We start from the raw sequence: 57,671 nt of genomic DNA on the forward strand, positions 1-57,671 counted from the left end.
ATCGGTGCGCCGTCCTCGGTGGCCAGGTCGTAGACGTCCAGCGCCTTGCCGCTGTGCCGGTTGACCAGCACATACCAGGCGCCGGTGTCGATGGTTGCGGCCCTGGCCGGCGGCGCGGGCAGGGCGACGAGCAGCACCGCGGCGAGGACGGCGGCCAGCAGCGCGGCCAGCGGCCCCCGCGCGGTGCGGAGTACAGGCGGATACATGGTGGCTCCCGTTCCGGACGGGCGTCGTCCACGCCCGCCCCTTCGACGAGTCCTTCGTTTTCCGGAGACGAGGTCCGGAGGAAAGAACCATGAGAGGCGTCAAACCGGTGCGAATGGTAATTGTTAGCGCTCTCATTTCTTGCGGGGAACGTACCGCCTGGACATGTACCGGTCAAGACACCCTGCACATCCGGAAGACCGGAGGAAAAGTTCACCGCCGCGGCAACCTTCCGGCGCTCCGCGGCAACTGACGGAGTGAGACGGGAGCCCTCCATCGTCGCCCCCCTGAGGGAGGGCTCCCGTTCAACCGCCCTCCCCGCTCATGCCGCGGGAGCGCGGCAGGGCAAGCGGCGGCGTCAGCCGGGCCGCCGCTACCGCCCCCCGGGCTTCACGCAACAGCCGCCGCATCTGCCACCGGCCCGCATCAAACCCTCATCGGCCCCACAGATCCGCTGGCTAATCTCACCTCGGGTCACTCGGAGTGATGAAAGATCACCGTGAGGGTCGAACTTGGGAGGATGTCGTGGCGGGACGCGGATCCTGGTCCGCCCGGCCGCGGACGGCACCGCCGGCCGTGGCGCTGTCGGCGGCACTGATATTCACCGTACTCACCGCGCTCACCGGCTGCGGGTCCGGGGATTCCGGCGGGCCGGCGGACGACACCGCCGGCGGCTCCCCGGCCGCCGCCGCGGAGAGCCCCGGGGAGTCCGCCGGCCAGGACGGGCAGGACGGGCAGGAGCAGCCGGCCGGGGAGGACACGGACGAGTTCCAGCCGCCGGACCTGGCGCACAAACAGTTCGAGGGCCGGGAGCCCGCCCTGGAGAACCTCGGCGAGGGCGACTGGGGAGGCCCCTTCCCGCACGCCGGCGCCGAGTTCTGGGCCCTGGTGCACCACACCTACACCGGATCGCCCGAGGACCTCACCGCGGAAGGCTTCGGCGAGGCGTTCGCCGGACTGCGGCCGGTGCACCTCTTCATGTCGTTCGTGCATGTCGGCGGCGAGGAGCTGACCGGCGTCGACCTGCTCAAGCAGACCGGCTCCGCGGTATGGAGCGCGGACGGCGAGCAGGCGATGGGCGCCGACCTCGGCGACGAGGGCGCCGCACTGCCCGGCGGCTGCCCGCCCGGCGGCGCGGAACGCGACTACGCCCTCGGCGTGGAAGAGGTCATCTGCATGACCTACTTCCTGCCCGCGGACGCCGAACCGGCCGAGGTCAGCCTGTTCACCGGACAGGAGAACGAACTGCGCTGGCGGCTCGGCTGACCCGGACCGGGCCGCGGCATGCCGTCAGCCGACGCCGTGGCGCAGTTCGCCGGGACGGTAGCCCACCCGGTCCAGCGCCTTGTGGACCCGGAGCAGAACGGCCTCGGGCTCGTCCTCCGGCGGTGCGCCGAACACCGGCAGGCCCTCGACACCGTACGCCAGATAGGCCGTGCCGTCCGGCCGGCTGCCGATGGTCACCGAGTAGAGCCGGCCGCCGGGCTGCTGAAAGGCGTGCAGCGCGCCCCGGCCGCTCTGCTGCCCGCCGACATGGCGGAAGCCCTCCTCGGCCATGGCTCCGCGCAGCGCCCTGGCCAGGCCGTTGCGCAGATCGCGGGCGAGCAGCAGCTCGTCCAGCCGGGCCTCGGTGCGCGGCAGAAGCTGCTCCAGCTCCGCCACCGCCGCCAGCGCCTCCTCCGTGCGCCGGGCGTCCAGCGCGTCGTCCGCCCGCCGCAGGACCAGCCGCAGCTCGTCGGCCAGCGCCTCGGCCTGGAACTCGGCGGCCGTCTTGAGCGCGTCCCGGACATGGCGCTGCACGGCGCCGAGCCGGTCGGCGGCCTCGCGCAGCGTTTCGTGGCGGCGGCGTTCCTGCTCGGCGGCGGCCCGCTCGTCCTGCGCCCGGCGGCGGGCGGCCTCCTGCTCCCGGGCATGCTCGGCCTCGAAGACGATGCCGGTCAGATGGGTGAGGCGCTGGGTCACCGCGCCGAGCAGGGCCTGGGTGCGGGCCGGCCGGCCCTCCTGGAGGGCGGTGCGCAACTGGTCGAGCAGTCCGGCACAGGAACGGTGGCCGTCGGGGGCGAACTCCGCGGCACGGACCTCCAGATCGGCGAGCCGCTGCTCGGCGTCGGCCAGCGCCAGCAGTACGGCGGCGGCCCGGTCGGCGGGCGGCTCGCCGTGCTCGGGGCGGCGGGCGTGCCGGCCGGCGGGCCGGGACTGCTCGGTGCCGGGGCCGAGGTCGCGCTCGGCCGCCTCGGCCAACTGCCGTGCCCGGGCCTCGACCCGCTCCAGATCGCCGCTCATCCGGGCGCCCGCCTCGGCGCGCCGCAGCCGCTTGCGCAGCAGGGAAAGATCCTGGTCGAGCCCGGCCAGGCAGTCGGGTCCGAACCGGGCGCGCAGCGGACGCAGCAGCGCCTCGGCCTCCCCCATCCGCCGTTCGGCGGCCCGCACCTCGTCGGCGGAGGAACGGCCGCCCGCTTCGGCGTCGTCGTGCCCGCGGCGGCCGGCGGCCCGCTCGTCGGTGCGGCGCACCCGGTCGGACTTGCGGACCGAGTCGCGGCGCTTGCGCTCCGCGGAACGCTCGGCCATCAGGCGGCGGCGCTCGATCTCCAGCAGGGTCCGGCGCTCGGCCTGCTGCCGCAGGACGTCCTCGCCCGGCGTCACGGTGGTGTACATCAGTGATCCGCTCATCGCCCCTCCGGGATCTGCCCGCCTCCCGCCTCCCGCACCCGAGACCGCCGTTGGCCCCACCCGACGCACCGTCACGGCGCCCGCTCCGGGGACGAGTGGGCACGCGCGGGGCGGAGCCCGCGCAGCGGAGGACAGAGTATGCCACGCCCCCGTTACGCCTCACCCCTCCCCGGAACCCGGAGGGCCCCAGTCGGTGACGGTGAGACCGACGGCGCGGATGAGCGCGTCGTCAATGGCCAGCCTCCGCACGGGGGAACAGCCATGACGGCGCAGCCAGCGGCTCCGGCGGGCTCGTTCCCGGGCGCCGAGCAGCCTCCAGTCGTCAGGGACGATGCTCCCCTCGCCCTGGCGGACGCCGGCTTCACGTAACACCTGACACAAAAGGGGAACCTCCTGCGGGCACGAGTGCAGGGTGATCAGCGCCCATGCCGTCGGATAGGAGAGCGCCGGGCCGTGCCGTGCCATGAGCCGGCGGGTGCGCCATTGCCGCACGGGAGCCAGCAGCCAACGCCAGGTGTCCTGTGTCATCCGGTGTCGCTCCCGGCGGTCGGCGCCGTCCGAGCGTGCGGTCCCGCGCGGGCGGACAGTCGTGCCGACCGGTCGGCCAGTTCTTCGGCCCCTACTGCTGTCAGCGCTCGGACCAAGGCGTGCAGCAGCACTTCCCGCTGCGGCGGCGTGCGGAAATCGTCGAGGATTCGGTCCAGCAGCCGCACAGCTTCCTCGCGGGCCGGGTCCGCTGGGCGGCCTGCCCGCGGCGGCCGGATGCCCTCCAGCAGCGGCAGAAGGACGGAGAGCTTGTCGAGCCGGTCCGGATGCCGGTCGATGAGATACGGCAGGCGTCCGTCCGGGTCGGCCAGCAGCTCCTGCACCATCGCGTGGTGCCGCCCGGTCTCCTGCCGCTCCAGGTGGCCGGCCTGTTCCCGCAGCAGCAGGCGGCGGGCGCGGGCGCGCACGGGGCGGGTTACCGCGAGACGTGCCCGGCCGTGGTACTCCACTCCCCCCGCAGGGCCCTGCCATGACATCAGTACGGCGTTGACCGCGTCCTGCGCCGCGGCGGGTTCGAGGACGCAGCAGCCGGCGAGAATCCGGCGCACCTGTTCCCGGAGGTGGTGGCGGGCCACGGTCGCCGGGTCGCCGTCCGGCCCGGACCCTCCGCCGGACGGGCGCCACGCTCCGCGGACACGCACGGTGAAGGGGAGCCCGGGGACCCGGCTGGGCAGTTGCTCCCGGGCGAGCGTCAGCGCACGGGCGGCGGGCCCGCGCCCGCCGCCCACCGGGTCCGCCCGGTTCCCCCGGGGGGACCGGGCCGGCTGCCACGGGACCGGCGTCATGCGGCGGCCGGGAGCGGGGCCGTGATCAGCCGGTCGAGGAGTTCCCGGCGGCGGGCGCGTCCCGTCTCGGTGTCACCTCCCAGGACCAGTTCGGCCAGCCGGGCCTGGTGGAGCCGGCCCCGCAGGACCGCCTCGGGAATCACGAGCGCCTGTTCGTCGGTGAGGTCGGGGGTGTCCAGCCAGGCCGCCAGGGCGCGCCGGGCCGGGTCCGCCGTCGGCTCCTGGCCGAAGGCGGCGCGCCACCCGCGGACCAGCAGGCCCCGCTCGGGCGGTTCCCGGCCGTCTGCGGCCGGGACGGCCAGGTCGGCGAGGAGCGACCGGGCCACCGCGTGGCGGTCGTTCCCGGCGGAGTCGTCGGCCGGAGCCCCGGCATCTCCGCCGGGCAGCTCCACCAGGGCGAGGAAGACCCGCGCCCCGGACAGGCGCACCGCCGGGTCCTCGTCCTCGGCCCACCGCACGGCCACTTCCAGCATGCCCTCCCGCCGGGCCGGGCTGCTGCCGGCCAGCGCGCGGACGGCGTCGGCGACGGCTCCGGCCGCCCTGCCGTCCGGGCGGCCGGCCAGCAGACGCAGCCTGGTGAGGGCCACCTGCGGGTAGGTCCTGCCCAGCTCTCCGGCGCACACCTCGGCGACGGCACGGCACAGTTCTTCCGGGGTGCCCTTGTTCCGCGCCCAGTCGTAGAGGCGCCTGCGGACTTCGGCGCCGGTGCGGGGGTGGGTCGCGAGCCTGCCGAGGACTCCGGCCGCCAGCCGTCGGTGCTGTTCGCCGCCCTTGCCGATCCAGGTGAGGGCGAGGTCGAGGACCGTCTCGCCGGCCAGGCCGGCGGCCAGGTGGGTCAGCCGGTCGGCGATGAGGTCCAGGTGACGCACGGCGATGCCGCCGGATTCGCTGATCTTCGCCATCCAGTCCAGCAGCAGCTCCCGGACCTCGGGGAGTTCCCGCCATACATGGTCGAGCACGCCCAGCGCAATGCCGGGACGGGCCTTGCCGAGCAGAATCCGGTCCCCGTCCCGCTGTGCCTCGATGACGTCCAAGCGGGTCTGGAGGTCCTGCCCGGCCAGCAGGGCGCCGGGCGGTGCCTGGGCGTCCATGCGGTACAGGCTCTCGGCCGCGGCCAGCACCACCGGGGCGGGTGCTCCGTCGAGGAGGGCGGCGGCGACCATCAGGGCCCGGTACCGCAGCCCTGCCTGCCCTGCGTTGTCCCGGAACCATGTGGTGACGGTGGAGCGCCAGTTGCGGTACTGCTCGGCCGCGCGGCCGGGGTCGTCACCGGGGCAGCCGGCGATGATACGGGCGAGCCGGGCGGCGTCCCGCGGTGCGGTGTTCTCGTCGAGGAGCCCGGCGAGTTTCTCGTGCTCCAGCCATTCCCGGCGCTCCTCGGAGAGCAGCCGCAGGTGCGCCCGGGCGACCTCCGGCGCCGGCGGGCGGGCCGGCTCGATCCGGGGGACGGCGGGTGCCTCCGCCGGGTTCCAGGTACCGTGCGTGACCAGGATGACCAGCAGGGTGCGGGCTTCTTCCGGCTCCGGTCCGGGTTCCTCCCGGACGGCCGCCGGGCCCCGGACCACCGACCGGAGGGTACCCGTCCGGTACTCGGCCAGTCCTCGGTAGAAGTCCTTCGGCAGGCTGCTGTAGTCGGAGAGGTCGAGCACGTATCCGTCGCCGGGGCCGTGGGGGATCTGGGCCGCCCGGGGCGTGTCCCAGTCCGGCAGCAGGTCGCAGATCCGCTTCCCCGGCACTCCTGCCTTCCGCAGGACCCGCAGCGCGGTGGTGCGCCGCCCCGTACCCGGGTCGCCGGCCAGCACCACGATCCCGTTGCCGTCCGGGGAGCCGGTGAGCGCGCGGACGGCCCGGGCGACGGGCTCGTCCTCCGGCAGGACCGCCGCCGGCGCCGGCACGTAGGCGTGGTCCGCGATCCGGAGCTCGTCGTCGGCCACCGGGACCGGCGTCAGCCGGCCCGGGCCCAGGTACTGCGTGACGTGGTATTCGGTGTTGTTTCCGGCGACCTGCTTGACCAGCCCGTTGCCGGAGGCGGTCGCCTGCTGGCTGAGGACGGTCACCGGCCGCGCCCCGTTCCGTCGCCGTACTGGTCACCGCCGATCTGCACCACGCTGGCACGGCCACGGGCCTCGGCCCGCTGCTGCACCATGCGTGGCGCCGCGTCACCGGCGGGGCGGTGCCGGGACATCCAGGCCTGCGCGAAATGCAGCATTTCCCTGGCCGCCTCCGCGTCGAGATCGGCGATGTCCTGGAGCCGCACGCCCCATGCCGTTTCCAGTTTCCCCGCCTGCCTCTCGCGTTGCGCGGCGGACCGCTCCAGCAGCTTTTCCCGGTCGTCGTCGATGCGCTGGAGCAGATGGCTTTCCGATTCCGGCCGGTTCCTGCGCAGCCACTGGCGAAGCCAGGTGCGGAAGCTTCCCCACCCGTCGGCCGCCATGGCGGTGACCAGTGCCGAAGCACACGTCGCCCCGGCGGTTGCCAACTCACCGGACATGTCTCGTCCGTCCCTCCCGTTGCGTTTTCACCGTGCGAGGACGCCGCATCACTGTGCCCGGCGCTCTCCGCACTTTCATCGCGCACACCGTAAGGGGATTTCTCCGAGCCTCCGCATCGAGGGACAGAAAACCGGCCTGCCACATTTATTCGAAATCATATTCTGCGATCGAAGATGCCATCATATTCCGCGGTGTGGGTGAGGCTCCCGAAGGAGTATGAGCAGCACGATGTTCCGGGCGCGGCCCGTCCGGCCGCCCGGCGGCTTCCGCCCGAGCTCCCACCGGCCCGGACACGGCGGTCACCGATCGACTACCGTGGCCGGGCGTGCACGGTCCGCGGGGGAGCACGTTCACGCCTTCGACGGCACTGACGGGGAGGACTCAGGTGCGTATCGCTCCGCTCAGTCCCGGAGATCCGGAGCGGCTCGGGGACTTCGAACTGCTGGGCCGGATCGGACACGGCGGCATGGGCCAGGTGTATCTGGGAGAGTCGCCCGGTGGTGAACCGGCCGCCGTCAAGGTGATCCGGCCGGCGGTGGCGGATGCGGAGAGCCGGGAGCGGTTCGCCCAGGAGATCGAGATACTCAAAACGGTCTGGGGTGCCCGTATCGCCGCCCTCCTCGACGCCGACCCGGAGGCCGACCGCCCGTGGCTGGCCACCGAGTACGTGCCCGGTCCCGACCTGCGCCGCCACGTCGAGCGGCACGGGCCGCTCCCGGCGGTACTCGCCGCGGCGCTGGGCGCCACCCTCGCCGAGGCCCTGGCAACCGTGCACAAGCAGAAGCTGCTGCACCGGGATCTCAAGCCCGCCAATATCCTGCTCGGACCCAACGGCCCCAAGATCATCGACTTCGGGCTGGCGGCCTTCACCGAATCGACCGTCTCGCTCACCGCCCCGCACACCGTGGTGGGAACCCCGGTGTGCATGGCACCGGAACAGGCGAACGGCGAGCGCCCGCTCGGAGCGGCCGTGGATGTCTACGCCCTGGGCGCCGTCCTGCTCTTCGCCGCCGCCGGTCACTTCCCCTACCAGGCCGAGCAGGCACACATCGTGTTCGGCATGATCACCGACCCGGATCTGCCGCCGGACCTGTCCGGAGCACCGGAGGAACTGCTGCCGCTGCTGACCGAGATGCTGGCGTTCCGGGCGGCGGACCGGCCTTCGCTGCCCACGGTCGTCCGGCGCTGCCGCGCCCTTATCGAGGCGCAGGGCCTGACCGTGGCCGAGGCCCGCCGCCGCCTCACCGCGTTCACCGCCGCACCCGGTACGGCCGGCCAGGCCGTACCGGCGCCTGCCGTGCCCGGAGCCGGGGAATCCGGTCCCGGGACGCCTGTTCCCCCCTCGTCCTCGTCCTTCCCCTCCTCCCCCGCGCTGCCGGCGCCGCCGCTACCGCAACAGGGCGACCCGACCGGCACGGCCGTACCCCCGGCCCCGGCCCCGCCCCCGGCTTCCGCACAGGTGCCGCTCCCGCCGGGCAACCCCGGTCACCCGCCGGGCGGCCGGCCCTCGTCCGCCCGGCACGGCCGCCCCGGAACATCGGACCTGCGACACTCCCGCGAGGCCCGGCGGGCCGCCCGGGAACTGCGCGAGGCGTACGCCGCCGGTGCCGCCTTCTGACCACGCCGCGGTACCCCCGCACGCACCCGCACACCGGCTTGACCGGCATGTCCGTCCCCGGCAAGGGTGTCCTGGCACCCCGCCGCACGCAGACGCCGGCAGACACCAGCAGACAGGAGACCACGGGTGACCGCCCAGCAGACCGCCACCGCCGTCCCGGCCGGTACCCACGGGCCCGAGGAGGCCCAGTACCCGCCGGGCGCGCAGATCCTCGTGCGCGACGAGGAGTGGCTGGTGCGCAATGTCCGGCGTACCCCGCACGACGGCGACCGCATCGAGGCCGTCGGCGTCAGTGAGTTCGTCCGCGACCAGGAAGCCGTCTTTCTCACCGGGCTGGAGCCGGTCGAGCTGCTGGACCCGGCCAGGACCGAGCTGATTCCCGACGACTCCCCCCACTTCCGCCGCTCCCGCCTCTTCCTGGAGGCGGTGCTGCGCAAGACCCCGCTGCCGCAGTCCGAGCGGGGCCTGGCCCTGGCCGATTCCTTCCTGCTCGACCCCCTCCCCTACCAGCGCCGCCCCGCGCAACTCGCGCTGTCCGGCCGCAACCTGCGCCCCCGGCTGCTCATCGCCGACGTGGTGGGCCTGGGCAAGACGCTGGAGATCGGGCTGATCCTGGCCGAACTGATCCGGCGCGGGCGCGGCGACCGCATCCTTGTCGTCACCCCGCAGCATGTGCTGGAGCAGTTCCAGCACGAGCTGTGGACCCGCTTCGCCATCCCGCTGATCCGGCTCGACTCGGTGGGCATCGAGCGCATCCAGCGGGAGATCCCGGCCGGCCGCAACCCGTTCGCCACCTTCAAGCGGGTCATCGTCTCGATCGACACCCTGAAGAACGCCGACCAGTACCGGCACCATCTGGACCGCATCCGCTGGGACGCCGTGGTCTTCGACGAGTCCCACAACCTGATCAACCGTGGCTCGCTGCGCAACCAGCTCGCCCAGCTCCTCGCCCCGCGCACCGACGCACTGATCCTGGCCTCCGCCACCCCGCACAACGGCGACGCCCGCTCCTTCGCCGAGCTGATCTCCCTCCTCGACCCGGCGGCCATCCGCGACCCCGAGCACTACCGGGCCAAGGACATCGAGCACCTCTTCATCCGGCGCACCAAGATCAGCCCCGAGGTGCGTGAGCAGATGAAGGGCCAGTGGGCCGACCGCGGCCCGAGCCGTTCCGTGCACTGCCCGGCCACCCCGGCCGAGGAACGCGTCTTCGAGGAGCTGACGGGACACTGGCTGCCGCCGGACGAACCCGACACCGCCCCGGGCGCGGCCCCGGGGCCGCCCGGCGGTCGCCGGACCTCGGTGAGCGGGAGCCGTCTGTTCCCCTACACCCTTCTCAAGTCCTTCCTCTCCTCCCACGTCGCCCTGGCGGCGACCGTCGCCACCCGCATCCGCACGCTGCGCGCCCAGCAGCGCGGCACCGGCCCGGAGGGCGAGGGCCCCCCGGCCGTCGCCGCCGAACTGGCCGCGCTGGAACGGCTGCGCGAGCTGGCCGGGGACATGACCGAGGCCGACTCCGCCAAGTTCCGGCTGCTGGTGGAGCAGCTCAGGGAGATCGGCGTCGGCCCCGGCAGCGACACCCGGGCCGTGGTCTTCTCCGAACGGGTGCAGACCCTGGAATGGCTGCGCCGCACCGTCCCCGCCGCGCTCGGCTTCCGGGGCCGGGCGGCCGAGAGGGCGGCCCGCGTCATGCACGGCGGCCTGTCCGACGAGCAGCAGATGCAGTGCGTGGAGGACTTCGGTCTGGCCGACAACCCGGTCCGCATCCTGTTCACCGGTGATGTCGCCTCCGAGGGCGTCAACCTGCACCGCCAGTGCCACCAGCTCATCCACTACGACGTGCCCTGGTCACTGATCCGCATCGAGCAGCGCAACGGCCGTATCGACCGCTACGGCCAGGACCGTCCGCCGCAGTTCCGCGCCCTGATCCTGACCAGCGAGGTGCCCGGGGCGAAGGACGACCGGACGGTCGCCGAGCGGCTGCTGGAGCGGGAGGACGAGGCCCACCGCTCGCTGGGCACGGCGGAGGCCGTGTCCGGCCTGTACCGGGCGGAGGCCGAGGAGAAGTCCCTGATCCAGGACCTGCTGCGCGGCCGGACGGTTGACGAGTCCCTCGCCGCCCGGACCCCGGGCACCTCCGGCGGGGGTGCGGACGCGACGGACGCCGCCGACGACTTCCTCGCCGAGTTCTTCGGCTCGGTCGGCGACACCGATCCCGCGCCCGGCCCGGAGGGCGGCGCCGCCCACGCCGCGTCGCCCCCGCCCGCCCCGGCGCACGCCGACGTTCCCCGGCTCTTCGCCGACACCCGCGAGTTCCTCGACGAGGCACTGCGCGAGATCTACCCCGACGCCGCCGACCGGCTGGACTTCTCCCGCGATCCCGACTCCGGCCTGCTCTCCTTCCGTCCGCCCACCGATTTGCTGCACCGGATGAAGGCCCTGCCGCCGGACTACCGGCGCGAACAGCGCCTGCACGAGCGCCTGCTGGTCACCTTCAACCGCCGCCTCGCCGAGCAGGCCCTGCTCCGCGCCCGTCAGTCCTCCGATTCGAGCTGGCCGGACATCTCCCTGCTGACCGACCTCCACCCGGTGGTGGAGTGGCTGACCGACAAGGTGCTGGTCCGCCTCGGCCGGCAGCAGGCCCCGGTCGTCACCGCCGACGTGCCCTCCCCCGCCTACCTGGTCCAGGGCGTCTACGCCAACGCCTTCGGCCGCCCGACCGTGGTGAAGTGGATGGCCGTCACCGGCATTGCCGGCTCGCCGGGCGGCGTCGCCTCCGTCCCCGAGGTCACCGACGACATGGTCGGCCTGCTGCGCAGGGCCGGGATCGGCCCCGGCATGGCAAACCCGCAGCACCGCCACGATCTGGACCGGCTGGGCCGGGCCGTCCCGGCGGCGCTCACCGCCGCCGAAAGCTTCCTGGACCGGCACCGGGACCAGTGGGACGAGGCCCTGCGCGGACCGATCGAGCAGTACAAGCAGCGCCTGGGCGCATGGGAGCAGCCCACCCTGGCGGGCGGCCAGACCAAGAAGAACCTCGCGGGCCTGGCCGACTCGCTGCTGACCACCGGCCGCCCGATGCTCCGCCTCCTCGCCGTCCTGGCCCCGCCGCCCGACTCCGACACCACCGCCGATGCCGTCGCCGACGCCCGCCGCCTGCCGGAGGACCCCGCACGATGACCTACGACTCCCTGGTGAACCGCGGCGACTACTTCTCCGCCCACTACCTCGCCGAGATCCTGCCCAAGGACCTCAAGTCCGGTCTGCTGGCCGCCTGGAAGGAGCGCGAGGAGACCGCCGCCGCGGCTGCCGCCCGCGCAGGCGAAGCGGCCAAGGTGCAGGCGGAGGCCGGGCCGGAAGCGGAGCAGGCGGCGGAGGCGGAGGCCGAGGGCCTGCCGGTCACTCCCCGCGCCGGGCTGCGCGAACTGCGCCGCGCGTACTTCCGCTCCCGCGCGTTCTTCGCCCAGCCGGCGGCGGACGCCGAGGCCGCCGGTGACGACAGCACCGCCACCGCCTCGGCCTCCCGCACCGCCGCCCTCGCCGCCGACGACGCCGCCACCTACGACAATCCGCGCTGGCGCGAACGCGTCACCGCCCTCAACTCCTCGGTGCTGCGCGCCCTGGGCTACGACGCCAAGCCGCAGACCCTCACCGTGCGCCGGGCCGACCAGGAGCACGAGGTACGGGTGGCGCACGCCGAACCGGGCCTGGTCGCCCTGGACTGCGGCTGGGCCGCCGAGCCGGACGACGCCCTGGACCCGCAGGGACCCGGCCGTCTCCTCCACCCGCTCGTCCTGGACGCCCAGACCACCCTGGCCACCGGCTCCAAACTGGCCTCGCACCTTTTCGCCTCCGAGGACCCGCCCCGCTACGTCCTGCTGCTCACCGGCGGCGTCCTGGTGCTGGCCGACCGCGCGGTATGGGGCGAGGGCCGCTATCTGGCCGTCTCCCTGGACACCGCGCTGGAGCGCAACGACACCAAGGCGGGCGGCGAACTCGACACCATCGCGGCCCTGTTCGGCGCCGACTCGCTCCGGACCCCGGAGGAGGGCGGCGAGAACCCGCTCGCCACCCTCGTCGACAAATCGGCCAAGCACGCGGTCGGCGTCTCCGGCGAGCTGCGCGACGGACTGCGCCTGTCCGTCGAACTGATCGCCAACGAGGTACTGGACCGCATCCGCGAAGCCGGCGTCCAGCCCGGACAGGTCAAGGAACTCCCCGAGCTGGGCCGCCAGCTCACCCGCGATTCACTGCGCTACCTCTACCGCATCCTCTTCCTGCTCTACGCCGAGGCCCGCCCCGAGCTGGGCATCCTGCCCTCGGACTACCCCGAGTACCAGCAGGGATACGGCATGGCCCGGCTCGGCGAACTCGTCGCCGAACACCCGGTTCTCGTCGGCGACAAGACCCGGCGCGGCTTCCACCTGTACGACTCCCTGGACCTGCTCTTCACCAAGGTCCAGCAGGGCCACCGCCCGCGCCGCACCCACGGCGAGGCCGCCGAGGCCGTCACCGGCTCCGAAGACCTGGGCCTGCGCTTCGAGCCCCTGCACTCCACCCTCTTCGACGCGTCCTCCATCCAGCTCATCGGCCGCGCCTCGGTCCCCGACCCGCGCGTGGACGAGGACGAGAACGGCGAGCCCCGCCATCTCGACACCCGGCTGCGGAACGAAACCCTCCACCGGGTGCTCCGGCACCTGATGATCGCCAAGGGGAGGAAGGGCGAACGCGGCGGCTTCATCTCCTACGCCCAGCTCGGCATCAACCAGCTCGGCGCGGTGTACGAGGGCCTGATGTCCTACACGGGCTTCATCGCGGACGAGGAACTCTACGAGGTCGCCAAGAACGGCGACCCCAAGGACGGCTCCTGGCTCGTCCCGGCCTCCAAGGCCGACGAGTACCCCGACTCGGTGCGCGTGATGCGCCGCGACGAGGACACGGGGGCTGAGGTATGGGTGCGGTACGCCCCGGGCTCGTTCGTCTACCGGCTCTCCGGCCGCGACCGCCAGACCTCCGCCTCCTACTACACCCCGGAGTCCCTGACCCGGGTCACAGTCCAGCTCGCCCTGCAACACCGCCTGGACCAGGACGGCGAAACCACCCCGGCCCGGGAACTCCTCGACTGGAAGATCTGCGAGCCCGCTCTGGGCTCGGGCGCGTTCCTCAACGAGGCCATCAACCAGGTGGCCGCCGAGTACCTGCGCCGCCGCCAGACCGAGCTGGGCACCACGATCGACACCGAGCGGTACGCGGTGGAACTCCAGAAGGTCAAGGCGTACATCGCGCTGCACAACTGCTACGGCGTGGACCTCAACGACACGGCCGTCGAGCTCGCCGAGGTCTCCCTCTGGCTCAACACGATGCACCCGGGCATGGAGGCCCCCTGGTACGGGCTCCACCTGCGACGCGGCAACTCCCTCATCGGCGGCCGGCGCGAGGTCTACCCGCCGGAGAAGCTCAGGAAGGCCGCCTGGCTCGGCACCACCCCGGAGCGCTTCCCACTTTCCGAGGCGGCGGGCGGCCTCCCCACCACCACGACCGAGTCCAAGACCCGCAGCGGCACCTTCCGCACGGTGACGGAGAACGCCGTCCACCACTTCCTCCTCCCCGCGAAGGAGTGGGGCGCCGTCGCGGCCGAGAAGGAAGCCAAGGCCCTCGCCCCCGAGGACGCCAAGAAGCTGGCCGCCTGGCGCAAGGCCATCACCCGCACCCCGACCGCGAAGCAGTCCGAACGCCTCCAGGGCCTCGCCCGCCGCGTCGAGTACCTGTGGAAGCTCGTCGTCCGCCGCCTGGAGATCTCCGAACGGGACATCTCCCGCCGCATCGACGTGTGGGGGGCCGAGGACGACTGGCTCCGCAGCCCCAAGGTGGCCGTCCAGCGCGACGAAGTCCGCGCCGAGCTGGAAGCACCGGACACCCCCTACTGGCGGCTCAAGACCCTGATGGACGCCTGGTGCGCCCTGTGGTTCTGGCCCGTCCAGGACGCCGCCCTCCTCGACGGCTCCGCCGAGGTCTACAAGCGCGCCACGCCCCTCCCCCTCACCCCTCAGCTCGCCGACCCAGCCCCCGAGACGGAGCCGGCCGACGCCCTCCCCCTCACCTGGGAATCCGAAGCCCTCCCCGGCCTCGCCCCCGACAACGAACAGCTCACCCTCACCCCACCCACCCCCCGCAAACGCCCCTCAACCCGCCGCAACCTCAACCCCCGCGACCGCAAGGCCACCCCCCTGGCCACCCTCGACGACTGGCTCACCTTCGCCGAAGCCCTCGTCGGAACCCACGACGTCCCGCGCGATTCCCTGGTCTCCCACTTCGAGAACCTGACGGAACTGTCCACCTACGAGGACGACCTCCCTGCCCTCATGGGCATGGAAGCCGCCCACCACCTCGAAGGACACTTCCCCTGGACCTCAACAGCCAAGGACATCACCGACCGCCAAGGCTTCTTCCATTGGGAACTAGAGTTTGCTTACATCTTTGCCAACTATGGCGGCTATGATCTCCAAGTCGGCAACCCTCCATGGGTTCGCCCTCGCTGGCAAGAGGACGTAGTTCTGGCAGAGGCCGAGCCATGGTTTTCCCTCACCGAAAAGTCCACTATTGCAGAGTGGAGACTACGCAAGACGGAGACGCTGCACCGTAATAATGGTGCAGCACTTGCCTACTTCACCCAGGAACTGACCACGAATTCTGGCATGACGGCATACCTGGGAAATGGCACAACCTACCCCCTCCTGGTCGGCACACACCCAGACCTGTATAGGGCGTTTATGTGCAAGACTTGGTCCAACTGCAACTTCCAGGGAATCACCGGACTAATTCATTCCGATACACACTTCGGAGGCATCAAGGAAGGCCCTCTCCGTGAAGCGACTTACAAACGCCTCCGTTTTCACGCTCATTACTGGAACCAGAGGCACATCTTTAGCGAGAACAAGGAAACCCTGCAGTTCTCAATGAACATCTATGGGCGTAAACAGCGTCCACATTTCCCTCACGCAAGTTTGCTGTTTGCCCCTGAAACACTGACTGCTTCCCTAGATCATTCGGGCTCGGGAGACCTGCCAGGAATCAAACACAAAGGATCTTGGGACGTTCGACCACACCGCGCCCGTCTGGTGACAGTCAATCTCAATCGCTTGAAGGAATGGAATAGACTCACGACGGGAGGAGTCTCACCTGACAGGGAGGCACCGCTTCTCTATCCCGTGACAGCAGAGGAGGAAGGGGCGATCTCTTCACTGTCACAAGCGACGGAGCGCGTGGGATCACACCAACCCCATATCAGCCCTGGGTATCATGAAGCCACTGGAAAACAGGAAGGATATATCCGTTGGGAATCGAGTACACCGCAACGCCTCGAAGAAGTGATTCTCCAAGGGCCCCACTTCGGGATCGCAACGCCTTTTGAGAAGCAACCAAACTCACCACTCCGAAACCGGAACGACTATACCGACTGGGACCTTACATCTCTACCAAGAAACGCCATTCCGCGAACCAATTACCTACGTGCCTGTGAACTGAATCGCTTCCTTGGTGCACAGGTCCGTTGGAATGGTCAGCCATACACAAATTTCTTTCGCCTGGCATGGCGCGTGATGATCCCGATGGACACAGAGAGAAGCCTTTCTGCCGCTTTGCTCCCACCTGGCCCTGCTCACGTACACACCGTTCATTCAATGGCGCTGCCCACAAATCACCTCACTGCACTCTGTGCTGGTTTTTGGGCTGCTCTTCCCTTGGACTACTTGCTGCGCATCACCCGACGGAGGCACCTCCAAGTCAGTGAAGCTCGCATGATGCCCATGCCCTTGCCTGACCACCCCTTGGAGAGCGCACTCCTTCTACGAATCCTACGACTGAACTGCCTTACTGAAGCTTATTCCCCACTATGGAGTGAGCTCTACCGACAGGACTGGCGAACCGATGAGCAGTGGGCCTATCACTGGCCCACGATCAGTCCTCTATCAGACGGTCTCGGACCCGTATGGGAGTACGACACACCCCTTAGGACTGAATTCGAGCGCCGGGCGGCACTGATTGAGATTGACTCCCTTGTTGCAGTATGGCTCGGCATCACATCGGAGCAATTGATCACCATCTATAAAACCCACTACTACATCCTTGCCCAAAGAGATGAGGAAATCTACTTTGACGCACAAGGGCGAAGGATTGCCGGAAACCATCACTCTTATGGGCACGGACAGAGGAAGGAAACCTATTCGGAGCTCCTAGCCCATCTGGCCGATCCGAGTAATATTCCGCCACCGTCCGGCTACATGGCCCCTTTTTACAAAGCTGACCGAGAGGCTGAGATGCGTGCTACACACGCCCACTTTCAGGGCCTGATGGACAGCAGAGAGGCGACTAATTGCTGATCGGCAGCAGTTTGCCTCCCAAGAACTGAAACGATCAGGACCGCTCCCGGCAGCTCCAACTAATTCACTCACCCCCTCCGGTACTAACTAACTGACGCCCAGCGCAGTGCATTCGCGGGCAGGAGTAGTGTCAGCGGACGAGGTTGACGAACGCCTGCCATGCGGCGTTCGGGATTATGAGATCAGCACCCTCCGGATCCTTGCTATCGCGGACGGGCACAGATTCCATGACATCGTCCCGGACTTCAAGGCAGCCGTTTTCAACGCCGCTATACGACGACTTGCGCCAGGTGCCGCTATTCTGCTGCATTCTTGTACTCCTTCGCATACTGACGAACCAGGTCGAGGGATTCGTCCTCGGGCAAGGATTTCGAGCACGCCACATCGAAGAGCTGAACAAACTCGGCCACTTTTTCGGGCGATTCCATAGGTTCCCCCGTACGGAAGCTCTCAACGACAGCCGCCGTCTTCCCTTCCCTATTCGTGTGCAAGAGCAGGGTACCACCCATCATCGGATGCACTCCGCTGGAGAAAGGAAGAACTTGCAGGGTGAGGCGCGGCTTTCGGGCCACCGTATCGATAACGTAGGACAACTGACGTACCATCTCTTCTGCCGTTCCCACGGGGCGGCGCAGCGCCGCTTCATCCATAATCGCCCAGTAGCGCGGTGGATCATCCTGTTCCAAGGCCACTTTTCGCTGCATTCTCATATCGACCAGATCCTCAATCTCCTCCGGAGAAAGATCTGGGAGGGTGCATCGCAGGACCTCCCGTGCATATTTCTCCATCTGGAGGATTCCTGGAATCATGCCGCTCGTGAATACCTGCACGCGGAGCGCTTTGGGTTCCTGTTCCAGGAAGTCCAAGGTGAAGGCTTTCATAAGCCCTGAACGGTGCATGCGCTGTAGATCCCTGAACAGCTTGCCCGTGCCGAAGAACTCGTCCAGCTTCGCAGCCAGCGCATCGGACGGGTTCTGCTTTCCCGCCTCCACGCGCTGGATATAGGACTGCGGGTAGCCGATGGCCTTGGCCAGGGCCTCCTGACTCAGGCCGCGGGCTTCCCGCAAGCAGCGGAGAGTAGTCCGCAGGGTCTCCTTGGGCGTGGGAAGGCGGGTCCCGTTCGTGTTGACTTCCATCGAACAGCCTTTCAAATAACGCCCAAACCAACGCGTTTGGTGTGGTTCCCGGGGGTGTCCTGACCTCTGATGCAGCCGATGGTGAAGACGTACCCACTCACAGCTACCGGCCAACGGAGGTACCGCACCACATGACAGAGCACATCGGCAACCGGCCCGAACACCTCCCGCCCCCGGACGTGGTGGCGCTGGCTGAGCGACTTGGCGCGCAGCTCCGGGAGTTGGGCGCCTCCGACTGGCCGGTGACGGTCGGCAGGGGGACCAAGGGCCAGCCGCTCGTCGGGCTGCCGCTGCTGACCGTGGAGGGTGCGCGGCTGCTGTCCGGCGCGCTGGCCCTCGCCGCGGTGCGGCTGCGGGACGGCCGGCGCCTCATGGCCGCGCTCCAGGCCCCGGACGGCACTGACCGCAGCGCCGCCACCGGCCGGGAGGACGGGGAAGCACCGTGCGATGCCCGCACACCGGCGAACTGACCACCGATCCCGCCACCGGAGACCGGCTCTGCCACGGCTGCGGCGCGCTGATCTACCAGGCGCACGCCGTGCGAAACCTCACCGGCCGGCGGCAGACCGGCAGCGAAAAACCCCACCAGGAAACCGGCCACACAGCGCAAGACCCCGGCAACCGACGCGACCGGTCCCGGGGCATGGCCGATCAGTAAGGAGCCGACCGACAATGCCCGACTCTATCGCGCACGCCCTGAGCGGAGCGCTTGCCGTCGCGAGCCTGCTCGTGCTCACGACGGCTTCCGGCCTTCTCTCCGGCCTGCTCGACACCCTGTTGCCCGCCCAGGGCAGGCGGCGGCAGGGCCGCCCCGCCCGGCCCTCCGCCGTGGCCGCGCCAGACGCGGGCCGGCCCAGGAACGGCAGCGGACAGACCCTGGACCGTCCCGGCCCGCCCGGGTACCGTGCCCCCTCCCGCCGGCAGCCGCAGCATCAGCCCGGCTGTCCCGCGAGGCCGCACGATCACCCGGCGGTCGAGCGGGGCACGGCGATTCTCGACGATCCGCTGCTGGTCCGCCCCTACGCCCCGGCCGCCTACTGGCTCGGCGGCCCCCTGGCCCACACACCCGCCGCCCGCCCGCGCCGCCTGCTGCTCATGCCCACCGGTCTCGGCCCCGCAGTGCGCTCCGGGAGTGCCCGGTGATCCTGCGCGACCTGACCGCCGTCATCCTGCTGACCGGCGACCCGGACCTGGTCAAGGACGCCTGGCCACGGTTCACCGCCGCGCTCGGCACCCGGCTCGACGTCAGCATGACCACCTACGACCACAGCGCCCGGGTCCTGGCGGACGGCGGATGCCGCGTGCTCCGCGTAGAAATGGAGAGGACCCGCTGCCGGGTGCGGTTCAGCGAGGCCGCCCCCGGCGGCGGATGGGCCGACAGCACCGGACGGACATGCCCGGCGGCCGACGCGGTGACCACCGCCCTGCACCTCATCGACGGCCCGTAGCGAGCCGATGAGAAGCAGACGGCCCGGCAGCGACGCTGACCGTGTCGGCGTCTCACCGGTGTTCTCGACCCCGGCCACGCCGCTGCGGCAGCGATCCAAGGCCGCGTGCTCGGAACCCGGCAGACGTCCGGGCGGTCTGCCGCCCCGCGCATCCCCGTTCGCCGACCCCTGCGGAGAGGCAGGCGGAGGACATGTCACCCAGTGTGCCGCGCGGGTATCGTTGGAGTGAAGCCAGCCCTACGTCGAGATCGCAAGGACGACATCTCGCTAGGCTGTTTCCCCTGTACAGCAGCGGGGATGACCCAGGCCGAGGAGACGAGAAAGAGGGGAGGGAAGCCGGAGATGGTCACTGCCACGAGCGACATCCGTTTTGATGTTCCCCTGTACACCCAGACCCATGCCGCACATTACCTTGACATGCCACCATCGACATTCCGCTCGTGGGCGCAGGGGTATCACAATCGGTTCCGTAACCGCCCTCCCGTCCACGGTGCACCGCTGATCACTTACCTTGGGGAACCGCATTCGCCGCAGCCCTCCATCCCTTTCATCGGGCTCGCCGAGGGAATGTTCCTCTCTGCTCTCCGGCGGGCCGATGTTCCGATGCAGCAGATTCGGCCGGCTCTGGAATTGGTGCGGGAACGGCTTGGCGTACAGTACGCCCTTGCCTCAAAGAGGTTGTATGCCGTAGGGGCGCAGCTTCTTTTCGAAGTGAGCGAGGGCCAGGATCTGGACAGGACCGAAAGGCGCGAAGCCCGGAAACTGATCGTTCTCAAGAACGGTCAGTACGTCTTCCGCGAAGTCGTCGAGAAGTATATGCGGAACATCCACTACGACGACGGGGACGGGTATGCCGCTCGGCTGCATCTCCCCGGTTACGAGGTCGCCGAGGTCATGGCAGAGCCGCAGGTGAACTTCGGGCAGCCGTACTTCACCGCGACCGGGACGCCCCTTTACGCCGTGGCAGGCCGGCTGCGTGCGGGCGATACCGTCGAAGAAACAGCCGAAGATTTCGATCTTCCGGTCGACCAGGTCGCCGAGCTCTCCGAACGGGTTGAACGCGGAGTCGCATGAGCAGCGCGCAAGACCTCAGGCTCTTCCTTGACCGCAGCAGCAATTCGAAGAGGCTGGCCCAGGCATTACGCGACATGGGCACGGACGTGGTGACCATCGGCGAGCGTTACGGAGTCAAACCCGCCGAGACGGTCAAGGACGTGCGCTGGCTCTCCGAAGCAAGCTCTGAGGGACGCATCTGCGTCGGCGCAGACAGCTCAATCCTCAAGAATGAACTTGAAATCGCCGCAGTCCTGGAATCCTCCGCCCGGTACCTCCTCTACCCCAACAACAACCTCAGCGCACGCCAGCAAATCGAGCGGTTCCAAGGATTGCTGCCGGAGATGCTGCCGCTTATTGACCGGCCCGGGCCGTGGGCGTACAAGATGACCCCCGATGGCCTGCTGGAGGTACCGGAGGCAGTGCTGCGCAAACGTCTTGAGGACCGCAAGCGCCGCAGGGAATAGCTCCCGCTCGGGCACCGCACACCGGAAGTCTCGCGAGCCGATCTTCGGCGGATGCGCCGGTGCGGTCAGCGAGACCGCCCCGCCTGCTGCTGGGCCGCCGTTCAGCCAGCGGGAGCCGTCGGCAGCGGTGCCTCCGGGCGGCAGGTGCGGCAGTGGGTTTCGGTGTGGCTGCGGAAAGCGACGTTGTGGCATCCGGCGCAGGTGCGCAGCGGCGGCGGCAGGGCGGGCGAGGGGTCGTCGGCCGGGTGGGCCGTAGCCCGGGGCGGGAGGTATTCGCGCAGGCGGTAGGCGAGCAGCCGGACCGGGCGGTGGGTGAGCGGCTGCGGCAGGCCGGCGGTCAGAGTGCGGGCGATCTGCGACGGCGTGACGCCGCGTCGCAGCCAGTCGTCCACAGCCGGGCCGAGTTCGCGGGTCTCGCGCTCGGACAGGCACAGGCGGGGGTCGCGGGCGCGCAGGCCCAGCAGCACAGCGGCGGCCTGGTCACTGGTGGGCTCGGGCTCGGGCGCGGGCTCGGCCTGGGGTCCGGGCGCCGGGGACGGGGCCGGAAGGTTAGCGGCGGGCGCGGACAGCGGCCGGGGCCGGGTGCGGGGGCGTGGCGCGGGGACGACGTGGGTGTCCGAGGCGGTGCCGGGGCGGTGGTGGACGACGTAGCGGGTGCGGACGGTGCCGTCGCCGGCCCGTTCCCGGCAGCGCACGAGGTAGCCCTCCGCCTCCAGTTCGTTCAGGGCACGGCGGATACGGATGGTGCCCTCGGCGAAGTGCCGGGCGAGGCGTTCCACGCTGACCGGGGTGCCCTCGGGCAGCGACAGCAGGTAGGCGGCGACGCCGATGGTCACCGCGCTGCCGGGGCGCTGGAGAAGCTGGTTGCGAAGGATGGTGAAGTTCTTGGTGTGCCTGGCCCGTACGTGCCGGAGGCCGTGCGCGGGCGCGCTAACCTGGGGAGCAGCCATGGGGAAGGTCTCGTCTTCCTACATCGGTCAGGCCCCCGGCGGGATGCCAGTCCCGCGCGGGGGCCGAAGTCTTTCTGCGGTTGTCTGCGGCGACGATAACCCCCGGTGCACCGGCGATCACAGCGAAGTCCCCCTATCGGGTGAGGGCTTCGCTGGTGGGTGGGTGGGAAGGTTCTTTCTCCTCAGTCCTTTACAGGGCCGCCGCTGCACCGCCCGGCGGCCCGCCGCCCTCCGGGAATCCACAGGGCGGCGGGAACCGCCCGAGGACGGCGGCCGATCGGCTAACATCGCCCGCACCACCGGCACTCGAACGAGGGAAGGCGCCCCCGACTCATGGCGGAGACGGAACCTCCCAGCAGCCCCGCCGCACCGTCGCCCGCATCCCCGTCCCGCGCCACCGCCCACGCCGCCGCCGAGTTGCGTGTGGAGATCGACGACTCCGGGCGCAGCGCGGGAGTGGAGCCGGAGGAGGAGAACGGCGGCGTACAGGAGCCCTTCGATCCCGAGCGCATCGAGGTGCAGACCCGCAACCCGACCGTCTCACTGCTGCTCAACCGGCTGGAGCGCGGAACGATAGACCTGACCCCGGACTTCCAGCGCGCCGCGGGCATCTGGAAGCCGGTGGTGCAGAGCCGTCTCATCGAGTCGCTGCTCCTGCGCATCACCCTGCCCGCGATCTACGCGGCCGAGGAGGGCGACGACTCCTGGGTGGTGGTGGACGGCGTGCAGCGGCTCTCCACCATCGCGCGGTTCGTCAAGCCGGAACTGCTGGGCGAGCCTCCGCTGCGGCTGTCGGGGCTGGAGTATCTGACCCAGTTCAACGGCTGCACCTTCCACGACCTGCCGGGGCGGATGAAGACGCGCATCGAGGAGACGGAGCTGATCGTGCTGCTCATCCGGCACGGCACGCCGGAGGCGGTGAAGTTCAACATCTTCGCCCGCATCAACACCGCCGGTGCCCCGCTGTCCCGGCAGGAGCTGCGGCACGCCCTGATTCCCGGCCGGGCCCGGGACTTCCTCAAGGAACTCGCCTCCAGCCCGGCGTTCCTGGACGCCACCGGGCACAGCGTGTCCCCGGCCCGGATGGCCGACCGCGAGATGTGCCTGCGGTTCGTCGCCTTTCTCCTCACCCCGCCGAACCAGTACACGGGCCAGGACTTCGACGGCTTCCTGCGCAACGCCATGCACCGGATCAACGGGCTCTCCGATCCGGAGCTCGGGCGTGTGCGCGGGTACTTCCGCAAGGGAATGGCCGCCGGCCGCCTTGTCTTCGGGGAGTGGGCCTTCCGCAAGCTCCTGGACAGTGACCGCCGGCCGCCGATCAACAAGGCGCTCTTCGAGGCGGAGGCCGTCAACCTCGCCCTGCTTTCCCGCGAAGAGATCGAGGAGCTGGATCGCAGGGACGACATGCTTTTCGCGGAGTTCGAGGCTCTGATGGACGACACCATCTTCTACGACGCCATCTCCGCCGGCACCGGGGACGCGGACAAGGTGAACTACCGTTTCCAGTCGGTCAAGGATGCTTTCTGGACGGTGCTGAATGCTTGAACAGATCGGGCTGACCAACTTCAAGGCGTTCGCCCGGCAGGAGTTGCCCCTCGCTCCCTTCACTCTGCTGACCGGACTGAACTCGTCGGGCAAGAGCACGGTGTTACAGGCGCTCTCCCTCCTGCGGCAGTCCTTCGACAGTGGGGAACTGGGCCACGGGCTGCTGCTGAACGAGGAACTGGTGCAACTCGGGACCGGGCGGGATGTCCGGCACGAGGCGTACCAGGAGGACGATCCGCACATCACGCTGGCCGTGCGCGGTGACGGCTGCGCCGTGTCATGGACGGCGGCCTACGAACCCGAGGCGGACCACCTGCCGCTGGTGGGTCCGGCCGGGGACCCCGGCCGCCTGCCGACTCTCTTCGGGCCGGGCTTCCAGTATCTGCGGGCCGACCGGATAGCGCCGGAGGTCAGCTACCCACGCTCCCACCACGCCGTTGTCACCCGGGAGTTCCTGGGCCCGCACGGCGAGCACACGGTCAACTTCCTGCGGGCGCACCAGGAGCGACATGTGGCGATGGACGGGCTGGTCCATCCCGGAGAGTCGTCGCGGAAGCTGCTGGACCAGACGGCGGCCTGGCTGCGCAAGCTCTGTCCGGGTGTGCAGGTGGACGCCGAGGGCATCGCCGGCACGGACACCGTACGGCTGTCGTACACCTTCGGGTCCGGGGCGTCGGCCTCCAATCCGCACCGGCCGACCAATGTCGGCTTCGGCCTGACCTACGCGCTGCCCGTCGTGGTGGCCTGCCTGTCGGCCCGGCCGGGCAGCCTGGTTCTGCTGGAGAACCCGGAGGCGCATCTGCACCCCCGGGGGCAGACCTGGCTGGCCTATCTGGCCTGTGCGGCGGCGGCCGGCGGGGCCCAGATCGTCATGGAGACGCACAGCGATCACGTGCTCAACGGCATGCGGCTGTGTGTCAAGGAGCGCCGCATCCCGGGCGCCTCCACCGCCGTGCACTACTTCCGCCGCGACGGCATGGTGACCGAGGTGCTGTCACCGGCCGTGGGTGACGACGGGATGCTGTCCGACTGGCCGGAGGGGTTTTTCGACGAGTGGGAGAACGCCCTGGACCAGCTTCTGGACTGACGGCCCCGGGGCGGGCCGGGCACACACCGGATCATTCACCGAGGGAACGAAGGTGCCGCTGTCACTCTTCCTGAACGAGCTGTCCTGCGGATCGGAGGCCGGTCCGCGAGAGGTGGACCAGGCCATGGACGGATTCATCGGGACGTTACGCCACATCAAGAAGGAGTGGCAGCAGGACATCACGCTCGTCACTCAGAGCCCCCTGAACAAGGCCGAGCTGGCCCAGGGTTATGTCTACCAGCAGTGGCGCAACCACAGCCCGCGCAACCGCGAGCAGCACCGGTATCTGCTGGCGCTGCGCAACAAGCACCCGGTGCGCGAAGTGCTGCCCACGACGCACGATCCGGCGGCGGTGGAGTACCGCCACCGGGGCCGCCTGGTGGAGGGCATCGCCGCCGCCCACCTCACCAACGGCATGGCCATCAGCCTGCCGGTCGAGCGGGAGTGGGGATGCTGCTGGGTGGAGCTGGAGATCCTGTGTCTCGCCGAGGACGAACTGGAGGAGTCGCGGGAGCCGGTGCGGCACTGCTCGTGCCCGGCCGAGGCCGACGAGCACCAGGCATGGGGCAGGGCACCGGTGCCGACCACCGCCCAGCGGGCGGCGGCCCTGGGGTACGCCCGCAGAATCCCGCCCCAGCGGGTCCCGTTCGATTCCCACGGACAGGACGCCTACTCCAACGGCAAGGAGTACATCACTCCCGACGTGGACGGCCACAACGTGACGGATGGCTGGAAGAGGTTCGACCGATCCGGAGCGCGGACCGGCACCTATGACGCAAGCCTCCGCTACGTCAAGGAATAGGCGGGAGCAGTCGGTTCGTCACTGACCGATTGCTCTCCGTCATGCCGCCTCGTTAGAATCGCGGCCCGCAACGGATGTAGCCGTCAAGCAGGTCTGAGGGGTGGGGGACGTGGGACGGGCATCTGACTGGTCGCCGTTGGACATGGACCAGGACCCGACACCGGGGGACCCGTCCCGTATCGAGCAGTTGGGCAACAAGTTCACCACCTTCGCCGACGACGTCTACGACGCCCTGCAGAAGGTCCGCACCCTCGGCGAGGACGGCACCCTGGCGGCGTTTGTGGGGGAGTCGGCGGATTCCTACCGGGACAAGTTCGACAAGGTCCCGCCCAACCTGGAGAAACTCCACACCTCCTACGACCTGGCCGGCCAGGCGCTGCTCACCTACGCGCCGAAGCTGGAGGACGCGCAGCGGGACGCCGACCAGGCGCTGACGGATGCCGAGGACGCGCGGGCGGAGCTGTCCACGGCGCAGTCCTGGCTGGAACGCGCCACCTCCACCCTCGACGACGCCGAGGACGCCGCCGAACCCCCCGACGAGGAAGAGGTCTCCGCCGAGGTCCGCCGCGCCCTGTCCGACGCCCAGCTCGACGCCGGCAACGCCCAGACCGCCGTCGACGACGCCCGCGAGAAGCTCAACGCCGCCATCGCCCTGGCCCAGCAGGCCAAGGAAGCCCGCGAGGAAGCCGCCGAACGCTGCAAACGCGACCTGGAGGAAGCCTCCGACGCGGGCATGCAGAACAAGAAGTGGTGGCAGAAGGCCGTCGACTGGGTCGTCGACAACTGGGACACCATCGTCAACGTCTGCAAGATCATCGTCGCCGTCGTCGGCATCATCGCCATGATCGTCGGCGGCCCCCTCGCCCTGCTCGTCCTCGCCGCCGCCCTCATCGTCCTCGCCGACACCTTGATCAAATACGCCAACGGCGAGGCATCGCTCTGGGACGTCGCTTTTGCGGCACTTGACTGCATTCCGGGCATGAAAGGCCTGACCACCGCCGCCGGACTGCTCAAGGGAGTCAAGTCGGGCCTGAAGGGCCTCAAGGCCGGCGCCAAGGGGCTGGGACGGACGTTGCGCCGTCATGGTCGGCCCGACGTGAGCAAGGTGTGCAAGACGGACCCGGTGGACATGGCCACCGGGGAAATGCTCACCTCCGCCACGGATTTCGCGCTCCCCTCCGTCATGCGCCTCGAAATGGAACGCCACCACCTGTCGGGCTATCGGCACGGCCGATGGTTCGGGCCTTCCTGGGCGTCCGTGCTGGACCAGCATCTGCGTCTCGCGGATGACGGCGTCCAGTACTTCGCCGCCGACGGGATGATCCTCGACTTCCCTGTCCCGGGGATCGGCCTTGAGCAGTCGGTGGTGGCCGTGGAGGGGCCACGGTGGGACCTGGCGTGGGACGGCGAGCCTCACGGCCTCATGACGGTGCACCGTACCGACGACGGACGCACCCTCCACTTCCGCGCCGCACCAGGGCAGCCGGACTCCGTGCTGCCCTTGGTGGCCATGACCGACCGGAACGGAAACCGGGTCGATGTGCTGTACGACGAACGCGGGGAGCCGCGTGAGGTCGTGCACTCCGGAGGCTACCGGTTGGGGGTGTCCGTCGACGACGGCAGGATCACCGAGTTCCGGCTGCTCAGTGACCCGGAGCAGCGCGTCCTCGTCAGCTACGGCTACGACGCCCAGGGCAATCTGGCGAAGATCTACAACTCCTCCGGCCTGCCGTACACCTTCACCTACGACGACGAGCACCGGATCGTCGCCTGGGAGGACCGCAACGGTCACTGGTACCGCTACGCCTACGACGAGGCAGGCCGGTGCACAGGCACGGAGGGCGCAGGGGGATACCTAGCCAGCAGCATCGTGTACGACCCGGACCGGTACCGGACCCATTTCACCGATGCCCTGGGCAACACCACCACGTACCAGTTCAACGACGCCTACCAGCTGGTCGCCGAAACCGACCCCCTCGGCAACACCATCCGGCGGGAGTGGGACCGGTACGACCGTCTTCTGTCGGTCACCGACCCAGGGGGCCATCGCACCCGCTACGGCTATGACGAGCACGGCCGGGTGTCCCGGATCACCCGGCCGGATGGGCGCGACATGACGGTCCGCTACAACCAGCAGGGCCTGCCCGTGCTGATCACCGAGGCCGATGGCACCACATGGCGGCAGGAATACGACGACGCCGGGAACCGGACCGCGGTCATTGACCCCCTCGGAGCGGCCACCCGTTTCGAGTACGGCGCCTTCGGACACCTTGTCGCGATGGTGGACGAGCTGGGTGGCAGGACGACCCTGGAGTGCAACGCGGCGGGGCTGCCCACCGTGGTGGTGGACCCCACCGGCAGCCGCACCGAATACCGCCACGACCCCCTCGGCCGTGTCATCGAGGCCACCGATCCCCTCGGCGCCGTGACCCGCATGCAGTGGACCCTGGAAGGGCTGCCCCTGCTCCGCGTCGGTCCCCAGGGCGAAACACAGCAGTGGTCGTGGGACGCGGAGGGGAACTGCCTGAGCATCACCGATCCGGCCGGCGGCGTCGTCCGGTTCGAGCCGGGCCCGTTCGGACTCCTGCTGTCGCGGACGGCTCCGGACGGTGCCCGCCTGTACCTGACCCACGACGCGGAGCTGCAGGTCACCTCGGTGACCGGGCCGCACGGCCTGACCTGGACCTATCGCTACGACGCCGTCGGCAACGTCATCCAGGAGGAGGATTTCGACGGCGCTGAGCAGTCGTACGCCTACGACCCCGTCGGCCGCCCGCTGCGCAGGGTCACCCGGGCGGGCAGCACGGTGTCCTTCCGCTACAACTCGCTCGGTCTCATGACCGAGAAGGATGTGGACGGCAGTCGCACCCGCTTCGACTACGACCCCGCTGGCCGGATGCTCCGTGCCTCGGGTCCGGATTCCGCCATCGCGGTCGAACGCGACCCGGTGGGGCGTACCGTACGGCAGACCGTGGACGGCCGCACCGCGGTCTTCGGCTACGACGCGGCAGGACAACTGCGCGAGCGCATCACCCCGAGCGGCCTCACCAGTGCCTGGGACTATGACGCCGCCGGCCTGCCCACGGTGCTGCGTTCCGCCGGGCGTGCCCTCACCTGGGAATACGACCGTGCGGGCCGGGAAGTGACCCGCGGAATCGGTCCCGATCTCCGGCTCCGGCACTCCTGGGACGCATCCGGCCGGCTCAGCGGCCAGGCTCTGGTGTCGGCCGGCACCGTGCTCGAGCAGCGGCACTACGCCTACCGCGCCGATCGGCATGTGGTCGGCCTCCACAACGCCGAGGGACTGACCGAGTTCACACTCGACCCTGCGGGACGGGTACTCCGTGCCATGGGCGGTGGCCACGACGAGTCCTATGCCTATGACCTGGCGGGTGGTGTCACCGCAGCGCGGTGGCAGTCCGGCGGCGGGGAACCCGATGCGGCCGGCACCCGCCAGTACGTCGGCACGCGCGTCATGCGGGCGGGGCGTACCCGCTACGAGTACGACACGGCGGGCAGGATCGTACGGCGGGAACGGAAGTGCCTGTCGGGCAAGTCGCTCACCTGGCGGTACAACTGGGATGCCGAGGACCGCCTGATTGCGGTCACCACTCCCCAGGGCTCGCGCTGGCGATACCGCTACGACCCGCTGGGACGCCGCATCGCCAAGGAGCACCTGTCCGACACCGGTGCCCTGCTGCGCAAGGTCGACTTCTCCTGGCACGGCACGCAGTTGATCGAGCAAGTCTCCGTGGAGCCCGGGAACGACAAGGTCACCACCATCACCTGGGATTACCTTCACCAGCACCCGGTCGCCCAGACCACCCGGCACACCACGGCGGACGGTTCCGGGGGGACCGGAGGCGAGACGCTCCGGTTCCACTCCGTCATCACCGACTTCGTGGGCACCCCGACGGAACTGGTCGACGAGTCCGGGCACATCGACTGGCGCGCACGGACCACGGTCTGGGGCGTGCCGGCCACTGATGAGTACGACCACGCGATGCCGCTTCGCTTCCCCGGTCAGTACGCCGATCCGGAAACCGGCTGGAACTACAACTACTACCGCCACTACGACCCGGAAACGGCGCGGTACGTTTCCCCCGACCCCCTGGGGATGCACCCCCACCCGAATCACTACGGGTATGTGGACAATCCCTTCCTGGCGATCGATCCGCTGGGTCTCGAATGCAAGAAGATCACGAACGCCAAGAAGGTTCTGCAACAGACGATTGACCGGGCAGGGGAAGGAAAACGCCGGCTCCACTCGAACTACCACGGCCATCTGTCGGAGGCGCGGGAGCTGGAAATTCTCCGGAACCCGGACGCCGCCTATCTCTCCACCGGCACCAGCCAGCGCATCATCGTCCGGGGCGGAGACGACATCGTGGTGATGGAGAGTGCGGGTGCCAGAAAGGGACAGATCATCACCAGCTACGGCCCGTCCGGCCCGCGGAACGAGAGTGGTGCGGCGGCTCTGGGAGGCAAACCCGAGGACCCGGGGCTCCCCGTGACCCATGACAACATCGTGAACGGCACCATCCCGACGCCCGGGGGCAGCAGCATTCCTCCCGCCGTACCGTTCTTCCCGTAGAAAGAGTCCGAAGTGGAACTGCAACTGACGGACAGAGTGCCGGTGGACACTTCGGCCCCGCCCCTTCCCCACCCGCCGCGACTCTCGCTGAACGGCGGCTTCCTGATGACGGGCGGCTATGCAAAGCCATCGGAGCGGGAACAGGCGTACGCCGTGACGCGAGGCAGCCAGGACTGGCTGTGGACAGGGGACGACGAGATCCGCTTCCAGCACCCTTCGGGGGACCTGCACAGCCTGTTCCTGCACGTGCCCCCGCTCACCGACACGGCCGCAGGCGTGTGCGCATCCTGGCCCGAAACCCGGATCATCACCGGCGGGCTCCGGCTGAGCCCCGCCCGGAATTTCGAACTGCCGGCCACCCAGGGGTGCTGGTCAAGCCCGGACGGCGGTGCCCTCGCCGCTCACTACGGCAGTGGTGGCCCGGCGCGGGGCGAACGCGTCCGCCTTCGCATCGCTCCCTGCCTCGATCTCGTCTTCGTGGGCGGCCTGCTGAGCGGCTGGCTCCTCGAACGGCCCGAGCGGTTCCTGGTCACGGACTGGGAGCCGCATGACGAGAGCCCACCCGATCCCGTGCTCGCCGGACTGCTGCGTGCATTCCTTCCCTACCTGGCGGAGCCGCTGATCGACCGCATCACGGACGACGCCGATCCCGGGCTGCTGGCCGAACTCCGTGCGCTGGAGACCCGCACCCAGGCGCTCGGCTCTTCCGCAGGCCGCGCTCCCGTCCTCGCCGCAGCGATCCGGAAACTGATCGAGGACTGGTACTGATCAGCCCATGACTCGTGCCGGCACGCAGCCCAGCAGGGCGACACGGCGTTATTCATCCTCCGACCGGCTTCCGGCCCGCTCCGGGCGACTTCTGACGACGATGCCGCCGCGGCACGCCGGGCAGTAACCTGACCGTCGTGACGAATAGCATGACTCTGCGTGCCCGCACGCTCGCTGTCGCCCTGGCCGCGGCGGCCCTGCTCGCGGGAGGCTGCTCCTCCGCCGGTGACGAGGAGTCGGGTGACGACGAGATCGCGGGTGCCGAGCCCGCTACCCCTGCCGAGAACGATGCCACGGCTGAGGATCAGGAGGGAGAGGGGACGGCAGAGGCGGACACCGCTGCTCTGGAACAGCTCTACCAGGACTACTGGGCGGCATTGATCGCCCTGGAGAACGGCGAGGATCTCGACCCGGCCCTGTTCGAGGGGATTGCCACGCCAGGCGTGGCGGAGGAACAGATCTCGCGGGTGCAGCCCATGAAGGACGACGGCATCCGGCGGGTGGGCGAACCGGTCATCGACGAGATCACCGTGGAACTCGCCCCCGACGGCTCCGCGCGGATCCAGTCCTGTGTCGACCCCGAGGGCTGGACGGCAGTGCGGAACGGCGAGGAGGTGCCCATCCAGTCCGCGGGCCGCTCCCCCCGGGTGGTGCTCGCCGAACGCGCCTCCGGCACCTGGCTGATCAGTGAGGAACGGCCCTCCGAGGAGGCGACGATCACATGCTGAGGGGGATGGTGTGATGTCGGAGCGGCGGAGGTGGGCGGCGGGCGGCGTGGCGGCGGTGCTGACCGCCGCTCTGCTGGCCGTGGGCGGGCAGCAACAGGCCGCCGCCGAATCCTGCGACGACGACGAAAAGATCCTGGTGGACCTGGGCGGCGGCAATGTCGAGTATCAGTGCCCCATCACCGACCCCGGGACGGATGGTTCCAGCGGCAGTGAAGGCCCCGGCGGCGACGGCGGCGCGGAAACCGGCGGCGGCCCGTCCTGCGACCTGTCCGCCGTGGAGAACAAGGGCCGCCAGGACGCCTCCACCTCCCGCTTCTGCGAGGGCGACAACGCCTGTTTCATCAACTTCCCCTCCAGCGTCTACCCCGACCCCGAGGACTGGCCCCCGGGACAGCCCACCGAGGACTCCGTCTACACCTACAAGGCCTGCTACGCCCCGGACGGCACCCGGGTCTCCGGCGACTGGGGCTGGTTCGTCCCGGACACCCCCTCACTCGGCACACTGGCCCGGCAGGCATACGGGCAGCTCCAGCTGCCCTCCTTCACCCTGGCGTTCAGTCCGCCGGGCAGGACGGTCGTACTCATTGAAACCTGGTGGTGGGCGGAGGGGCCGTCGAACGAGCCGGTCCCCGGCACTCCGGCCGCCAGCGTGGTGGCCATCGCCGAGCCCGACCGCCTGGAAGTCGATCCCGGCGACGGCACCGGGCCGTTCACCTGCCCCTTCATCACGGCCGAGGCGGACGACTGCACCCACGTCTACCGGCGGGCGTCCACGGAGGGCACGGCCGAGGCCGCGGACGGCTCCGCCGCTTATCCGGCCCGCGCCCGGCTCGTCTACGACGTGCGGTTCGAGAACAACGGCGGGCCGCTGGACCTGCCCGGCCTGCCGGAGAGCATCGAGACGGAGTGGGTGGAGACACCGGTCCCGGTCACCGAGGTCCAGGCGGTCGTGACCGACTGACCGGCTGCCGGACGGCACCGGCCGGCGGCAAGTACTTCTCAGGGCGGCCGGCGGCCACATTCCCGGAAGTCACGGATGTCGGCGGGAGGCTATACGGTAGGTGGCCTGTTTTGGGGAGGACAGGACGGAAAGGGCACGACGTGAGGCCGACGCTGGCCGCCGCGCAGCTGCGGGGGAGTCTGACGCAGTACCTCACCACGACGTATGCCCTGTCGGACGAGGACACCCGGGGTGCCCTGGAGCGTTTTCTGGGTGACGCGGAGACGGGCATCTTCCGCGGGCCCTTCCTGCGGATCAGGACACCGTTCCCGGCCGCGGCGGACGGGTGGCAGCGGCATCTGGAGTGGGCGCCCGGCTTCACACCCTGGCGGCACCAGGCGCGGGCCTGGGAACGGCTGAGCACGCTGCGCGGCCCGGCACGGCCCACCCTGGTGACCACCGGCACCGGCTCCGGCAAGACGGAGGCGTTCCTGGTTCCGGTGCTGGACCATTGCCGGCGGGAGAAGGCCCGGGGCCGGTCCGGGATCAAGGCCGTGCTGCTGTACCCCATGAACGCCCTGGCCACCGACCAGGCCGGGCGGATCGGGGAGTACCTGGCCCGGCCCGAGCTGGCGCAGGTCACGGCCGGCCTGTACATCGGGGACCGGCCGGACACCGCATTCCGGCGGGTGCGGACCCGGCGCGAGGAGATGCGGGCCGCGCCACCGGATGTGCTGATCACCAACTACAAGATGCTCGATCTGCTGCTCCAGCGCGGCGAGGACGCCGCGCTGTGGCAGGGCGCCGACATCGCGTACGTGGTGCTCGACGAATTCCACACCTACGACGGCGCCCAGGGCACGGATGTGGCGGTGCTGCTGCGCCGGCTGGCGGCGGCGGTCGGGGCGGCCCGGCCCGGCCGGCCGCTGGGCCGGATCTGCCCGGTCGCCACCTCGGCGACCCTGGGCGAGGGCCGCGCCGGCGACGGCCGGACGGCCGGAGCGCTTCTGGAGGTCGCCGGGCAGGTGTTCGGGGTGACGTTCCCCGCCGACGCGGTGATCGGCGAGGAGCGGCTGTCCGCGGAGCAGTTCACCGGCGGCGTGGACTACACCCTGCCCGAGCCGCCCGGCCCGCAGGAGGTCGTCGCCTGCTCCGGCGGCCCGGAGGCGGAGGTCCGGCCGGAGCTGCTGGACCTGGACGGCCTCGCGGAGCGGCTGCTGGAGCGCGGCGGCCTGGACCCGTTCCGGCTCGGCCGGCTGCTCAAACGGCACAGCTTCACCCACGGTTTGCTGTCGCTGCTCGGCGGCGAGCCGCTGGACGAGTGGGAGCTGCCCGATCTGCTGGCCCGGGTCGGGTTCGGATACGCCTGGGGGCAGACGGCCCGGGAGAATCCGCGGCTGGTGCTGCAGGCACTGGCCCGGATCGTGGCGCTGCTCTCCGCCGCCCGCGACCCGGACTCGGAGGAACACAGTCCCCGCCCGCTGCTGCACATCGAGAGCCATCTGTGGGTGCGGCCGGTCACCCGGGTGCTGCGCGGGGTGGGCCGCGCTCCGGAGTTCCGCTGGTTCGAGGACGACCGTGCGCAGGCCAGGGCCGGCGGGCCGGCGGCCGTCCCCTCCCCCGGGGCGGAGACCGGCGGGGAAGGCGCGCAGGCCGCCCCGCTCTCCGCGCCGCCGTTCTCCTCCGCCGGTGCGGGACGGCCGGCCGGAGCCGCTGACTCGGGGGGCGCCGGGGGGTCGGGGCGGCCCCGGCCGCTGCCGGGCTCGGACACCGCACTGCGACCGCCGCAGGTGTATCTGCCCGCCGTCTACTGCCGCACCTGCGGGCGCTCCGGATGGGCGGCGCTGTCACCGGAGGCCGACCCGGAGCAGCTCGTCATGGCGCCGGAACGGATCTGGCGGGCCGGGGTGAGCCGCGACCGGCGGCGGCTGCGCTACTTCATCGCCGCGACCGGGGCGGAGCGGCGTGCCGCGCTGGAGGCGCTGACGGGCGCGCGGCCAGCACCCGCGCCCGGCACCGGCCCGGACCCGCAGTCCGTCGTGGTCCTGGACGGGACGCGCGGCCGGTACCGGCCGCCGACGGCCGCGGACGGCGGTGAACTGCTGGACGCCTGGTTCGCCGTCGCCGTGCTGGACCGCAGGGTCGCCGACCGGGCCGCCCTGGACGACCGCTGCCCGGCGTGCCACACCGACAACGCCATCCGCTTTCTCGGTACCGCACTCGCCGCGCTGGCGTCGGCCGCCGTCACCCAGCTCTTCACCGGCGGGGACATCGCGCTGGCCCCCGGAGAGCGCAAGACCCTGCTGTTCAACGACTCCACCCAGGACGCGGCGCACCGCGCCGGGTACGTGGCCAACGCCTCCTACAAGTTCTCGCTCCGCTCGCTGCTCGCCCACAATCTGGACGACGCCGGCACCCCGGTACCGCTCAACGAGCTGATCGGCAATGTGCTGGACTCGGTGGACGACTCGCAGGCCCTGGCCGCCGTGGTGCCGCCCGATCTGCACGACGAGCCGGGCGTGGACCGGCTGCTGTCCGGGCGAGGTACCGGTGACCGGCGCACCTGGAAGCTGATCGGGGAACGGCTGGCCTTCGCCACCGTGCTGGAGTTCGGCCTGCGGTCCCGGCTCGGGCGCACCCTGGAGCTGACCCGCACCGCGGCGGCCGAGGTCGTCATCCGGGAGCCCGAGCGGGTCGCCGCCCTGGCGCGCGATCTGTACCTCTCGCTGCCCGGACAGCTGGTGGTGGCGGACGGACTGCCGACACCCGACCGGTTCCTGGCACACGTGCGGGGCCTGCTGGAACGGCTGCGGCTGCGCGGCGCGGTGCGGCACCGCTGGCTGGAGCCCTGGATGCGGGACGCGGGCGTCACCCGGTATCTGATCTGGGGCGGCCGGCCGACCGGCATGCCCGCCTTCCCGGACGGGCGCGGCCCTCAGGGGCGCGCCGTGGCGCCGCCGCGTTTCCTGCTGGACGGGCAGCGGGACCGCTCGGTCTTCGACACCCTCCCCGGGCGCGGCGGCTGGTACCAGGACTGGACGCGCCGCTGCCTGCTGCTGGACGCGCCGGGTGCGGTGGAGTTCCTGCGCCGGCTGCTGCCGGCGCTCGCCGAGGAGCGGGTGCTGGCGGTGCGCACCGCGCAGGACCGGGCCACCCGGGTCTACGGGCTCCAGCCGGGCCACATCGAGGTGCGGCTGCTGGACGACACGGTGGTCAACAAGGCGTTCGTGGCCTGCCCCGCCTGCGGCTGGCAGCAGGTGGTGCCGCCGGAGCGGCGCACCCGCTGGTGGGGGCATCCGTGCCCGCGCTACCGCTGCGGGGGCGTGCTGCGGCCCACGCAGAACGCGGAGCCGTCCGCGGCGGGCCGGTCCGGCGGGCCGGCGGGGGCAGGCCCAGGCTTCGGCGGCGCCCGGGAACGGGACTACCGCGGCGACTACTACCGCCGGCTGTACCGCACCGGCGGCACCTTCCGGGTGGTCACCGCCGAGCACACCGGCATGCTCACCCGGCCGGAGCGGGAACGGGTGGAGCACGCGTTCCGCCAGGGCACGCACTACACCGACCCCAATGTGCTCTCCTGCACCCCGACGCTGGAGCTCGGGATCGACATCGGGGACCTGTCGGCCGTGCTGCTGGGCTCCCTGCCGAGCGGACCGGCGAAGTATGTGCAGCGCGCCGGCCGGGCCGGCCGCCGCACCGGCAATGCGCTGATCGTCACCCTCGGCGGGCGCCGGGCGCGCGATCTGTACTATCTGGGCCGGCCCAAGGAGATGATCAACGGGGAGATCGTCCCGCCCGGCTGTCATCTGTCGGCGGTGGAGATCCTGCGCCGCCAGTACACGGCGTACCTGCTGGACCGGGCCGCCCGCGCCCTGCTGACCACCTCGGACGGCAGCCCGCTGCCGCCCGTGCCGCGGCTGGCCTCCGCGTTGTTCGGCGCCTCCGGCTGGTGCCAGGACCTGGCCGACGCCGCACTCACCCACGGCGAACAGCTCGCCGGGGAATTCCTCTCGCTCTTCGCCACGCCCGGCGGGGAGGGCGTCTCGGAGCACGCCGCCGGGGAGCTGCGCGCCTGGGCCACCGGCGGCGTGGTCCGGGCACTCCAGGAGGCGGAGGAGGACTGGACGGCCCGGCGGGAGGAGCTGCGCCGCCGCATCGGAGCGATCGACGACTCGGTGACGCGGCTGCTCAGCTCCGACCGCGAACAGGACCGGGAGCGGCGCGAGCTGCTGGCGGAGCGGCGGGCCACCGGCGACCTGCTCCGGGACCTGAGCCGGACCAGTGCGCACGGCACCCTGGTGGAGCTGGGGCTGCTGCCGAACTACAGCCTCACCGACACCACCACCCGGCTGGAGGCCACCCTCTACTGGACCGAGGACGCCGAGCACACCGAGAACGCCGGGGACGGCGGGGACGGCGGGGACGGCGGGGTCGGCGGGGTCGGCGGGGTCGGCGGGGTCGGCGGGGTCGGCGGGGTCGGCGGGGACGTTGCACCGGCCGGCGGGCGGCCGGGTGCCGAAAGCGCCGGGCGGCGCCGGATTCACCGCAGTGAAGTCCGGGACTACGACCGGTCCCGTCGGCTGGCGCTGACCGAGCTCGCCCCGGGCAGCACCTTCTACGTCAACGGCTACCGGCACCGGGTGTGCGCGCTGGACATCGGCAGTCCGGAGCGGCGGGCCTGGTCGGTCTGGCGGCTCTGCCCGTCCTGCGGCTATGTCCGCACCCACCGGGCGCAGACGGACGCCTCCCCGTGCCCCCGCTGCGGGGGGCGGGAGATCGCGGACGCCGGATGCGTACAGCGCGTGCTCCAGCCGCGTCGGGTGATCGCCCGGGACAAGCGGGACGACGCCAGGGTCCGGGACGACCGCGACGAGCGGGAGCGCCCCGGATACAGCGTGGTGACCGCGGTGGACATCGACCCGGACCATCTGGCACCCGGCTCCTGGCGGCACACCGGCGCGGTCTTCGGTGCCGACTTCACCCGCCGGGCGGTGATCCGGCGGATCAACCTCGGCCCGGACCGGCACGACGGCGGCGCCGGCGGAACCGCACCGGTCGCCGGGGAGGAGGTGCGGATCAGCCCGTTCCTGGTGTGCGAGGACTGCGGTGGCGCCACCGCCGAGGGGCGCCCGGTGCTGGACCGGCCGAGCGCCGCGCTCACCGCCTCGCAGCGGTCCCCGGCGCACGGCGGCAGCCACCACCTGCTGTGGTGCCCGCGCCGAAGAGCCCCGGGCCCCGGACGGGACGTGCCGCTGTTGCTCGCGCACGAACTGGTCACCGAGGCGGTGCGGGTGCTGCTGCCGGCGGCCGTGGCCCGCACGGCGGAACGGCTGGCCTCCTTCACCGCAGCGCTGTTCGTCGGCATCGCCGCGCACTACGGGGGCGATCCCGACCACATCGAGATCACCGGCGCCACCATGGCGGAACCGGACGCCGACTGGCCGCGGCGTTTCCTGGTCGTCTACGACCGGCTCCCCGGCGGCACCGGGTACCTGCACCGGCTGGCGGCACCGGACGGGTTCCGGGACGTGCTGCTGCACGCCCGCCGGATCATCGAGGACTGCCCCTGCCGCGACCGGGGCCTGGACGGCTGCCACCGCTGTGTGCTGCGCCGTGTGCCACCGGAGCAGTACGACAAGGTGAGCCGCAACGAGATCCGGCACATGCTGGACGACCTGCTGGGCGAGGACGGCGAACGGTGGGAGACCGCGCCGGTGGCCACCGCGCGCGACATTCCGCTGGAGCGGCAGGCCGAGAGCGATCTGGAGATCCTGTTCATCGACACGCTGCGGGAATGGGCCGGCACACCGGGAAATGCCGCAAGCGCCGACACCTACACCACCACCGCTGGTACCTACTCGCTGGAGCTGAGACTCACCGGAGCCACCGGCACCACACTGAGCTGGCGGGTCTCCCAGCAGCGTGCGCTGGGGGGCACCCGGGCGGACGTGCTGTTCGAGCGGCTGGACGCGCCCGGCCCCCGGCTGGCGGTCTATCTCGACGGCTACGAGTTCCACACCAGTCCCCGGCACAACAGGCTGGCGGACGACGCGGCCAAGCGCGCCCGGCTGCGCGCCGAGGGCCTGCGGGTCTTTCAGCTCACCTACCACGATGTCCGCGAGTGGCAGCGCCAGATCAGGAACCACGGCCGCCCCGTGCCCGGCTCCTCCTCCCCCAGCCCGGACGGCCCGGACGGCCGGCCGGTGTGGCAGCCCTACGGGCCGGACCGGGAGAGCCAGGAACGCGGCGAGCAGCGGGCCCGCACCTACTACGCCAACGTACGGGGCGGGCAGCCCGGTGAGCTCGCCGAGACGGTCTGGACCGGACCGGCCACGCTGCTGCTGGCCTATCTGCGCGACCCCGATGCCGCACGCTGGCTGTGGCGGTCCGAGGCCGCCGTCGCCGGGCTCACCGGGAACGGCACCAGGGGCGGGGCGGTGACGGCCGAAGCCGCCGGGGAGCAGCTGGCGGCAGCACTGCGCGGCGGTGTGCCGGCCGGACCGCGCGGACCCGTCCAGCTGTTCGCCGCCGCCGATGCGGCTGGGCTGCCGCTGGTTCTGGCCGCCGACCAGCGGCACCGGCCGCCGAGGTGGACCGCGCTCGCCGTGCTCGACGACAGCCGGGCCGCCCTGGCGGACGAGGGGCCGCACCGGCGGCGTTGGCGGTCCTGGCTGTACTGGAGCAATCTGCTGCAGTTCCTGGAGGCGGGAGGCGGGGACGGCGCCCAGCTCACCACCTCCCTGGTGCCGGGCTTCGAGACCGGTGCCCTCGCCGTGACCGGCGGTCCGGGATGGCTGTCCGGAAACGCCGGGACTGCCGCCGCCCCGCCTTCCGCCCTCCCGACGGAGGCCGTGACCGCCGCCCCCTCCCCGCCCTCCGTGCGGGAGCCGGCGGCGTCGCCCGGCGACGAGCCCGTCTCTCGCGGTGTCCCGCCCGATGGTGCCTGGCGCGAGGTGCTGGAGCTGCTCGATCCGGACGAGGCGGGGCTGGCGGAACTGGCCCACGCACTTGTGGAACTGGGGGCGCCCGTGCCCGTCGGCGGATACGAACTGGACACCCGGCACGGCTGGATGGCGGAGCTGGCCTGGCCGGCCGCGAGGATCGGCGTCGTCCTGGCACCGCGGGCGGACAGCGGGGAGGAAGACGGCGCCGATCCCGAGGCACAGGGCCGGGACGCGGCCTTCGCCGCCGCGGGATGGGATGTCCGGCCGGCCTCCGGCTGGGATGCGAGAGAGCTGACCGCACGGCTGGGCGGCACCGAGACGGGTGAGGAACGAGAGCGATGACCAGCACGGGTGCCACCCTCCGCCTGCTCGACAAGGCGGACAAGGAGATCCTGAAGCTTCCCCGGCCGGTGAAGGGCGCGCTGTACGACTTCCAGCACAAATTCCGCAACAACCCGCACGCCACGGGGCTGAAACTCCAGCAGCTCAAGGGCGACAGCAGGCTCTGGTCGGCCCGGGTCAACGACGAATACCGTGCCCTGCTGCTGCGGCTCGCCGACGCCGACTGGCTCATCGTCTCGGTCAAGCACCGCAAGGACGTCTACCAGCACCTCGACCGGCTTTCCTATGGCATCAACCACATCACCGGCGGCATCGAGTACATCGACCTGAAGGTGGTGGAGGACAGTGTGCTGCGCGAGCCGGCTTCCGCGCCGAAGCCCGCCCCCGCCGCCGGGCCGGTCCCCTCAGCGCCGGCCGGCGCGGCCGGACCGCCGCCGCTGTTCGCCGCCTGGACCGACGAGCAGCTCGGCGACCTCGGCGTGGCCGGCCCTCTGATACCCGTCATCCGCTCCCTCACCACAGAGGACCAGTTGCTGGGCCTCGTCGAGTACGCACCGCAGCTCACCGGGGAGGTGCTGCTGGCCCTCCACGACGGCCGGTCCTACGAGGAGGTCCTGGAACAGGTCACCGCCCCCGTCGCGGCTCCGGAGGGCGTGGACACCGACGACTTCGGGGCCGCCGCCCAACGCCCGGCCACCGTGGTCACCACCACGGACGAGGCTCTCCGGGAGGCGCTGGAGGGCGGGGACTTCGGCCGCTGGAAGGTCTTTCTGCACCCCGCCCAGGCACGGCTGGTGGCACGTGACTACTCGGGGCCGGCCCGGGTGGGCGGCGGACCGGGCACCGGGAAGACGATCGTCGCGCTGCACCGTGTGAAACACCTGGTGGACCGGCTGCCGCCGGGCCACGACAAGCCGGTACTGCTCACCACCTACAACAAGAATCTGGCGGCGGACCTCCGGTCCCGGCTGCTCCAGCTCGGCGGCGAGGAACTCCTGGAGCGGGTCGAGGTCAGCCATGTGGACCAGCTCACGCTGCGCATCGTCAGCGAGGCCGAGCCAGGCTCCCGCAAACAGGTCATCGACGACAGCCAGGCGGTCCGGGAGTGGCAGGCGCTGCTCGACGAACTCGGCACCGGCACCTGGGACGCCGAATTCCTGCACGAGGAGTGGAGCCAGGTGATCCTCGGCCAGGCCTGCGGCACCCGCAGCGAGTACTTCCGGGCCCGGCGGGCGGGCCGCGGCCGGAGCGTCAGCCGCGCCGAGCGCGCCGAGATCTGGCAGCTGGCCGAGCGGTTCACCCAGCGCCTGGACCGGCAGGGCCGGCAGACCTGGGACCAGCTCGCCGAACGTGCCGCTCGCCTGGAGATCGGGCGCGAGCAGCGCATACTCGCGGTCGAGCGGCAGCGGGCCGAGGCCGGCGGCAGGCACAACATCCACCTGGCCGACGCCTCCGGGGGAAGGCTGCGCCACCGGTATCGCCATGTCGTGGTGGACGAGGCCCAGGATCTGCGCCCGGCACACTGGAAGATGCTGCGCGCCATGGTGCCGCGCGACCGCAACGACCTGTTCCTCGTCGGCGACACCCACCAGCGCATCTACAAGAATCAGGTCGCCCTGGCCGGCCTGGGCATCAACATCCGCGGCCGTGCCTCCCGGCTGAACCTCAGCTACCGCACCACCCGCCAGATTCTGCGGTCGGCCCTGGCCCTGCTGGGCACGGAGTCCTACGACGACCTCGACGGCGGTACCGAGACACTGGCCGGCTACCGCTCGGTGCTCAGCGGCGGCGGGCCGGAACTGCACGGCTGCCGCGACTGGGAAGAAGAACGGGAAACCATCGCCGCCGTCATCGCCGGCTGGGACGCCGATCCCCGGACACGGATTCCGCACGAGCAGATCGCGGTCTGCGTCCCCACCAACCAGATGGCGCAGGAGGTCGAACACTCGCTGGCCGGGCGCATGCTGCGGGCCGTCCAGATCGGCCCGGACGGCCCGCGCGGAGACGGCGGCGGAGTACACATCGGCACCATGTTCCGGTTCAAGGGCCTGGAGTACCGGCGCATCATCATCGCCGGGGTGAGCGACGGCCTGGTCCCCCGGGAGGCCGTCGCCCGGCTGCGCACCGTCGACGCGGCACGCCATCGCCGGGAGATGCAGCGCGCCCGTTCCCTGCTCTTCGTGGCCGCCACCCGGGCCCGCGACACCCTCGTCCTCACCTGGCACGCCACTCCGAGCCCCTTCCTGGCCCCGCTGCTGAGCGCCTGACCGTGCGCCACCCGGCCGTTGGCGGGAGCACCAAGCGGGGCAGGACGCCCCACCGTCCGCCCGCCGGTACCTCTCCGGGCGGGCGGCGGCCACATTCCGGGAGTCACGGATGCCGGCGGGAGGCCATACGGTAGGTGGCCTTTTCTTTGCAAGCCGGGAACAGGAGGCAGCGGCTGCATGCCGGTTCGGCGTGCGCGGGGTGCTTCGGCACCGGGCGGGCTACGGTCTGCGGTGAGGCGAGAGCGGAAGGCGGGCGCGGGACATGGACAGCCGGGCGTGGGACGAGCGGTATGCGGCGGCGGAGCTGGTGTGGGGGCGGGAGCCGAACCGCTGGGTGGCGCGGGAGACGGCCGGGCTGCCGCCGGGACGGGCCCTGGACCTGGCGGCCGGGGAGGGCCGGAACGCCCTGTGGCTGGCCGGGCGGGGCTGGCGGGTGACCGCCGCGGACTTCTCGGCCGTCGCCGTGGAGCGGGGACGGAAGCTGGCCGCAGCCGGCCCGCCGGAGGCGGCCGGGCGGGTCGGCTGGGTCCGGGCCGATGTGACCGAGGCCGGGAGCTGGGCGGAGTGGGGCCGGGGGAACGGTTTCGACCTGGTGCTGATCAGCTATCTGCATCTGCCGCCCGGCCCGCGCCGGGAGGTCTGGCGCCGGGCCGCGCGGGTCCTCGCGCCCGGCGGAACCCTGCTGGTCATCGGCCATGACGCCACCAATATCGAGGCGGGAACCGGCGGTCCGCAGGATCCGGAGGTGCTCTACTCCCCCGACGAGGTGGTCTCCGCGCTGGCCGGGAGCGGTCTGCGGACCGTGCTGGCGGAGCGGGTGCGGCGGCCGGTGGAGGGTGCGGCGCGGGACGCCGTGGACGCCCTGGTCCGGCTCCGTTCCGAGCCCTCGGACGGTTGACCGCCGTCTCCCCGGGTAGCCGACTCCGCAAAGGGATGAAAAGGACGAAACCTTGCATTCCCATCGGTCGACCACCGGGAGGGAACACCGTGAGCTTGAGTCACAGGATGTCCGGCCGACGGCCGCACCACCGCGGGCGGGGCGGGCTGCCGGGCGGGCGCGCCGGCGGTCTGCTGACCGCTGTGCTGGGAGGCGCCCGGCGCCGCCCGGCGCGCGGCGGACGGCTGGGCAGAGTTGGCAGGCTGGTGCCCTCGCTGCTGGCGGCGCGCGCCGTGCTGCGCAGACTGCGGGCCCATCGCCGGCGCCACCGCTGACCGGCGGGCCCGGGCGGCCTGCGGGGTGCCTCGGGATGGTTCAGGGATGGTTCAGGGATGGTTGAACGTGATGTTCTGGCCCTGGATCAGACTCTGCACCTGGGCGTTGCCGGTGACCTGGTTGATCACCTGGGTGGTGGCCGGCCCGGCGGCGGCCTCGGCCTGCTCCCGCCAGCGCGCGAACTCGGCGGCGAACTCCGGGTCCTGGAAGGCCGGGCCGAAGATCAGCGCGGCCAGTTCCCGCACCTGCGCCTCGTCCCGCGGGTCGAGCGGCAGGGCGGCCCCCGGCTCCTCGGGCCCTTCGGGCTCCCGGGCACCTCGCTGCCCGCGCCCTGGGCCGCCGCGGTCACCGCGGTGCCGACCGTCTCGAACGACAACGGATCCATCGCCTCGCCCCCGTCTCCCCGGCCGCTGCCCCGGCCCCGCACTCGCCCTCGGTGACCGCTCGGGCACAGCGTAGTCCCCGGCGCCGGATCAGCCCACCTCGTACATCCGGTCGGTCTCTCTTTCTCTTCTCGGACGCGTGACGCGTGACGCGTGACGCGTGACGCGTGACGCGTGACCGGTGGCCGGATGCTGTGGGGGGGGCTTGCGCCGGTGACGGGCGGTGGAGTCAGGACCGCAGCAGGGTGAGGAAGCGCTGGGCGGCGGGCGCGGTGCGGTCCGGGGCGGGGGTGGCCACCGAGGCCGTCCAGCGCGGGGCGCCGGCCCCGGCGAACGGTATCGCCGACAGCACCCCGGCGTCCGGCTTGCGGGTGATGTGCTCCGGGACCAGCGCGATGCCCAGGCCGTGCCCGATCAGTCCGAGCAGGGTGTGCACATCATTGACCTCCAGGGCGACCTGGCGCCGCACCCCGGCCTCGGCGAAGGCCCGGTCGGAGAGGGTGCGCGCCCCCCAGTCCGGGGCGAAGTCGACAAAGGTGCGGTCCCCCAGGTCCTGCCAGGTGACGCGTTCCCGCGCGCCCAGCGGATGGTCGGGGCGGCAGAGCAGCACCATCGGCTCGTCGGCCAGCGGCATCAGGGAGACACCGCCGGGCGGCGGCTGGCCGCAGAGCGCCACAAAGGCCAGATCCAGCCGCCCGGCCGCCACCTCCTCGGCCAGCGGCTGGGAGCCGGCCTGCCGCAGCCGTATCTCCACGCCCGGATGCAGTTCGTGGAACCGGGCCAGCAGCCGGGAGACGTCCACCCCGCCGATGCACTGCTCGGTGCCGATGGCCAGGGTGCCGCGCAGCAGCCCGCGCACCGCCGCCACCGCGTCCCGGGCGGCGCGCACCCCGGCCAGGGTGCGGCGGGCCTCGTCCAGCAGCGCCCGGCCGGCCTCGGTCAGCGCCACGCTGCGGGTGTTGCGCAGAAAGAGCCGGGCGCCCAGCTCGCGCTCCAGGGCGCGCACGGAGGCGGAGAGCGCGGACTGCGAGACCAGGAGCCGGTCGGCGGCCCGGGTGAAGTGGCGCTCCTCGGCCACGGCGACGAAGTACTCCAGATGGCGCAGTTCCACGATTCAGAAGGTTAACCGATGAGTGCGTGCGGTTTCTTCTATTGGACAGCCGGTGAACACCGGGCCAGGCTGAAAGAGCCCGGCACCGGTCCCGCGCCCGCCATCCGCGCGGGACCTCCGCCGCCGGTCCCCATCGCACTCAGCCGCCGGGCCACGGCCCGCGCGCGGGAAGGGCTGTTCGGACATGCACACTCGCCGCATCGGATCCGTCGAGGTCGGGGCCATGGGACTGGGCGCCATGCCCATGTCGATCGAGGGCCGGCCGGACGAGGAGCGGTCGATCGCGACCGTCCATGCCGCGCTGGACGCCGGCGTCACCCTGATCGACACCGCGGACGCCTATCACATCGGTGCCGACGAGGTGGGCCACAACGAGTCCCTGGTCGCCAAGGCGCTGGCCGGCCACGGCGCGGGCCGGGAGGTGCTGGTGGCCACCAAGGGCGGCCATCTGCGCCCGGGCGACGGCTCCTGGACGATCGACGGCCGGCCGGAGCATCTCAAGCGGGCCTGCGAGGCCTCGCTGAAGCGGCTGGGGGTCGAGGCCATCGGGCTCTACCAGTTCCACCGCCCGGACCCGCGGGTGCCGTACGCCGAGTCGGTGGGCGCGCTGGCGGAGCTGCTGGACGAGGGCAAGATCGTGCAGGCCGGCGTCTCCAATGCCAACCCGGAGCAGATCCGGCTGGCCCAGCAGGTGCTGGGCGGACGCCTGGTGAGCGTGCAGAACCAGTTCTCCCCCGCCTTTCTCTCCAGCCGCCCGGAGCTGGACCTGTGCGCCGAGCTGGGCATCGCCTTCCTGCCCTGGAGCCCGCTGGGCGGCATCGGCAACGCCGCCGCGCTGGGCTCCCGGCACCTGGCCTTTCTCAGCGTGGCCGAGGAACTGGACGTCAGCCCGCAGCGGGTGTGCCTGGCCTGGATGCTCTCGCTCGCCCCGGTGGTGGTGCCGATCCCCGGGTCCAGCCGGCCGGAGACCATCCGCGACTCCGCCGCGGCGGCGGACCTGGAGCTGTCCCCGGAGCAGCTCGACCGGCTGACCGCCGCCACCGCCTGACCTCCTGCGGCAGCGGCGGGCGGCGGGCGGCGGCACCGCCGGACACGGACACCATCCCGGGCCGGATGCCCAGCGGCCCGGCCCGGGGTGGCACATCCGGGGTGGCACATCCGGCGCGGCACCCCCCCCGAGCGGCACATCCGGCGCGGCTCAGCAGGGGCCGCGCCGGGCCGGCGGCCGGGCGGGCGGCTGCTCCCCCATGGGTGTTACGCGAGTGTGGCGGGGTGCGCCCGGAGCCCCGGCGAACCCGCTGAGGGAGGTGCAACTCACGTCTTACGGGCGGGAAATCGCTTGCTCCGGCGGCGATTTCTACCGTCGTCCCGTATGGGGAAGCTGAAGCAGGTGCCCTTCTGGGGCACGATCCGGGGGCGGGTGGCCGTGGTGCTGGCCGTTCCGACGTGTCTGCTGCTGGCGCTCACGGGCGCCGGCGTGGCCGACCGGGCCGCCGACTGGTGGGGCGCCCGGGATACGGCGGAGCGCGTGGAGCTCACACTCGACGTGCAGGAACTGGTCCGTCAGTTGCAGCGCGAACGGGGCCTGACCAGCGGGCTGCTGGGCGGCGCCGAGGACTACCGCAGCCCGCTGGCGGACACCCGGCGCCGGGTGGACGAGGCCCGCGACGCGCTCGACGGCAGCGACCCCGCCGTGGACGGCGCGCTGGGCAAGCTCAACCGGCTGGCCGCGGTCCGGGCCGATGCGGACCAGCGGTCCCTGGACCGCACCACCGCGCTGGACTTCTACACCGAGGCCATCACCGCGCTCAACGCGGTGGAGCTGGTCGATCCCCGGGGCGATACCGCCCTCGCCGACGGGCTGGCCGCCCTGACGGCCGTGGTGGACGCCACCGAGTCGGTCGCCCTGGAGCGGGGCTTCATGAACGGCGTGTTCGCCGCCGGCTCCTTCGCCGAGGGCGAGTACACGGTCTTCTCCGAGGTGCGGGCGGCCCGGATGGCCGCCCTCGCGGTCTTCGCCCGGCACGCCACCGACGCCCAGCGGTCCGGGCTGGAGACCGCCTTCGCCGGCGCGGAGGCCGAACGCGCGGCCGGATACGAGGACATCGCCCGGCACGGCGCCGACGGCCGCCCCCTGGGCGTCGAGCCGGCCGGCTGGTGGGCCGACATGACCGTGCTGGTGGACGATCTGCACCGGGTGCAGCAGGGCATCGGCTCCGACCTCCGGACCCGGGCCGGCGAGGTCTCCTCGGTGGCCACCGCGCAGCTCGGCGGCTTCCTCGCGCTGGGCGTGCTGATCGCCGCCCTGGCCGCGGCGCTGGCCTGGGTCTCCTCCCGCTCCATCACCCGGCCGCTGGGCGCCCTGGCCCGGCAGGCGCACGAGGTCGCCGCCCGGCGGCTGCCGGAGACCGTGCGCGCGGTGCAGGACGGCACCGCCGACCCGGACGGCACCCGGGGCGGACGGCCGGCGGCCCGGCCCGCGCCGGAGCCGGACGGCGGCGGAAGCGGCGGCGGCGCCGAGGAGATCTCCCGGCTGGCCGCGGCCCTGCACAAGGTGGAGCTGGCAGCGGTCGAGCTGGCCGCGGAACAGGCGGCGCTGCGGCGCAACAGCACCGAGTCGCTGTCCGGTCTGGGCCGGCGCAATCAGCGGCTGCTCAAGCGGCAGCTCCAGCTCATCACCGCGCTGGAGAGCCAGGAGATGGACCCGGACGCGCTGGCCGGGCTGTTCGAGCTGGACCATCTGGCCACCCGGATGCGGCGCAACGCCGACTCGCTGCTGATCCTCACCGGCGAGGAGGGGCCGCCCGCCCTGTGGAAGGGCACCATCCCGGTGACCGATGTGGTGCGGTCGGCCATCTCGGAGGTGGAGGACTACCGCCGGGTGACGGTGGCCGAGACCGATCCTTGCCGCATCCAGGGCAGCGCGGTGGCCGAGCTGTCCCATCTGCTGGCCGAGCTGATCGAGAACGCGCTCACCGCCACCCCCGCCGACCGGGCCGTCGAGGTGTACGGGTGGCGGGACGGCGGCGAGTACTGCCTGGCGGTGGTGGACCGGGGCACTGGCATGACCGGGCCCGAACTGGCCCGGGCCAACGGCCGGCTGTCGGGGCGGGAAAGCTTCCTGGACGCCCCGGCCCGGGCGCTGGGCCACTATGTGGTGGGGCGGCTGGCGGCCCGGCTGGGCGCCCAGGTGGAACTCCGGCACACGGAGGCGCCGACCGCGCAGGGACCGGTGCACCGGGGCGCGGGGATCACGGCGTTCGTGGCGCTGCCGCCGAGGCTGCTGGCGCCGGAGCCGGAGGCGCGCGGCGCCCGCCGGCCGCGGGTGCCGGCGGGCGCGGCATAGCCGGGCCGGCCGGCCGCGGGGCCGCCGGATTGCCGCAGCGCCGCAGTGCCGCAGTGCCGGCCGCCGCGCGGGGGCGGCGGCCGGCATGGCGCGATGCGGCGCGATGCGGTGTGGTGCGGTCGGGCCGGGTCGTCGGCTCGGCGCTCAGCTTCCGCAGGCGGTGTCGTTGAGGGTGAACGCGGCCGGGCTGCCGTTGCTGCCGTTCCAGCTACCGATGAAGCCGATGGTCACCGCGGAGCCCGCGGCAATGGTGCTGGTCCAGGACTCCGGGGTGACGGTGACGGAGGCGCCGCTCTGCGACGGCCGGCCGCCCCACATGTTGCTGATGGTCTGGCCGTTGGGGAAGTCCCACTCCAGGGTCCAGCCGCTGATCGCGGCGGAGCCGGTGTTGCTGACCACCACTTCGCCCTGGAAGCCGCCGGGCCACTCGCCGACCTTGCGGTAGGTCACGGCGCAGGAGATGTCACCGTTGCCGCCGGTGGTACCGCCGTCGGTCGTGCCGCCGTCGGTCGTGCCGCCGTCGGTGGTCCCGCCGTCCGTCGTGCCACCGTCCGTGGTGCCGCCATCGGTCGTGCCGCCGTCCGTGGTCCCGCCGTCCGTGGTCCCGCCGTTGGTGCCGCCACCGCCGTAGATGGTCGCCTCTTCGGCGGTCTGCGCGATGCCGTTGGCGCCGTTGAACAGGCGCTGGCCCCAGGAGGTGAGCTGGTCGGCGTCGAAGTTGGTGACCATGTCCAGGTACTCGACACCGCCGCTGTTGCCGCTCCAGGACCAGCCCAGGTAGCCGATGCCGTACTGCTCGGCCAGCCGCAGAATGGCGTCCTCGTCCGGGTTGCCGTCCGAGTGGTCATGGCCGAACTCGCCGATGGCGATGGGGAGTCCGGCATTGCGGAAGGTGGTCAGATAGGAGTCGATGGTGGACGCCTGCTCGTACACGCCGTACATGTGGATGGAGAACAGCGTGTTGCGGTCCGGGTCGGCGTTGAACACCGTCTGCGCGTTGTCGCGCATGGTGCCCGTCCAGTCCTGGCCCCAGTTGGGCGCGTCCACCATGATCATGTGGTTGAAGCCGGCGTCGCGCAGCTTGGTGATGGCGGCGCCGGTGTGGCTCGTCCACTGCTCGTAGCCGCTGTTGCCGAACGGCTCGTTGCCGATGTTGATGACGACGTAGTCCTCTTCGCCGTCCAGCACGCTCTTGAGGCTGATCCAGTAGTCGGCGGCCTGGTCCAGGGTGGCGGCGGCACCCTCCTCGCCGTAACCGGTGGTGTCGTGCACCTCCAGCACGCAGATCAGGCGGTTTTCCTTGCACAGGCCGATGACATTGGCGACATCGGCGGCGTCGTTGCGGGTCCACCGGGTGCCGTTGCTCAGCACCACCCGCACGGTGTTGGCGCCGAGCTGCTTGATATCGGCGAACGACTGGGTCTGCGAGGTGTACCAGGTGTGGGCGTGGTTCACGCCGCGCATGATGAACTCGTTGCCGTTGCTCTCCACCACCTTGCCGTTGCTGATCTGCAGCCCGACCGGCGCGGCGGTGGCGGTGAGCGGAACGGCGACGAACAGCCCGGCCAGGATGGCGGCGGCCCCGCTGAGCGCGAGGCCGATCCTGGCCCAGACCTTCGTGCGACGCTGACGTTTCATATGACACGTCTCCTCAAAGGAGCCTCGTCCAAAGCTCCGGGTTCTTCTGTGGGAGGCAGGGCATGGGAGCGCTCCCGCAAGAGAAATCAAGTCAGTGCTGACACTGCCATGTCAATAAGATGAACCGGTTTAGTTGCGTTAAGCGACGGCCCGCCCGACGATCGTCGGACGGCCCGGGGCGGCCCGGTGCGTGCTGCGCGAGGGATTGACGATGTTACTGACACGTAGTCTCATAAGGCGGAGCAGCGGCAGTCCTCGGCGCACCAAGGAGTGAACCCATGTCCACCGCACCGGAACGGGAAGATCTCGCCCTGGAGTCCCTCCGGGACCGCCTGGGCGCCCTCAGGGGACGCGAGCGGGTGGCCGAGCGGCTGCTGGCCTCCTCGGCGAAGCACTCCTTCGACCCGGACCGGGAACTGGACTGGGACGCCCCCTTCGAGGACGGCAAATGGTTCTGGCCCCCGGAACTGCTCTCGCTCTACGACACCCCGCTGTGGTACGAGATGTCCGAGGAACAGCGGATCGACCTCTCCCGCCACGAGGCCGCCGCCCTGGCCTCGCTGGGCATCTGGTTCGAGCTGATACTGATCCAGTTGCTGGTGCGGCACATCTACGACAAGCCCTACACCAGCAGCCATGTGCGGTACGCGCTCACCGAGATCGCCGACGAGTGCCGCCACTCCATGATGTTCGCCCGTGCGATCGGCAAGGCCGGTGTCGAGGTCTACCCGGTCTCCCGCACGCACCAGAACCTGGCCAGGTTCTTCAAGACCTTCTCCACCACCCCCGGCTCGTTCTGCGCCACCCTGCTGGGCGAGGAGGTGCTGGACTGGATGCAGCGGCTCACCTTCCCGGACGAGCGGGTGCAGCCGCTGCTGCGCGGGGTGACGCGTATCCATGTCGTGGAGGAGGCCCGGCACGTCCGGTACGCGCGCGAGGAGCTGCGCCGCCAGATGCTGACCGCGCCGCGCTGGGAACGGGAGCTGACCCGGCTGTACTCCGGGGAGTTCGCCCGGGTGTTCTCGGTCGCCTTTGTGAATCCGCGGGTCTACTCCGACATCGGGCTGGACCGCAGGGAGGCGGTGCGCCAGGTGCGGGCCAGCGAGCACCGGCGCGAGGTGATGCAGACCGGCGCCCGCCGCCTGACCGAGTTCCTGGACGAGATCGGCGTGCTCACCGGCCTGGGCCGCCGCATGTGGCGCCAGTCCGGCCTGCTCGCCTGAGCCCCGCCCGCGGCCCCGCCGCTCCGCCGCCCGGGGCAGGCGCCGCCGGTCACGGCAGGTCACGGCCGCTCGCGGCGCGCCCGGACCGCGGGACGTGAGCGCACCGCTCGTGCGCCCGGCGCGGACCGGCGGCGGCCGGGCCGGGCAGAGTTACCCTTCGGGTCATGAACAGCCGTCCCGCGCCACCGACCGGACCCGCGTACCGCAGGCTGAGCGTGGCCGAGCGCCGCGGGCAGCTCATCACCACCGCCCAGCGGCTCTTCGCCCACCGGCCGCCGGAGGATGTCTCGCTGGACGACGTGGCGCAGGCGGCCGGGGTCTCCCGCCCGCTGGTCTACCGCTACTTCCCCGGCGGCAAGCAGCAGCTCTACGAGGCGGCGCTGCGCGGGGCCGCCGAGGATCTCACGCTCTGCTTCGCCGAGCCGGCACAGGGCCCGCCGACCGAGCGGCTGGCCCGGGTGCTGGACCGCTATCTGGCCTTCGTCACCGAGCACCGGGAGGGCTTCACCGCGCTGCTCAAGGGCGGCAGCGTGGTGGAGACCTCCCGCACCTCGGCCATCGTGGACCAGGTGCGGCGGGCCGCGGCCGGGCAGATCCTGCACCATCTGCGGGCGTCCGACCCCGGCCCGCGGCTGCTGATGGCGGTGCGCACCTGGATCACCGCGGTGGAGGCGGCCTCGCTGATCTGGCTGGACGACGGCCGTCAGCCGCCCGCCGGGCAGTTGCGCGACTGGCTGGTGGATCACTGCGTGTCGCTGCTGGCGGTCACCGCCACCCATGACCGGGAGACCGCGGCGGTGCTGGAGCGGCTGACCGGTCTGGAGACCCCGGACGGCCGGGTGCGGCGGCTGGTGGACGGTCTGGCACCGCTGCTGGCGGCGGCGCCGCCGGCCGCCTCCTGAGCGGGCGGGGGCGGACGCCGTGCGTACCGAGCCCGTCATCTTCTCCGGCGGTCCGCTGGACGGCCGGGTGCTGGACGTGCTCACCGGGATGACCGGCCGGCCGCCCAGGATGTACCGGGTGCCGGTACCGGGCGACCGGGTGCACATCTACCGGCTGGAGCCGCGCGCCCACACCCGGCGGCTGCGGCTCCCGCGCGGCTGGCGCTATGTCCACGCCCCGGACGCCGAGCCCTTCCGCCCCCGCTGGCCCTGGTCCCGCCCCTCCCGTCCGGAGCGCGACCGCTGACCGCGGTCCCCGCTCCTTCACGCCCTTGGCGGTCCACGACCCGCACCACCGGCGTGGCCTGCCGGGGCCGGTCACGCCGACGGCCGGTCGGCGGCCATCAGGCCGAGCGCCAGACGGACCACGTCCGGCGGCGCGCATTCCAGTCCGGACTGGTCGGTCCAGCCGCCTCCGGGCCGGGCGACGGACTCACGCACCCAGCAGGCGTCGGCGCGGAGCTGGATGACGACGACCCGGCGGCCGAGGCGGGAGAGCTGCCGCGCCGGATAGGCGTGGGTGGTCAGATAGACATCCGCGCGAGTGGCCAGGGCAGTGGTGAGCTCCCTCCAGACCGGTACGGCCAGGTGCTCGTCACCGGTCACCAGCAGCACCGTACGCGTGGCACCGCTCACTGGGCGGACACATTCCGGGGGCGGGGCGGCAGCGCCAGGGTCAGGGCCAGGGCCGCCTCCGGACATGGCGGCGACGGCGGACGCCTGGTAGATCAGGGCACCGCAGTTCCGGCAGTGCCGGTTACCGGTCAGGAGGTCGGTGGCCAGTTCTCCCGTGTGCGGACAGCGCACGTCATGCCCCGCTCTCCCGGCCGTCGCCCTCCTCGTCGTCCAGCGGATGCGCGGCGAGTGCGTCGAGCAGGCGCCGGCTGACGCCCACCCGCTGCGCGGCCAGCGACAGCGCCGCCGAGAGCAGCGCCGCCCCTTCCCGGCTCAGCGGCGGCAGGATGATCAGCGGCGCGCCTTCCGCACAGCCGGTCGCGGTGACCTGGTGAGGTGAGATGCGGAAGTAGCCGAGCCGCTGGTTGAGCACGGCCACCAGGGCCGCCGTGTCCGGCGGCCCGGCGGCCCCGCTGCCGTCGCCGTCGCCGTCGCCCGGGTGCGTTGTGGTCCGGTCGGTCATCTGCTGTCCCGTCTGGAGAGATCGGCCCGTTCACCACGGTCACTTCTACGGCAGCCCGCGTCCCGGCAGCATCCCGGAAGGCGCCTTTCGCCCAGACCGCATGAACTGTTCTGACCAGCCCCGGGAGACGGCGGCCCCCTCCCACGCCCGGTCGGTGGTCACCAGTAAGGGATTCGAACGCATTCGCGATGGGTATTTCTGTGCGAACAGCCGGTGATGCAGCGGCAGTTGGTGCACCTTGGGCTCGGACAGGTTGGTGTGGTTCTCGAACCACGTGCGCGAAGGCGCGAAAGGGGCGCACCCGTGGCTGATGCCCAGCACGTCGACAAGTCACAGTTGGGGCCGAGAGAGATGATCGTGCGGCGGATCATCGAACACCGCGAGGCACGCGGCCTGAGCCAGGGAGCGCTGGCCCGCTTCATCGGCTACCCGCAGCCGTACCTGTCCGCGATCGAGACCGGAAAACGAACCCTGACCGACGGCGTCGCCGAAGCCCTGGACAAACACCTCGGCACGCACGGCGAATTCGTCGCCCTCCTGGAGATGGCCCGCAAACTGCTGATCGAGCCCGGCGCCCGGGAGATCGTGAGCCAGGAGACGAAGGCCGAGCGTATCCGGGTCTTCACCAGCAGCGTCATCCCGGGGTTGTTGCAGACCGAGGACTATGCCCGGGACTTGTTCCGCAAGGGCCTCCCACGCGACTCGGACGAGGAGATCGAGGAGAAAGTCACCGAGCGGATCAGGCGGCACTCCAGGGTATTCGAAAAAGCCGATCCGCCTTTCTACCGAGCCGTTGTGGACGAGTCGGCACTTGCCCGGCCTGCCAGCTCAAACAAGGTCATGGCGGCACAATTGCGCGCGATTCTCTCTTATCAGAATCAACCTCGCATCAAGGTGGCCGTGTTGCCCTTCGGCGCACGCGTTCACGGGATGCAGGGCGGTAGCCTCGTACTGCTGGACCTTGCGGACGGCGGTACCGTGGCTCTGGTGGAAAGCTTCCGCACCGGCCAGGCGATCGAGACTCCCCGGATCGTGGTGGAGTACGAGGAGCTGTTTGAGACAGTGCAGTCCCAGGCGCTTTCGGCGGAGGAATCCAACGCACTCATTACCAAGTACCTCAAGGAATATGCCGATGAAGCCAGTGAGTGAAGCCCTGTGGCGCAAATCGTCCTACAGCGGCTCGGAGAACGGAGCCTGCCTTGAGGTCCGTGACGACAGTCCCGGAGCCGTGCCCGTGCGTGACAGCAAGGCCCCTGATGCGGCGCACCTGATAATCCCGGCCGCGTCCTGGCAAGCTTTCGTCAACTTCTCCAAGGACTGAGCCCCGTGGCGCCACCACACCCGGCACGGGGGCCGGTGGCGCACAACGCACCGCTCGTCGATGCCGGGTTCCCGCGCGACGATCGTCTCAGCCCAGGCGGTTGGTCTCGCGCGGTCGGCGCCGCTCGGCGGCGTCGTCCCGGAGGCGGGCGCGGAGCCCGGGGGTGAGCAGGTGACCGGCGCGGCCGACGAACAGGGCCATGTGGTAGGTCACGAGAGACATGTCGGCGTCGGGGTCGGTGTGCACGCCGAGGAGTGAGCCGTCGCTGATGCCCATCACCAGCAGGCAGCCGGATTCCATGGCCACCAGGGTCTGCCGGACCCGGCCGGCCTCCATCATCCGGGCCGCGCCCAGGGTGAGGCTGGCCAGGCCCGCGACCACGGTGGCCAGATCGGCGGTCGCCTCGCGGGGTGAGCGGGGGCGGGGGGCGGCGGTGGGCCGCTGCGGCGCGGAGGAGAGCAGCGGCAGGCCGTCGGCGGAGACCACGGCCACCGACCGCAGCCCCGGGACCTCGGCCACCAGCCGGGTGAGCAGGCGGCGCAGTTCGCCGGTGCCCGGCGCCGGACGGCCGGCGGCGGGCTCGGAAAGGACGGGGGGCTGAGTGGTCACGGCTGCGCCTCCTCCTCCGCGGCGGCGGCCCGCTCTCCCGCGCGGGCCCCGCGGGTGAAGCCTTCCAGCTGCGCCCGCAGCGCCGCCCGGTCCCGCTGCCGGACCGGGATGTGCGGCGCCGCCGGGGCGGTGGCCGGGGGCGGGGCCGGGTCCTGCCCGTCCCATTCCGCCAACGGCTCGGCCGGCGCACGGTCATGTTCCACGGCGGGCTCGGCGACCGGCCCGGCCACGGGTTCGGCGACCGGCTCGGCCGGCTCCTCCGCCGGCCACCGCGGCCCCGGGTCCGAGGTCGCGGCCCCACCGGGATCGCTCCCGCCCGCCGGCTCCGCGGCGGCGTCGATCCCGGCATCCGGCACCGGCAGCGGGTCCGGCCCGGCCGGGGCGGCATCCGGCGGCGACGGCAGGTCCGGCATCACCGGGGCGTCGATCCCGGCACCCGGCGGCGGCCACGGGGCCGGGGCGGCGTCCGCAGGGCCGGTTGCGGGGGTGGCGGGGGCGGCGCCGGTGGTCCAGAGGGTGTCGGCCGGCTCGGCCGGAACGGCGGCGACGGCGGCGACGGCGGCCGGGTCTTGCGCTTCCGGATCGGTCGCCAGGACGAGCGCCGGGGGGAGGATCACCTCGGCGGCGATGCCGCCCTCCGCCCGCAGCCGCAGCGAGACGTGCAGCCCGTGCCGGGCGACCAGCCGCGCCACCGTGTACATCCCCATGCCGATGCCCGGGTCGCCGTCCGCGCCCGGCGGCGGGATGTCGCCCGGTTCGGCCAGGCGTTCGTTCAGCTCGGCCAGCCGGGCGCCGGTCATGCCGATGCCCTCGTCCGTCACCAGCAGCGCGGCCCCGCCGTCCGGCCGGGTCCGGCCGGCCAGTCCGACCCGGGCATGCGGCGGGGAGAAGGCGGTGGCGTTGTCCAGCAGTTCGGCCAGCAGATGGCTGATGTCCCGGACCGCGAAGCCCTCGATCAGCAGCTCCGGCACCGGCTGGTCTATCTCGACCAGCTCGTAGCGTTCTATCTCGCTCACCGCCGCCCGCAGCACGTCCACCAGCGGCAGCGGCCGGTCCGGGGGCGCGGGCCGCTCGGCTCCGGCCAGCAGCAGCAGATTCTCGCCGTGCCGCCGCACCCGGGCGGCCAGATGGTCCAGGGAGAACAGGGTGGCCAGATGGTCCGGGTCGGTCTCGTGCTGCTCCAGCCGCTCCAGCACCGCCAGTTGCTCCGCCGCCAGGGCCAGGATGCGGTCCGCGTGGTGCGCGAAGGTGCCGTGCACCGCGCCGTGCAGGGCGGCCAGCCGGCGGGACAGTTCCTGCTGCTCGGTCAGCAGCCGCTGCCGCTCGGCGGTCAGCCGGTGGTGTTCCTCGTGCAGGTCGCCGCGGTCGGCGGTGGCCTCGCCGGCCTCCCGCTGCAGCGTCACCGCCCGCGCGTGCAGGGCGTTGACGGCCGCGATCACCTCGGCGAACTCGTCGTTCCGGCCGATGTAGCGGACCGGTTCCTGGCCGGCCGGGTCGGAGGCCACCCGGCGGGTGCCCAGCCGCACCACGGCCAGCGGCCGGGTCAGCGAGCGCGCGGTGGCCACGCTGATGCCGGCCGCCAGCAGCACCGCCGCCGCCACCAGCGCCACCCGGAGCTGGAGCGCGGTCAGATCGTCCGCCCGCAGCTCCCGCAGGTTCTCGGTCTGCCGGCCGACCAGTGAGGCCAGTACCCCGCGCTGGAGTTCGGTGCGGGCCGCGAGCGCCGCGGCGACCTGCTCGGCGCCCGCCTCCCGCAGCTCCGCGGCGGGTGCCGCGCCCGGCGCGGCGGTGAACGCCTGGAGGTATCCGGCGGCGGCGGCGGCCTCCGGGCCGGTGACCGTGGTGTCGTAGACGTCCTGGCCGCGTGCCCCGCCGGTGGTGGCGAAGTCGGCCAGCGCCGCCTCCTCCCGGGCCCGGGCCCGCTGGGCGCCCTGCACCAGCTCCGGCTGGTCGCCGCCGAGCAGCAGCGCGGCGGCCAGCAGGCCGCGGGTGGCGGCCGAGGCGTCCACGGCGCGGGCCAGGTCGGGCAGGGCGCCGGAGACCGGGTCCGCGGCCCGCTCCGGCCGTTCCCGGCTCACCGAGCGGGTCACCGCGTCGAGCTGCGTGATGATCAGGGAGTAGGCGTCATGCACCGCCAGGGGCCCGGCATCGCCGGAGAGCGCCTGCTCACGGGTGTCGGCCAGCGTTTCCAGCCGGCGCAGCAGCGGGGCGGGGGCGTCCGCGCGGAGTTCGTCGACGCGGCGGTCCGAGCGTGACCGGACGGACGGGTCCAGGGCCGCGGCCGGGTCGGGGGACGGCCCGGCGAGGGCGATCACCAGGGTGTCGCGTTCCTCGGCCAGGGCGTGCGCCAGGGAGACCGCGCGCTCGGCGAGTTCGGCGTCCTCCACCAGTTGCTGAGCGCCCATCAGACTGCGGGCGGCGGAGTAGACCGTGGGGGCGCCGACGGCGGTCACGGCCAGCGAGGTCAGGGCCACGCTGAGGACCAGGCGGCTGCGTACCGAGGAACGCCGGCCCCGGGCGGCGGCGGGCGGTCCGCCGGCGGCTTCTCCGGCGGCGGGCGCCGCGGATGTCCCCGTGGTTCCGGCCGTTCCGGCGGTTCCTGCCGCGTTCGCCGCAGCCGGTGAAGAGTCCGTCGGTTCGGGCGCCGAATCCGGCCGTGTGGTCTTGGGCACCTGTGCTCACATTCTGTCCCGGCCGGGCCCGGCGGCCCGGCCCGTCCCGGCGAACCTCCCAGCTCACAAGGGCGGGAGGGGCCGTCCGGGCCGGCTCACGAGGGGACCCGGACACGGACGCGCGCAGCTTACTGCACCATTCTCCGGGCCGTTTCTACGGCTTTCGGGCGCGGATCGCCAACGCGGCCCGGCCGAACTGGATTTCCGTCGCGACTCCTGGCAAGATCCGCGCCCGCACCGCCCGCCGGCGCCGCCGCTCCCCCGGTCACCCGGGCCGCCGCCGGCCCGGCCGGACGCCCGCGCGCCCGC

42 protein-coding genes and 1 pseudogene are annotated in these 57,671 nt (G+C 71.7%); 27 read left to right on the plus strand and 16 right to left on the minus strand.

Annotation, left to right across the window (positions count from 1 at the left end; genetic code table 11):
* Positions 1-206: pseudogene (locus BM242_RS24920) on the minus strand (RICIN domain-containing protein); the annotation flags it as partial.
* Between the two features lie 523 nt (positions 207-729).
* On the opposite strand from BM242_RS24920, the gene BM242_RS24925 reads away from it, so the two are divergent.
* Positions 730-1,470: a hypothetical protein gene (locus BM242_RS24925; protein ID WP_093841187.1), complete on the plus strand. Its 741-nt coding sequence runs from the start codon at positions 730-732 to the stop codon at positions 1,468-1,470.
* A 24-nt stretch (positions 1,471-1,494) separates the two neighbouring features.
* Here the strand turns inward: BM242_RS24925 and BM242_RS24930 are convergent, their stop codons facing one another.
* The 5 genes from BM242_RS24930 to BM242_RS24950 all read right to left on the minus strand — a co-directional run bounded on the left by BM242_RS24930 (position 1,495) and on the right by BM242_RS24950 (position 6,696).
* A complete protein-coding gene (locus tag BM242_RS24930) occupies positions 1,495-2,874 on the minus strand; it encodes a coiled-coil domain-containing protein (protein WP_139238438.1) in 1,380 nt (459 codons plus the stop codon).
* A gap of 159 nt (positions 2,875-3,033) precedes the next feature.
* Positions 3,034-3,402 carry a hypothetical protein gene (locus BM242_RS24935; RefSeq protein ID WP_093841189.1) on the minus strand — a complete coding sequence of 123 codons (369 nt, stop codon included), beginning with the start codon at positions 3,400-3,402 and terminating at the stop codon, positions 3,034-3,036.
* Positions 3,399-4,205, minus strand: coding sequence for a hypothetical protein (locus BM242_RS24940; protein ID WP_093841190.1), 807 nt, complete (start codon positions 4,203-4,205; stop codon positions 3,399-3,401). The genes BM242_RS24935 and BM242_RS24940 overlap by 4 nt, the downstream gene beginning before the upstream one ends.
* Entirely contained in the window at positions 4,202-6,262 is a 2,061-nt protein-coding gene (locus tag BM242_RS24945) for a hypothetical protein (RefSeq protein ID WP_093841191.1), read from the minus strand. The genes BM242_RS24940 and BM242_RS24945 overlap by 4 nt, the downstream gene beginning before the upstream one ends.
* Complete coding sequence (locus BM242_RS24950) at positions 6,259-6,696, minus strand: hypothetical protein (RefSeq protein WP_093841192.1); 438 nt, start codon at positions 6,694-6,696, stop codon at positions 6,259-6,261. Before BM242_RS24950 ends, BM242_RS24945 begins: the two co-directional genes overlap by 4 nt.
* A gap of 386 nt (positions 6,697-7,082) precedes the next feature.
* Here BM242_RS24950 and BM242_RS24955 point away from each other — a divergent pair, with 386 nt between their 5' ends.
* From BM242_RS24955 to BM242_RS24965, 3 genes are all read left to right on the plus strand, one after another.
* Positions 7,083-8,315: a serine/threonine-protein kinase gene (locus BM242_RS24955; RefSeq protein WP_093841193.1), complete on the plus strand. Its 1,233-nt coding sequence runs from the start codon at positions 7,083-7,085 to the stop codon at positions 8,313-8,315.
* 126 nt (positions 8,316-8,441) lie between these two features.
* A complete protein-coding gene (locus BM242_RS24960) occupies positions 8,442-11,495 on the plus strand; it encodes a DEAD/DEAH box helicase (protein WP_093841194.1) in 3,054 nt (1,017 codons plus the stop codon).
* Positions 11,492-16,693 carry a DNA methyltransferase family protein gene (locus BM242_RS24965; RefSeq protein WP_093841195.1) on the plus strand — a complete coding sequence of 1,734 codons (5,202 nt, stop codon included), beginning with the start codon at positions 11,492-11,494 and terminating at the stop codon, positions 16,691-16,693. The genes BM242_RS24960 and BM242_RS24965 overlap by 4 nt, the downstream gene beginning before the upstream one ends.
* A gap of 130 nt (positions 16,694-16,823) precedes the next feature.
* Here the strand turns inward: BM242_RS24965 and BM242_RS24970 are convergent, their stop codons facing one another.
* The gene (locus BM242_RS24970) at positions 16,824-17,003 is read right to left on the minus strand and encodes a DUF397 domain-containing protein (protein WP_245834500.1); all 180 of its coding nucleotides are present in this window, start codon (positions 17,001-17,003) and stop codon (positions 16,824-16,826) included.
* Positions 16,990-17,829: a helix-turn-helix domain-containing protein gene (locus BM242_RS24975; RefSeq protein ID WP_093841197.1), complete on the minus strand. Its 840-nt coding sequence runs from the start codon at positions 17,827-17,829 to the stop codon at positions 16,990-16,992. Before BM242_RS24975 ends, BM242_RS24970 begins: the two co-directional genes overlap by 14 nt.
* 131 nt (positions 17,830-17,960) lie before the next feature.
* On the opposite strand from BM242_RS24975, the gene BM242_RS24980 reads away from it, so the two are divergent.
* From BM242_RS24980 to BM242_RS25005, 5 genes are all read left to right on the plus strand, one after another.
* Positions 17,961-18,299 (plus strand): hypothetical protein, encoded by a 339-nt coding sequence (locus tag BM242_RS24980; protein ID WP_093841198.1) that lies wholly within the window; start codon positions 17,961-17,963, stop codon positions 18,297-18,299.
* Positions 18,300-18,501: 202 nt separating this feature from the next.
* A complete protein-coding gene (locus BM242_RS24990; protein ID WP_093841200.1) occupies positions 18,502-18,972 on the plus strand; it encodes a hypothetical protein in 471 nt (156 codons plus the stop codon).
* Positions 18,969-19,277, plus strand: coding sequence for a hypothetical protein (locus BM242_RS24995; protein ID WP_093841201.1), 309 nt, complete (start codon positions 18,969-18,971; stop codon positions 19,275-19,277). Before BM242_RS24990 ends, BM242_RS24995 begins: the two co-directional genes overlap by 4 nt.
* Before the next feature lie 297 nt (positions 19,278-19,574).
* On the plus strand, positions 19,575-20,351 hold the full coding sequence (locus tag BM242_RS25000; protein ID WP_093841202.1) for a DUF433 domain-containing protein: 777 nt from the start codon (positions 19,575-19,577) through the stop codon (positions 20,349-20,351).
* Positions 20,348-20,797: a PIN-like domain-containing protein gene (locus BM242_RS25005; protein WP_093841203.1), complete on the plus strand. Its 450-nt coding sequence runs from the start codon at positions 20,348-20,350 to the stop codon at positions 20,795-20,797. Before BM242_RS25000 ends, BM242_RS25005 begins: the two co-directional genes overlap by 4 nt.
* A 101-nt stretch (positions 20,798-20,898) precedes the next feature.
* Here BM242_RS25005 and BM242_RS29670 read toward each other — a convergent pair whose 3' ends face one another.
* Entirely contained in the window at positions 20,899-21,747 is an 849-nt protein-coding gene (locus BM242_RS29670) for a helix-turn-helix domain-containing protein (RefSeq protein WP_093841204.1), read from the minus strand.
* A 333-nt stretch (positions 21,748-22,080) separates the two neighbouring features.
* Here BM242_RS29670 and BM242_RS25015 point away from each other — a divergent pair, with 333 nt between their 5' ends.
* From BM242_RS25015 to BM242_RS25070, 11 genes are all read left to right on the plus strand, one after another.
* Complete coding sequence (locus tag BM242_RS25015) at positions 22,081-23,295, plus strand: DUF262 domain-containing protein (protein ID WP_093841205.1); 1,215 nt, start codon at positions 22,081-22,083, stop codon at positions 23,293-23,295.
* Positions 23,288-24,382: an AAA family ATPase gene (locus tag BM242_RS25020; protein WP_093841206.1), complete on the plus strand. Its 1,095-nt coding sequence runs from the start codon at positions 23,288-23,290 to the stop codon at positions 24,380-24,382. The genes BM242_RS25015 and BM242_RS25020 overlap by 8 nt, the downstream gene beginning before the upstream one ends.
* 52 nt (positions 24,383-24,434) lie before the next feature.
* Entirely contained in the window at positions 24,435-25,184 is a 750-nt protein-coding gene (locus BM242_RS25025; protein WP_093841207.1) for a toxin C-terminal domain-containing protein, read from the plus strand.
* A gap of 109 nt (positions 25,185-25,293) precedes the next feature.
* Positions 25,294-29,778 carry a DUF6531 domain-containing protein gene (locus BM242_RS25030; RefSeq protein ID WP_139238439.1) on the plus strand — a complete coding sequence of 1,495 codons (4,485 nt, stop codon included), beginning with the start codon at positions 25,294-25,296 and terminating at the stop codon, positions 29,776-29,778.
* Positions 29,779-29,820: 42 nt separating this feature from the next.
* A complete protein-coding gene (locus BM242_RS25035) occupies positions 29,821-30,546 on the plus strand; it encodes a hypothetical protein (protein ID WP_175541569.1) in 726 nt (241 codons plus the stop codon).
* 137 nt (positions 30,547-30,683) lie between these two features.
* Positions 30,684-31,274 carry a hypothetical protein gene (locus BM242_RS25040; RefSeq protein ID WP_139238441.1) on the plus strand — a complete coding sequence of 197 codons (591 nt, stop codon included), beginning with the start codon at positions 30,684-30,686 and terminating at the stop codon, positions 31,272-31,274.
* A 13-nt stretch (positions 31,275-31,287) separates the two neighbouring features.
* On the plus strand, positions 31,288-32,235 hold the full coding sequence (locus BM242_RS25045) for a hypothetical protein (protein WP_093841211.1): 948 nt from the start codon (positions 31,288-31,290) through the stop codon (positions 32,233-32,235).
* A gap of 140 nt (positions 32,236-32,375) precedes the next feature.
* Positions 32,376-39,500 (plus strand): DEAD/DEAH box helicase, encoded by a 7,125-nt coding sequence (locus BM242_RS30605; RefSeq protein WP_245834504.1) that lies wholly within the window; start codon positions 32,376-32,378, stop codon positions 39,498-39,500.
* Complete coding sequence (locus tag BM242_RS25060; protein WP_093841212.1) at positions 39,497-41,767, plus strand: UvrD-helicase domain-containing protein; 2,271 nt, start codon at positions 39,497-39,499, stop codon at positions 41,765-41,767. The genes BM242_RS30605 and BM242_RS25060 overlap by 4 nt, the downstream gene beginning before the upstream one ends.
* A gap of 262 nt (positions 41,768-42,029) precedes the next feature.
* A complete protein-coding gene (locus tag BM242_RS25065; protein WP_093841213.1) occupies positions 42,030-42,665 on the plus strand; it encodes a class I SAM-dependent methyltransferase in 636 nt (211 codons plus the stop codon).
* 107 nt (positions 42,666-42,772) lie between these two features.
* Positions 42,773-42,979: a hypothetical protein gene (locus BM242_RS25070; RefSeq protein ID WP_093841214.1), complete on the plus strand. Its 207-nt coding sequence runs from the start codon at positions 42,773-42,775 to the stop codon at positions 42,977-42,979.
* A gap of 51 nt (positions 42,980-43,030) precedes the next feature.
* Here BM242_RS25070 and BM242_RS25075 read toward each other — a convergent pair whose 3' ends face one another.
* Together BM242_RS25075 and BM242_RS25080 are read right to left on the minus strand one after the other, a co-directional pair.
* The gene (locus BM242_RS25075; RefSeq protein WP_093841215.1) at positions 43,031-43,225 is read right to left on the minus strand and encodes a hypothetical protein; all 195 of its coding nucleotides are present in this window, start codon (positions 43,223-43,225) and stop codon (positions 43,031-43,033) included.
* Between the two features lie 367 nt (positions 43,226-43,592).
* Positions 43,593-44,474 carry a LysR family transcriptional regulator gene (locus BM242_RS25080; protein ID WP_093841216.1) on the minus strand — a complete coding sequence of 294 codons (882 nt, stop codon included), beginning with the start codon at positions 44,472-44,474 and terminating at the stop codon, positions 43,593-43,595.
* A gap of 184 nt (positions 44,475-44,658) precedes the next feature.
* Here BM242_RS25080 and BM242_RS25085 point away from each other — a divergent pair, with 184 nt between their 5' ends.
* Entirely contained in the window at positions 44,659-45,522 is an 864-nt protein-coding gene (locus BM242_RS25085; RefSeq protein ID WP_093841217.1) for an aldo/keto reductase, read from the plus strand.
* 324 nt (positions 45,523-45,846) lie between these two features.
* Positions 45,847-47,820: a sensor histidine kinase gene (locus BM242_RS25090; protein WP_093841218.1), complete on the plus strand. Its 1,974-nt coding sequence runs from the start codon at positions 45,847-45,849 to the stop codon at positions 47,818-47,820.
* 144 nt (positions 47,821-47,964) lie between these two features.
* On the opposite strand, the gene BM242_RS25095 is transcribed toward BM242_RS25090, so the two are convergent.
* Positions 47,965-49,458, minus strand: a complete 1,494-nt coding sequence (locus tag BM242_RS25095; RefSeq protein ID WP_093841219.1) for a cellulase family glycosylhydrolase — start codon at positions 49,456-49,458, stop codon at positions 47,965-47,967.
* Positions 49,459-49,736: 278 nt separating this feature from the next.
* On the opposite strand from BM242_RS25095, the gene BM242_RS25100 reads away from it, so the two are divergent.
* The 3 genes from BM242_RS25100 (at position 49,737) to BM242_RS25110 (ending at position 51,869) form a co-directional block, all read left to right on the plus strand.
* Complete coding sequence (locus BM242_RS25100; RefSeq protein WP_093841220.1) at positions 49,737-50,681, plus strand: AurF N-oxygenase family protein; 945 nt, start codon at positions 49,737-49,739, stop codon at positions 50,679-50,681.
* Between the two features lie 164 nt (positions 50,682-50,845).
* Positions 50,846-51,583, plus strand: a complete 738-nt coding sequence (locus BM242_RS25105; protein ID WP_093841221.1) for a TetR/AcrR family transcriptional regulator — start codon at positions 50,846-50,848, stop codon at positions 51,581-51,583.
* 19 nt (positions 51,584-51,602) lie between these two features.
* Positions 51,603-51,869 carry a hypothetical protein gene (locus BM242_RS25110; RefSeq protein WP_093841222.1) on the plus strand — a complete coding sequence of 89 codons (267 nt, stop codon included), beginning with the start codon at positions 51,603-51,605 and terminating at the stop codon, positions 51,867-51,869.
* A gap of 71 nt (positions 51,870-51,940) precedes the next feature.
* On the opposite strand, the gene BM242_RS25115 is transcribed toward BM242_RS25110, so the two are convergent.
* Complete coding sequence (locus BM242_RS25115; protein WP_139238442.1) at positions 51,941-52,258, minus strand: hypothetical protein; 318 nt, start codon at positions 52,256-52,258, stop codon at positions 51,941-51,943.
* A gap of 172 nt (positions 52,259-52,430) precedes the next feature.
* Positions 52,431-52,760 (minus strand): hypothetical protein, encoded by a 330-nt coding sequence (locus BM242_RS25120; protein ID WP_093841224.1) that lies wholly within the window; start codon positions 52,758-52,760, stop codon positions 52,431-52,433.
* Positions 52,761-53,063: 303 nt separating this feature from the next.
* Between BM242_RS25120 and BM242_RS25125 the strand changes: the two genes are divergently transcribed.
* Together BM242_RS25125 and BM242_RS25130 are read left to right on the plus strand one after the other, a co-directional pair.
* A complete protein-coding gene (locus tag BM242_RS25125) occupies positions 53,064-53,909 on the plus strand; it encodes a helix-turn-helix domain-containing protein (protein ID WP_175541570.1) in 846 nt (281 codons plus the stop codon).
* Positions 53,893-54,081, plus strand: a complete 189-nt coding sequence (locus BM242_RS25130; protein WP_425443928.1) for a DUF397 domain-containing protein — start codon at positions 53,893-53,895, stop codon at positions 54,079-54,081. The genes BM242_RS25125 and BM242_RS25130 overlap by 17 nt, the downstream gene beginning before the upstream one ends.
* An 87-nt stretch (positions 54,082-54,168) precedes the next feature.
* Here BM242_RS25130 and BM242_RS25135 read toward each other — a convergent pair whose 3' ends face one another.
* A complete protein-coding gene (locus BM242_RS25135; protein ID WP_425443929.1) occupies positions 54,169-54,690 on the minus strand; it encodes a roadblock/LC7 domain-containing protein in 522 nt (173 codons plus the stop codon).
* Positions 54,687-57,164 carry a sensor histidine kinase gene (locus BM242_RS30610; protein ID WP_093841228.1) on the minus strand — a complete coding sequence of 826 codons (2,478 nt, stop codon included), beginning with the start codon at positions 57,162-57,164 and terminating at the stop codon, positions 54,687-54,689. The genes BM242_RS25135 and BM242_RS30610 overlap by 4 nt, the downstream gene beginning before the upstream one ends.
* Between the last annotated feature and the right edge of the window lie 507 nt (positions 57,165-57,671).

It is taken from the genome of Streptomyces aidingensis (assembly GCF_900112355.1).
Lineage (GTDB): Bacteria > Actinomycetota > Actinomycetes > Streptomycetales > Streptomycetaceae > Streptomyces > Streptomyces aidingensis.

Excerpts from the sequence above, each read along its gene's own strand:
- BM242_RS25130 (WP_425443928.1), top strand. The coding sequence starts at position 53,893 with ATGAAGCCAGTGAGTGAAGCCCTGTGGCGCAAATCGTCCTACAGCGGC.
- BM242_RS25095 (WP_093841219.1), bottom strand. The coding sequence starts at position 49,458 with ATGAAACGTCAGCGTCGCACGAAGGTCTGGGCCAGGATCGGCCTCGCG.
- BM242_RS25015 (WP_093841205.1), top strand. The coding sequence starts at position 22,081 with ATGGCGGAGACGGAACCTCCCAGCAGCCCCGCCGCACCGTCGCCCGCA.
- BM242_RS24990 (WP_093841200.1), top strand. The coding sequence starts at position 18,502 with ATGCCCGACTCTATCGCGCACGCCCTGAGCGGAGCGCTTGCCGTCGCG.
- BM242_RS25090 (WP_093841218.1), top strand. The coding sequence starts at position 45,847 with ATGGGGAAGCTGAAGCAGGTGCCCTTCTGGGGCACGATCCGGGGGCGG.
- BM242_RS25065 (WP_093841213.1), top strand. The coding sequence starts at position 42,030 with ATGGACAGCCGGGCGTGGGACGAGCGGTATGCGGCGGCGGAGCTGGTG.
- BM242_RS25020 (WP_093841206.1), top strand. The coding sequence starts at position 23,288 with ATGCTTGAACAGATCGGGCTGACCAACTTCAAGGCGTTCGCCCGGCAG.
- BM242_RS25000 (WP_093841202.1), top strand. The coding sequence starts at position 19,575 with ATGACCCAGGCCGAGGAGACGAGAAAGAGGGGAGGGAAGCCGGAGATG.
- BM242_RS24970 (WP_245834500.1), bottom strand. The coding sequence starts at position 17,003 with ATGCAGCAGAATAGCGGCACCTGGCGCAAGTCGTCGTATAGCGGCGTT.
- BM242_RS24935 (WP_093841189.1), bottom strand. The coding sequence starts at position 3,402 with ATGACACAGGACACCTGGCGTTGGCTGCTGGCTCCCGTGCGGCAATGG.
- BM242_RS24965 (WP_093841195.1), top strand. The coding sequence starts at position 11,492 with ATGACCTACGACTCCCTGGTGAACCGCGGCGACTACTTCTCCGCCCAC.
- BM242_RS25045 (WP_093841211.1), top strand. The coding sequence starts at position 31,288 with ATGTCGGAGCGGCGGAGGTGGGCGGCGGGCGGCGTGGCGGCGGTGCTG.
- BM242_RS24950 (WP_093841192.1), bottom strand. The coding sequence starts at position 6,696 with ATGTCCGGTGAGTTGGCAACCGCCGGGGCGACGTGTGCTTCGGCACTG.
- BM242_RS25105 (WP_093841221.1), top strand. The coding sequence starts at position 50,846 with ATGAACAGCCGTCCCGCGCCACCGACCGGACCCGCGTACCGCAGGCTG.
- BM242_RS25060 (WP_093841212.1), top strand. The coding sequence starts at position 39,497 with ATGACCAGCACGGGTGCCACCCTCCGCCTGCTCGACAAGGCGGACAAG.
- BM242_RS24980 (WP_093841198.1), top strand. The coding sequence starts at position 17,961 with ATGACAGAGCACATCGGCAACCGGCCCGAACACCTCCCGCCCCCGGAC.
- BM242_RS25120 (WP_093841224.1), bottom strand. The coding sequence starts at position 52,760 with ATGACCGACCGGACCACAACGCACCCGGGCGACGGCGACGGCGACGGC.
- BM242_RS24930 (WP_139238438.1), bottom strand. The coding sequence starts at position 2,874 with ATGAGCGGATCACTGATGTACACCACCGTGACGCCGGGCGAGGACGTC.
- BM242_RS25070 (WP_093841214.1), top strand. The coding sequence starts at position 42,773 with ATGTCCGGCCGACGGCCGCACCACCGCGGGCGGGGCGGGCTGCCGGGC.
- BM242_RS25100 (WP_093841220.1), top strand. The coding sequence starts at position 49,737 with ATGTCCACCGCACCGGAACGGGAAGATCTCGCCCTGGAGTCCCTCCGG.
- BM242_RS24940 (WP_093841190.1), bottom strand. The coding sequence starts at position 4,205 with ATGACGCCGGTCCCGTGGCAGCCGGCCCGGTCCCCCCGGGGGAACCGG.
- BM242_RS29670 (WP_093841204.1), bottom strand. The coding sequence starts at position 21,747 with ATGGCTGCTCCCCAGGTTAGCGCGCCCGCGCACGGCCTCCGGCACGTA.
- BM242_RS25005 (WP_093841203.1), top strand. The coding sequence starts at position 20,348 with ATGAGCAGCGCGCAAGACCTCAGGCTCTTCCTTGACCGCAGCAGCAAT.
- BM242_RS24975 (WP_093841197.1), bottom strand. The coding sequence starts at position 17,829 with ATGGAAGTCAACACGAACGGGACCCGCCTTCCCACGCCCAAGGAGACC.
- BM242_RS25085 (WP_093841217.1), top strand. The coding sequence starts at position 44,659 with ATGCACACTCGCCGCATCGGATCCGTCGAGGTCGGGGCCATGGGACTG.